This is a genomic window from Arthrobacter sp. UYCo732, from assembly GCF_040547265.1.
Lineage (GTDB): Bacteria > Actinomycetota > Actinomycetes > Actinomycetales > Micrococcaceae > Arthrobacter.
This window is the reverse complement of the sequence record NZ_JBEPPJ010000004.1, coordinates 227925-283181: the sequence shown is the minus strand read 5'-3', so window position 1 is coordinate 283181 and position 55257 is coordinate 227925. Positions and strand designations below refer to the sequence as shown.

At 62.8% G+C, this 55257-nt stretch carries 63 protein-coding genes and 1 tRNA gene (2 of these 64 running past the window's edge); 51 read left to right on the top strand and 13 right to left on the bottom strand.

What is annotated here, in order from left to right:
- Positions 1-893 carry the 3' portion of a DHA2 family efflux MFS transporter permease subunit gene (locus ABIB45_RS09350; RefSeq protein ID WP_354215573.1) on the top strand. Its footprint begins 616 nt before the window's first position, so only the last 893 of its 1509 coding nucleotides appear in the window; the start codon falls outside the window, past its left edge; it ends in the stop codon at positions 891-893.
- Positions 894-914: 21 nt separating this feature from the next.
- On the opposite strand, the gene ABIB45_RS09345 is transcribed toward ABIB45_RS09350, so the two are convergent.
- The 5 genes from ABIB45_RS09345 to ABIB45_RS09325 all read right to left on the bottom strand — a co-directional run bounded on the left by ABIB45_RS09345 (position 915) and on the right by ABIB45_RS09325 (position 4860).
- On the bottom strand, positions 915-1631 hold the full coding sequence (locus ABIB45_RS09345; protein WP_354215572.1) for a GNAT family N-acetyltransferase: 717 nt from the start codon (positions 1629-1631) through the stop codon (positions 915-917).
- Between the two features lie 27 nt (positions 1632-1658).
- Positions 1659-2684 carry an ATP-dependent 6-phosphofructokinase gene (locus tag ABIB45_RS09340; protein WP_354215571.1) on the bottom strand — a complete coding sequence of 342 codons (1026 nt, stop codon included), beginning with the start codon at positions 2682-2684 and terminating at the stop codon, positions 1659-1661.
- 168 nt (positions 2685-2852) lie between these two features.
- Positions 2853-3104 carry a PspC domain-containing protein gene (locus ABIB45_RS09335; protein WP_354215570.1) on the bottom strand — a complete coding sequence of 84 codons (252 nt, stop codon included), beginning with the start codon at positions 3102-3104 and terminating at the stop codon, positions 2853-2855.
- A 3-nt stretch (positions 3105-3107) separates the two neighbouring features.
- Positions 3108-3401 (bottom strand): hypothetical protein, encoded by a 294-nt coding sequence (locus tag ABIB45_RS09330; RefSeq protein WP_354215569.1) that lies wholly within the window; start codon positions 3399-3401, stop codon positions 3108-3110.
- Between the two features lies 1 nt (position 3402).
- Positions 3403-4860: a PspC domain-containing protein gene (locus ABIB45_RS09325; protein WP_354215568.1), complete on the bottom strand. Its 1458-nt coding sequence runs from the start codon at positions 4858-4860 to the stop codon at positions 3403-3405.
- A gap of 124 nt (positions 4861-4984) precedes the next feature.
- On the opposite strand from ABIB45_RS09325, the gene ABIB45_RS09320 reads away from it, so the two are divergent.
- Together ABIB45_RS09320 and ABIB45_RS09315 are read left to right on the top strand one after the other, a co-directional pair.
- A complete protein-coding gene (locus ABIB45_RS09320; protein ID WP_354215567.1) occupies positions 4985-6403 on the top strand; it encodes an ATP-binding protein in 1419 nt (472 codons plus the stop codon).
- On the top strand, positions 6400-7083 hold the full coding sequence (locus ABIB45_RS09315) for a LuxR C-terminal-related transcriptional regulator (RefSeq protein WP_354215566.1): 684 nt from the start codon (positions 6400-6402) through the stop codon (positions 7081-7083). The genes ABIB45_RS09320 and ABIB45_RS09315 overlap by 4 nt, the downstream gene beginning before the upstream one ends.
- Positions 7084-7228: 145 nt before the next feature.
- On the opposite strand, the gene ABIB45_RS09310 is transcribed toward ABIB45_RS09315, so the two are convergent.
- On the bottom strand, positions 7229-8446 hold the full coding sequence (locus ABIB45_RS09310) for a pyridoxal phosphate-dependent aminotransferase (RefSeq protein ID WP_354215565.1): 1218 nt from the start codon (positions 8444-8446) through the stop codon (positions 7229-7231).
- A gap of 271 nt (positions 8447-8717) precedes the next feature.
- On the opposite strand from ABIB45_RS09310, the gene ABIB45_RS09305 reads away from it, so the two are divergent.
- The 9 genes from ABIB45_RS09305 (at position 8718) to rplL (ending at position 15338) form a co-directional block, all read left to right on the top strand.
- Positions 8718-8790 (top strand) — tRNA-Trp (locus ABIB45_RS09305).
- Between the two features lie 81 nt (positions 8791-8871).
- Positions 8872-9156, top strand: a complete 285-nt coding sequence (gene secE / locus ABIB45_RS09300; protein WP_354215564.1) for a preprotein translocase subunit SecE — start codon at positions 8872-8874, stop codon at positions 9154-9156.
- Positions 9157-9274: 118 nt separating this feature from the next.
- Entirely contained in the window at positions 9275-10153 is an 879-nt protein-coding gene (gene nusG, locus ABIB45_RS09295; RefSeq protein WP_354215563.1) for a transcription termination/antitermination protein NusG, read from the top strand.
- 130 nt (positions 10154-10283) lie between these two features.
- Entirely contained in the window at positions 10284-10715 is a 432-nt protein-coding gene (rplK, locus tag ABIB45_RS09290; protein WP_024365990.1) for a 50S ribosomal protein L11, read from the top strand.
- A gap of 182 nt (positions 10716-10897) precedes the next feature.
- On the top strand, positions 10898-11605 hold the full coding sequence (rplA, locus tag ABIB45_RS09285; RefSeq protein WP_354215562.1) for a 50S ribosomal protein L1: 708 nt from the start codon (positions 10898-10900) through the stop codon (positions 11603-11605).
- A 114-nt stretch (positions 11606-11719) separates the two neighbouring features.
- Complete coding sequence (locus tag ABIB45_RS09280; protein WP_354215561.1) at positions 11720-12847, top strand: GNAT family N-acetyltransferase; 1128 nt, start codon at positions 11720-11722, stop codon at positions 12845-12847.
- Positions 12848-12855: 8 nt separating this feature from the next.
- Complete coding sequence (locus ABIB45_RS09275) at positions 12856-13974, top strand: GNAT family N-acetyltransferase (RefSeq protein ID WP_354215560.1); 1119 nt, start codon at positions 12856-12858, stop codon at positions 13972-13974.
- Between the two features lie 295 nt (positions 13975-14269).
- The gene (gene rplJ, locus ABIB45_RS09270) at positions 14270-14881 is read left to right on the top strand and encodes a 50S ribosomal protein L10 (RefSeq protein WP_354215559.1); all 612 of its coding nucleotides are present in this window, start codon (positions 14270-14272) and stop codon (positions 14879-14881) included.
- 79 nt (positions 14882-14960) lie between these two features.
- A complete protein-coding gene (gene rplL / locus ABIB45_RS09265; RefSeq protein ID WP_354215558.1) occupies positions 14961-15338 on the top strand; it encodes a 50S ribosomal protein L7/L12 in 378 nt (125 codons plus the stop codon).
- A 78-nt stretch (positions 15339-15416) separates the two neighbouring features.
- Here rplL and ABIB45_RS09260 read toward each other — a convergent pair whose 3' ends face one another.
- Together ABIB45_RS09260 and ABIB45_RS09255 are read right to left on the bottom strand one after the other, a co-directional pair.
- Positions 15417-15914 (bottom strand): aminoacyl-tRNA deacylase, encoded by a 498-nt coding sequence (locus ABIB45_RS09260; RefSeq protein WP_354215557.1) that lies wholly within the window; start codon positions 15912-15914, stop codon positions 15417-15419.
- The gene (locus tag ABIB45_RS09255; RefSeq protein ID WP_354215556.1) at positions 15914-17113 is read right to left on the bottom strand and encodes an acetyl-CoA C-acetyltransferase; all 1200 of its coding nucleotides are present in this window, start codon (positions 17111-17113) and stop codon (positions 15914-15916) included. The genes ABIB45_RS09260 and ABIB45_RS09255 overlap by 1 nt, the downstream gene beginning before the upstream one ends.
- Positions 17114-17376: 263 nt before the next feature.
- Here ABIB45_RS09255 and ABIB45_RS09250 point away from each other — a divergent pair, with 263 nt between their 5' ends.
- From ABIB45_RS09250 to ABIB45_RS09215, 8 genes are all read left to right on the top strand, one after another.
- Positions 17377-17841, top strand: a complete 465-nt coding sequence (locus ABIB45_RS09250; protein WP_354215555.1) for a hypothetical protein — start codon at positions 17377-17379, stop codon at positions 17839-17841.
- Between the two features lie 297 nt (positions 17842-18138).
- Entirely contained in the window at positions 18139-21657 is a 3519-nt protein-coding gene (rpoB, locus tag ABIB45_RS09245) for a DNA-directed RNA polymerase subunit beta (protein ID WP_354215554.1), read from the top strand.
- 119 nt (positions 21658-21776) lie between these two features.
- Positions 21777-25676, top strand: a complete 3900-nt coding sequence (locus ABIB45_RS09240) for a DNA-directed RNA polymerase subunit beta' (RefSeq protein WP_354215553.1) — start codon at positions 21777-21779, stop codon at positions 25674-25676.
- Between the two features lie 366 nt (positions 25677-26042).
- Positions 26043-26417: a 30S ribosomal protein S12 gene (gene rpsL, locus ABIB45_RS09235; RefSeq protein WP_011692814.1), complete on the top strand. Its 375-nt coding sequence runs from the start codon at positions 26043-26045 to the stop codon at positions 26415-26417.
- 1 nt (position 26418) lies between these two features.
- Positions 26419-26889, top strand: a complete 471-nt coding sequence (rpsG, locus tag ABIB45_RS09230) for a 30S ribosomal protein S7 (RefSeq protein WP_214960735.1) — start codon at positions 26419-26421, stop codon at positions 26887-26889.
- Between the two features lie 71 nt (positions 26890-26960).
- Positions 26961-29075: an elongation factor G gene (gene fusA / locus ABIB45_RS09225; protein WP_354215552.1), complete on the top strand. Its 2115-nt coding sequence runs from the start codon at positions 26961-26963 to the stop codon at positions 29073-29075.
- A gap of 239 nt (positions 29076-29314) precedes the next feature.
- Entirely contained in the window at positions 29315-30505 is a 1191-nt protein-coding gene (tuf, locus tag ABIB45_RS09220; protein WP_354215551.1) for an elongation factor Tu, read from the top strand.
- A 1034-nt stretch (positions 30506-31539) separates the two neighbouring features.
- Positions 31540-32466, top strand: coding sequence for a hypothetical protein (locus ABIB45_RS09215; protein ID WP_354215550.1), 927 nt, complete (start codon positions 31540-31542; stop codon positions 32464-32466).
- Between the two features lie 232 nt (positions 32467-32698).
- Here ABIB45_RS09215 and ABIB45_RS09210 read toward each other — a convergent pair whose 3' ends face one another.
- Positions 32699-34135 (bottom strand): GH1 family beta-glucosidase, encoded by a 1437-nt coding sequence (locus ABIB45_RS09210; RefSeq protein ID WP_354215549.1) that lies wholly within the window; start codon positions 34133-34135, stop codon positions 32699-32701.
- A 433-nt stretch (positions 34136-34568) separates the two neighbouring features.
- Between ABIB45_RS09210 and rpsJ the strand changes: the two genes are divergently transcribed.
- From rpsJ to ABIB45_RS09055, 31 genes are all read left to right on the top strand, one after another.
- On the top strand, positions 34569-34877 hold the full coding sequence (rpsJ, locus tag ABIB45_RS09205; protein WP_038464699.1) for a 30S ribosomal protein S10: 309 nt from the start codon (positions 34569-34571) through the stop codon (positions 34875-34877).
- Between the two features lie 17 nt (positions 34878-34894).
- Positions 34895-35545 (top strand): 50S ribosomal protein L3, encoded by a 651-nt coding sequence (gene rplC / locus ABIB45_RS09200; RefSeq protein WP_354215548.1) that lies wholly within the window; start codon positions 34895-34897, stop codon positions 35543-35545.
- A 4-nt stretch (positions 35546-35549) separates the two neighbouring features.
- On the top strand, positions 35550-36173 hold the full coding sequence (rplD, locus tag ABIB45_RS09195) for a 50S ribosomal protein L4 (protein ID WP_108599009.1): 624 nt from the start codon (positions 35550-35552) through the stop codon (positions 36171-36173).
- The gene (gene rplW, locus ABIB45_RS09190; RefSeq protein ID WP_018773664.1) at positions 36170-36475 is read left to right on the top strand and encodes a 50S ribosomal protein L23; all 306 of its coding nucleotides are present in this window, start codon (positions 36170-36172) and stop codon (positions 36473-36475) included. The genes rplD and rplW overlap by 4 nt, the downstream gene beginning before the upstream one ends.
- Before the next feature lie 29 nt (positions 36476-36504).
- Positions 36505-37344, top strand: coding sequence for a 50S ribosomal protein L2 (gene rplB / locus ABIB45_RS09185; RefSeq protein ID WP_354215547.1), 840 nt, complete (start codon positions 36505-36507; stop codon positions 37342-37344).
- Positions 37345-37356: 12 nt separating this feature from the next.
- Positions 37357-37638 carry a 30S ribosomal protein S19 gene (gene rpsS, locus ABIB45_RS09180; protein WP_354215546.1) on the top strand — a complete coding sequence of 94 codons (282 nt, stop codon included), beginning with the start codon at positions 37357-37359 and terminating at the stop codon, positions 37636-37638.
- 38 nt (positions 37639-37676) lie between these two features.
- Positions 37677-38042, top strand: coding sequence for a 50S ribosomal protein L22 (gene rplV, locus ABIB45_RS09175; protein WP_003803798.1), 366 nt, complete (start codon positions 37677-37679; stop codon positions 38040-38042).
- The gene (gene rpsC / locus ABIB45_RS09170; protein WP_354215545.1) at positions 38043-38885 is read left to right on the top strand and encodes a 30S ribosomal protein S3; all 843 of its coding nucleotides are present in this window, start codon (positions 38043-38045) and stop codon (positions 38883-38885) included.
- Positions 38886-39302 carry a 50S ribosomal protein L16 gene (gene rplP / locus ABIB45_RS09165; RefSeq protein ID WP_190987321.1) on the top strand — a complete coding sequence of 139 codons (417 nt, stop codon included), beginning with the start codon at positions 38886-38888 and terminating at the stop codon, positions 39300-39302.
- 2 nt (positions 39303-39304) lie between these two features.
- Positions 39305-39634 carry a 50S ribosomal protein L29 gene (rpmC, locus tag ABIB45_RS09160; RefSeq protein ID WP_354215544.1) on the top strand — a complete coding sequence of 110 codons (330 nt, stop codon included), beginning with the start codon at positions 39305-39307 and terminating at the stop codon, positions 39632-39634.
- The gene (gene rpsQ / locus ABIB45_RS09155; protein ID WP_190987320.1) at positions 39631-39939 is read left to right on the top strand and encodes a 30S ribosomal protein S17; all 309 of its coding nucleotides are present in this window, start codon (positions 39631-39633) and stop codon (positions 39937-39939) included. The genes rpmC and rpsQ overlap by 4 nt, the downstream gene beginning before the upstream one ends.
- Positions 39940-40451: 512 nt before the next feature.
- Positions 40452-40820, top strand: coding sequence for a 50S ribosomal protein L14 (gene rplN, locus ABIB45_RS09150; protein ID WP_024366126.1), 369 nt, complete (start codon positions 40452-40454; stop codon positions 40818-40820).
- 3 nt (positions 40821-40823) lie between these two features.
- The gene (gene rplX / locus ABIB45_RS09145; RefSeq protein ID WP_354215543.1) at positions 40824-41183 is read left to right on the top strand and encodes a 50S ribosomal protein L24; all 360 of its coding nucleotides are present in this window, start codon (positions 40824-40826) and stop codon (positions 41181-41183) included.
- A complete protein-coding gene (gene rplE / locus ABIB45_RS09140; protein ID WP_354215542.1) occupies positions 41183-41764 on the top strand; it encodes a 50S ribosomal protein L5 in 582 nt (193 codons plus the stop codon). The genes rplX and rplE overlap by 1 nt, the downstream gene beginning before the upstream one ends.
- Before the next feature lie 94 nt (positions 41765-41858).
- Positions 41859-42257, top strand: coding sequence for a 30S ribosomal protein S8 (gene rpsH, locus ABIB45_RS09135; RefSeq protein WP_056344363.1), 399 nt, complete (start codon positions 41859-41861; stop codon positions 42255-42257).
- 18 nt (positions 42258-42275) lie between these two features.
- Positions 42276-42812 (top strand): 50S ribosomal protein L6, encoded by a 537-nt coding sequence (rplF, locus tag ABIB45_RS09130; protein ID WP_104042533.1) that lies wholly within the window; start codon positions 42276-42278, stop codon positions 42810-42812.
- A gap of 2 nt (positions 42813-42814) precedes the next feature.
- Positions 42815-43198, top strand: a complete 384-nt coding sequence (gene rplR, locus ABIB45_RS09125) for a 50S ribosomal protein L18 (protein WP_354215541.1) — start codon at positions 42815-42817, stop codon at positions 43196-43198.
- Complete coding sequence (gene rpsE / locus ABIB45_RS09120; protein ID WP_354215540.1) at positions 43195-43932, top strand: 30S ribosomal protein S5; 738 nt, start codon at positions 43195-43197, stop codon at positions 43930-43932. The genes rplR and rpsE overlap by 4 nt, the downstream gene beginning before the upstream one ends.
- A gap of 3 nt (positions 43933-43935) precedes the next feature.
- Entirely contained in the window at positions 43936-44142 is a 207-nt protein-coding gene (gene rpmD / locus ABIB45_RS09115) for a 50S ribosomal protein L30 (protein WP_164205902.1), read from the top strand.
- Positions 44143-44625 (top strand): 50S ribosomal protein L15, encoded by a 483-nt coding sequence (gene rplO / locus ABIB45_RS09110; protein WP_354215539.1) that lies wholly within the window; start codon positions 44143-44145, stop codon positions 44623-44625. It begins immediately after the preceding gene.
- 219 nt (positions 44626-44844) lie between these two features.
- The gene (secY, locus tag ABIB45_RS09105; protein WP_354215538.1) at positions 44845-46155 is read left to right on the top strand and encodes a preprotein translocase subunit SecY; all 1311 of its coding nucleotides are present in this window, start codon (positions 44845-44847) and stop codon (positions 46153-46155) included.
- A 5-nt stretch (positions 46156-46160) separates the two neighbouring features.
- On the top strand, positions 46161-46730 hold the full coding sequence (locus tag ABIB45_RS09100; RefSeq protein ID WP_354215602.1) for an adenylate kinase: 570 nt from the start codon (positions 46161-46163) through the stop codon (positions 46728-46730).
- Positions 46731-46801: 71 nt separating this feature from the next.
- On the top strand, positions 46802-47629 hold the full coding sequence (gene map, locus ABIB45_RS09095; protein WP_354215601.1) for a type I methionyl aminopeptidase: 828 nt from the start codon (positions 46802-46804) through the stop codon (positions 47627-47629).
- 146 nt (positions 47630-47775) lie between these two features.
- Positions 47776-48705, top strand: a complete 930-nt coding sequence (locus ABIB45_RS09090; RefSeq protein ID WP_354215600.1) for a P1 family peptidase — start codon at positions 47776-47778, stop codon at positions 48703-48705.
- A gap of 176 nt (positions 48706-48881) precedes the next feature.
- A complete protein-coding gene (infA, locus tag ABIB45_RS09085; protein ID WP_009358723.1) occupies positions 48882-49103 on the top strand; it encodes a translation initiation factor IF-1 in 222 nt (73 codons plus the stop codon).
- Between the two features lie 69 nt (positions 49104-49172).
- On the top strand, positions 49173-49286 hold the full coding sequence (gene rpmJ / locus ABIB45_RS09080) for a 50S ribosomal protein L36 (protein WP_009358722.1): 114 nt from the start codon (positions 49173-49175) through the stop codon (positions 49284-49286).
- A 177-nt stretch (positions 49287-49463) separates the two neighbouring features.
- Positions 49464-49838, top strand: a complete 375-nt coding sequence (gene rpsM, locus ABIB45_RS09075) for a 30S ribosomal protein S13 (protein ID WP_028275004.1) — start codon at positions 49464-49466, stop codon at positions 49836-49838.
- Between the two features lie 48 nt (positions 49839-49886).
- Positions 49887-50288, top strand: coding sequence for a 30S ribosomal protein S11 (gene rpsK / locus ABIB45_RS09070; protein ID WP_018769149.1), 402 nt, complete (start codon positions 49887-49889; stop codon positions 50286-50288).
- A gap of 132 nt (positions 50289-50420) precedes the next feature.
- The gene (locus tag ABIB45_RS09065; protein WP_354215537.1) at positions 50421-51431 is read left to right on the top strand and encodes a DNA-directed RNA polymerase subunit alpha; all 1011 of its coding nucleotides are present in this window, start codon (positions 50421-50423) and stop codon (positions 51429-51431) included.
- 77 nt (positions 51432-51508) lie between these two features.
- On the top strand, positions 51509-52108 hold the full coding sequence (gene rplQ, locus ABIB45_RS09060) for a 50S ribosomal protein L17 (protein ID WP_354215536.1): 600 nt from the start codon (positions 51509-51511) through the stop codon (positions 52106-52108).
- A gap of 32 nt (positions 52109-52140) precedes the next feature.
- Positions 52141-53034: a tRNA pseudouridine synthase A gene (locus ABIB45_RS09055; protein ID WP_354215535.1), complete on the top strand. Its 894-nt coding sequence runs from the start codon at positions 52141-52143 to the stop codon at positions 53032-53034.
- Between the two features lie 235 nt (positions 53035-53269).
- Here ABIB45_RS09055 and ABIB45_RS09050 read toward each other — a convergent pair whose 3' ends face one another.
- From ABIB45_RS09050 to ABIB45_RS09035, 4 genes are all read right to left on the bottom strand, one after another.
- Positions 53270-54190: a Tad domain-containing protein gene (locus ABIB45_RS09050; protein ID WP_354215534.1), complete on the bottom strand. Its 921-nt coding sequence runs from the start codon at positions 54188-54190 to the stop codon at positions 53270-53272.
- 38 nt (positions 54191-54228) lie between these two features.
- The gene (locus ABIB45_RS09045) at positions 54229-54618 is read right to left on the bottom strand and encodes a TadE/TadG family type IV pilus assembly protein (RefSeq protein WP_354215533.1); all 390 of its coding nucleotides are present in this window, start codon (positions 54616-54618) and stop codon (positions 54229-54231) included.
- A gap of 119 nt (positions 54619-54737) precedes the next feature.
- Positions 54738-54968, bottom strand: a complete 231-nt coding sequence (locus ABIB45_RS09040; protein WP_354215532.1) for a Flp family type IVb pilin — start codon at positions 54966-54968, stop codon at positions 54738-54740.
- Positions 54969-55239: 271 nt separating this feature from the next.
- Positions 55240-55257, bottom strand: partial view of a type II secretion system F family protein gene (locus tag ABIB45_RS09035; protein ID WP_354215531.1) — the 3' end only. It continues 615 nt past the right edge of the window; 18 of the gene's 633 nt are visible here — the last part of the coding sequence; the start codon falls outside the window, past its right edge — the gene reads right to left on this strand; its stop codon occupies positions 55240-55242.

Genomic DNA, 55257 nt, shown 5'->3' with positions numbered 1-55257 from the left:
TCTTCCTCCTGGTGTTCGGCATCCAGGAAGGTGAGACGTACAACTGGGGGACCATCGCCGGCCCCATCAGCGTCTGGGGCCTGATCATCGCAGGACTCGTGGTGCTCGCCGGCTTCATCGTTTGGCAGCGGCTAAACAAGGGCGAGCCGCTGCTGCCGCTGGACCTGTTCCGGGACCGCAACTTTTCCCTGGCAAACATCGGGATCACCACCGTTGGCTTCGCCATCACGGCCTTCGCGCTGCCGCTCATCTTCTACTACCAGCTGGTCCGCGGCCTGACGCCCACCCAATCGGCGCTGATGATGGTTCCCATGGCGGTGATCTCCGGGGGACTGGCGCCCGTGGTGGGCAAAATCATCGACCGCGTCAACCCCAAATACATCACCGCCGGTGGTCTGGTACTGATGGCAGTAGCCCTGGCCTGGAATTCGGCCCTGATGCACCCTGATACCCCCATCCTGATGTTCCTGCTGCCCAGCGCCGTTCTGGGCTTCGCCAACGCAGGGATCTGGGCGCCTTTAAGCTCGACGGCGACGCGCAACCTGCCACCGCGGCAGGCCGGCGCCGGGTCGGGGGTCTACAACACGACCCGCCAGATCGGAGCCGTCCTGGGAAGCGCGGCCATCGCGGTGCTGATCCAGGCGCGCCTCGCCGCAGAGCTGCCGGCGGGGGGCAGCGGCGGGGGGGCCAAGGAATTCTCGGGTCGGCTGCCGGATGCCCTCCACGAGGGCTTCTCGACGGCGATGGGCCAGTCCATTCTGCTGCCAGCCGCCGTCATCCTGGTTGGTGCGGCCGTGGCACTGTTCTTCGCCAAGCCGAAAGAGGTGCCGGGATGGGGCGGCCAGCCCGCTTCTTCGGATACCTCTGCAGAAGGCGCGAGCCGGGCAAGCTGAGCCCGGCAGGGCAGGGCACCGTCAGCCCAGCTGCGCGCTGGTTTGGATGCCGCCGGTGGTCAGGCCCAGCTGCCGCGCCAGGGCAACCGCCCCGGTATTGCTGACCTCTGCCCGCCACTGGACGGTCAGCCCGGCAGCAAGTGCTTCATGGGCGGCGATCGACGCCGCCAGCGAGCCCAGCCCGCGCCGGCGCCACTCAGGATCCACCAAGACTCCGAGATGGCCCAGCAGACCTTCCCATTCCGTGTAGGCACCGCACGCCACCGGGACCCGCCGGCCGTCGACGTCGTGAACGATGGTGTAGCGGTATTCGAGCTCGGACAGCCCCACTTCGTTGACGTCGTCGGGTGGGCAAAGACCTTCCAGCTCGATCGCCTCAGGGTTGCCGTGGGAGACGGTGAGCTCCTCGGACGGCTGGCGGAGCGGCAGATCGTCGGCAAAGAACAGGGCGGCAGCACCCAGGCCGTGGCCGCCGTGCGACCGGGTCAGGGTCAGGAGGGTCACGTGCTGGGCCAGCTCGTCGTCGGGGATTCCCACGGCGGCGTCAATCACCCACTGCGGACCCACCAAGGCTGAGCTGCCGAAAAGCCTGACGAATTCCACTGTCTTAGCCGCTTCGTCGGCCCTGACCACCCGCTCGCCGGAGGTCAGGGCTGCAGCGAAAGCGCCGTCGTCGAGCCCCAAATGCCGGGCCCAAGCGAGCTGGATAATGGCAGCGGAACCTGGCTCAAGAGTCATATCCCCAGCCTAGGTGGCGTGCGCGGCTCAGCCGAACAGGACGGCCGCTTCGTCGTAGCGCTTCTGCGGCACCGTCTTCAGCTGGCCCAGGGCTTTCTCAAAGCCGACGTGCTCGATGTCGGTGCCCTTGAGCGCCACCATGGTGCCCCAATAGCCCTCCACCACTGAGTCGATGGCCGCCATGCCCAGGCGCGTCGCCAGGACGCGGTCGAACGCGGACGGAACGCCGCCGCGCTGGATGTGGCCCAGGATGGTGGCACGTGTCTCGATGCCGGTGCGGGCCTCAATCTCCGGGGCGAGTTGATCCGCGATGCCGCCCAGGCGGGGCCGGCCGAAGGTGTCCAGGCCGCGCTCGGAGTGGGGGGATTCCATGTGGTCCGGAACGAAGCCCTCGGCCACAACAACCAGCGGCGCGCGGCCACGGTCATGGGCTTCCTGGACCCATTCGGTGATCTGTTCGATGCTGACTTTCTGCTCCGGGATCAGGATGGCGTGGGCGCCGGCGGCCATGCCGGCGTGCAGGGCAATCCAGCCCACGTGGCGGCCCATGACTTCGGCGATCATGCAGCGGTGGTGGGACTCTCCCGTGGTCCGGAGGCGGTCGATGGCCTCGGTGGCGATCTGGACTGCGGTATCGAATCCGAAGGTGTAGTCGGTGGCGTCGAGGTCGTTGTCCACGGTCTTGGGGACGCCCACGATCTTGAGGCCGGCGTCCGTGAGGCGCTTCGCGGCAGCCAGGGTGCCTTCGCCGCCGATCGCGATGATGGCGTCGATGCCCAGGCGATGCATGTGGGCCTTGATGACCTCAGGTCCGCCGCCGTTTTCGAAGGGGTTGGTGCGGGAGGTGCCCAGGATGGTGCCGCCCTGCTTGGCGATGCCACGGACCATGGTGCGGGGGATATCGATGATGTCGCCTTCAACGACACCGCGCCAGCCGTCCAGGAAGCCGACGAATTCATGGCCGTGGATGGCGATACCTTTGAGGACGGCGCCGCGGATGACGGCGTTCAGTCCCGGGCAGTCGCCACCACTGGTAAGAATTCCGATTTTCATGTCTCTGCTCAATCCTGCTGCTAAGGGGGTACGGGCAGAGCGCCACGCTGAGCTCACCTAGATTGTAGTCGGCGGTGTGCGTTACGACACAAACCGGTTACAAAAGACCCCCGTCCCAGAGAGGGAATCTCTCCGGAACAGGGGCTCGAGGCCTTGTTTGCTGGGTGGTCAGCGGATGGAACGGCGGTCCAGGAAGTTCTGCAACGGGATGGAGTTCCCCTGGTCAGGAAGGACCAGCCAGGCCGCGAGGTAGAAGACGACTGCGGGACCGGGGAGAAGGCAGAAGACCAGGAAGGCGATCCGGACGAACGCCGCATCCACGTTGAGCTTGGCTGCGATGCCGCCGCAGACGCCGCCCAGCCAGCGTTCCGGCCCGCGTTTCAGGCCGAAGCCCCTGACGATGCTGAAGAACTTGTCCATGGCTCAAGACTTCCTTGTTGTGGGTTCGTTGTCACGTTTCCGGGCCGACAGCAGGCCGCCCACCACCAGCGCCGCACCGGCCCCGATCATGAGCCCGATCAGGACATAGGTGCCGTTCAGGGTCACCACACCCAACTGCGCGACGATGATGAGTGCGGCCAGCGCCAGGACGATGAGGGCCCAGACGATGGTGCCTACACGGGCGGATTGCTGCGGCGGTGCGTCGGCTCCGGACTGGCCTGCCGCCGTCGTGCTTTCTGACGTGTCTGGATCCGATGCCGGATTTGAGCTGCCCATGTCAGTTTCCTTCCTCGATAGTGATGTTGCTGAAGGTGCCGTCGATCTCCACGATCAGGCTGGCTCCGGGCTTGTCGGTGTTGTAGCGGCTTTCCCGGGTGGTGATGCCGCTGCGGTTGCCGGCGCCGTCGTGGATGTTGCCCATGGTCATGTCGGCCTTGATTGCCACGGGGACGTTGTGCGGGAGGACCACCGTGACGTTGCTGGCCGTGACGCCCAGGGGAACCACGACGTCGGATGGCAGCGGGGCGGTGACGTTCATCCCGGTGAGGTCAAAGGTGCCGCGGCCGGCAGTGACATTGATGCCGTCCCGGGCTTGTTCAATGCTCGCGGGCGTCCAGTCGACTTCGGTGAAGCTGACCCTGTCGCCGTTGCCCACCACGCTGTAGATTCCGCCGGTGATCAGGGCCGCCACAGCGAAAAGGCTGAGGATTCCGGCCGTCTTGCCGCGGAGGCCTGCGATCAGGATGCCCAGGCCCACAACCGCTGCGCCGGCGGCCCACACAATCGCGTTGGCGGAATCGCCGAGGTTGATCACGTTGGCGGCGTCGAGGGCTTTCAGTCCACCGCCCACCAGGAGCGCCGCGCCGGCGGTGATTGCCACGGCGGGGGCGCCGGGTCCGGAGGGGCGGACGTGCGGTGCCGGCGCCGGGCCTTGGGGCGGCTGGTAGCCGTCGCCGTAGCCGCCGCCGTAGGTGTCACCGCCGGGGAACGCGCCGCCGGGGGGCGGAGTGGTGCCGGAAGGCGGCGTTGGTGTGTACGGAGGATTCCCCGCCGAGCCCGTATCAGTTGCAGCGTAGGGCGACGTGTACGGGGCGGTGGTGTACGGGGCTGTGGGATATGAGGCCGCGAAAGCGGCGTTGCCGCCGGCTCCGGCCGGAGGTGTGGCGTTCATGGGAGCTCCGTTCCGGACCTTGTTGCGTTGCGTCAGGTAGTAGATGAGGTAGATGGCGCCGCCCACCCAGAAGACGGTCCAGAGGAATCCGCCGAAGCCGTTGTGGCTCCAGCCCCAGAATCCGCCGCCCAGTCCGGTGAGGCCCACCACGGTGGTGATCAGCGCGCCGGTCATGCCGCTGGTCCACCGGCCGGCACCCGCCTCCTGGACGTGGATGCGGCCGTCGGGCTCGGGCAGGAGGGCCCAGGCGATGCCGTACAGCAGAACGCCCACTCCGGCAAAGAGGGTCAGCACGATGAAGATGCCGCGGACAATCAGCGGGTCGATGCCCATCCGGTGCGCGATGCCGCTGGCGACACCGCCTATCCACCGGTCGCGTCCGCGCTGGATGCCGTGGCTCCGGATCCAGGGGAAGAAATCCTTCGCCTGGCCAGGTGCCTGGGGGCCTGCGTAGTGGCCCGCCGCCGGGGGCGGCAGGAGGGGGTCGGTGGGCTGGCCTGGTCCGCGGGGTGGGAGAGGTTCCGTGGGCTGGCCGTCGTCGGGGATAGGGGTCTGGGAGTTCATACTTCGATCCTGCCGTCCCGGGCCGTGCGGCTCTACTGGGGAACACCCTGACTCGTCCCTGAGTTACCCCCGGTTCAGGCCGGAATCGGGTCCGGGGAACCCTGATCCGTGCTTGGATTGACCCATGACCACCGCCTTTACCCGCCCCCCGCTGGTCCGCAGCACCGACCGCGTCATCGCGGGCGTCTGCTCCGGACTCGCGGCGCATCTGGGCTGGCCGGTGAAAAACGTCAGGATCGGGATGGCGCTCGCAACCCTCGCCGGCGGTGCCGGTCTGGCGTTCTACGCGTGGCTGTGGATCATGGTCCCCACCGCGGACGAAAGTGCCCGGCGCCTGGCCCGGCGTCCGGCGTCGCCCATTGCACCGGCTGTTAGCATCGTGCCCCCGCCGGCAACGGCGTCGCAGTTTTCGGGGCAGCCTGCTGCGGGTGCACCGTGGGCAATGCCCGACGCCGGTGCTTCCGCCCCGGCCGCTGCCTATGCTCCGGGCGTTTCCGGGGCTCGAGTTCCGACCTCGGCAGGGTACGGTGCTGACGCCAGTCCGCCCTGGTTCCGTTTCCGCAGCATGCGGTACGGCAAGGAGATCCTGCTGGGAGCCGGCCTCCTGCTGGTCGCGGGCATCATGATCGCCCAGCTACTGGGCATGGACGTGCCCTTGGGGACCCTCATTCCCGCTGCGGCCGTGCTCGGCGGTGCCGCCATCGCCTGGATGCAGCTCGACGAGACCCGCCGCGCCGGTCTGGTGGACAAGACCAAGGCAGACCAGGCGGGTGGCTGGGCGCGCCTTGCCGCCGGGCTCGCGCTGGTGGTGGCCGGCGTGCTGGTGATGGTGTCCGGTTCCGGATCCTGGGAGCAGACCTGGCTGGCGCTGCTGGCCTCGGTGGCAGTGCTGGGCGGCGTGCTGCTGGTGCTGCTGCCCTGGGCACTCAAATTCTGGCGCGACCTGGAAACGGAGCGTGCGGGCAGGATCCGCGAAACAGAGCGGGCGGAGATCGCGGCGCACCTCCACGATTCCGTACTGCAGACTTTGGCCCTGATCCAGCGGCGGGCCGCCAACGAACATGACGTGGTCCGCCTGGCCAGGGCCCAGGAACGGGAACTGCGGGGCTGGTTGTTCCAGGACCCTGGCAAGGAAGCCGGCCAGCTGTCGGACCGGATCAAGGCCACCGCCGCCGAGGTGGAGGACGTCCTGGGCAACGCCGTGGAAGTGGTGAGCGTGGGCGATACCCCCATTACCGAGGCCCACGAAGCACTGGTCCAGGCCAGCCGCGAGGCAATGCTGAACGCGTCCCGGCACGGCGGCGGAACCGTTTCCGTGTATTTGGAGGTCTCGGACGGGCGCGCCGAGGTCTTCGTCAAGGACCGGGGCCCCGGCTTCGACCTCAACGAGGTGCCGGAAGACCGGCTGGGGGTCCGGGAATCGATCCTTGGACGCATGAAGCGCCACGGCGGGACGGCCTCCATCACCAGCACCCCCGGCGGCACCGAGGTTCGGCTGGGCCTGCCGGCGCCACACCGGGACAACGCAGAAGGAAAATCATGAACAACTCACAGGGCACCGGGCCCATCCGCCGCGCACAGTCTGTCCGGGTGGTGATCGTGGACGACCACGCCATATTCCGGTCCGGCCTCAAGGCCGACCTCGACACCAGCATCCAAGTGGTGGGTGAGGCGGCCACCGTGGAGCAGGCCATCGCAGTGATCGCCCAGGAGCGGCCCGAAGTGGTGTTGCTGGACGTCCACCTGCCGGGTGGCCTGGGCGGCGGCGGACGCGAAGTCATCGCAGGCTCCGCAGCACTGTTGGCGACCACCAAGTTCCTGGCCCTGAGCGTCTCGGACGCCGCCGAGGACGTGGTGGCGGTTATCCGGGCCGGGGCCCGCGGCTATGTCACCAAGACCATCTCGGGTGCAGAAATCACTGACGCCGTGTTCCGCGTGGCGGGTGGCGACGCCGTGTTTTCGCCCCGGCTGGCAGGGTTCGTGCTTGATGCCTTCGGCACCGCACCGGCCGACATCGCCGACGATGAACTCGACAGGCTCTCCGCCCGCGAACTCGAAGTGATGCGCCTGATCGCCCGCGGCTACAGCTACAAGGAAGTGGCCAGGGAACTGTTCATCAGCATCAAAACGGTGGAAACCCATGTGTCCGCGGTGCTGCGCAAGCTGCAGCTGTCCAGCCGGCACGAGCTGACCAAGTGGGCTGCGGAGCGCCGCCTCCTCTAAACCCCACCCAACGCTCTCTCGTTTGATGCGCCTTTGCCCCCAACGCTCTCTCACTTCCTGCGGCCTAAACGCAAACGCTCCCTCACTCTCATAAGAAGAGTGACAGGGCGTTTGGATTTTTTCTTGCAGGAAGTGAGAGAGCGTCCTATTTGGCTTTGCCGAGGAGGTGCTGGAGCCGGGCCACTCCTGTGGCCAGGTCCTCGTCGCCCAGGGCGTAGGAGAGCCGCAGGAACCCGGAGGGGCCGAAGGCCTCGCCCGGTACCACAGCAACTTCGACCTCGTCCAGGATCAGGGCGGCCAGTTCAGCGGAGGTCGACGGCGTCGCGGTGCCTGCCGCCGTCGGGAATTCCTTCCCCAGCAGCCCGCGGACGTCCGCGTACACGTAGAAGGCGCCCTTCGGCGTCGGGCACTCCACCCCGTCAATGGCGTTGAGTCCGGCGACGATCGCCTTGCGGCGGCGGTCAAAGGCCACCTTCATCTCGTCGACGGCGGTCAGCGGTCCGGAGACGGCGGCGAGGGCGGCGATCTGCATGATGTTCGAGACATTCGAGGTCGAGTGGGACTGCAGGTTTGTGGCGGCCTTGATGACATCGGCCGGGCCGATCATCCAGCCGACGCGCCAGCCGGTCATTGCATAAGTCTTGGCCACGCCGTTGAGAATGACCACTTTGTCGCCCAGTTCCGGTGCCGCGGTGGCGATGGAGGTAAACGGGACGCCGTCGTAAGTCAGGTGCTCGTAAATCTCGTCGGTGACTACCCAGAGGCCCTTGGCGGCGGCCCACTTGCCGATCTCGGCAACCTGCTCGGGGGAGTAGACGGCGCCGGTGGGGTTGGACGGTGAGACGAAGAGCAGGATCTTGGACTTCTCTGTGACAGCGGCTTCGAGCTGCTCCACCGTGACCAGGTAGTCCTGCTCCGGGCCGGCGAAAACGTCAACCGGGACGCCGCCGGCGAGCCGGATTGCCTCCGGGTACGTGGTCCAGAACGGGCTGGGCACAATCACTTCGTCGCCCGGGTCCACCAGTGTGGCGAAGGTGTTGTACACAGCCTGCTTGCCGCCGTTGGTCACCAAAACCTGGGACGGGTCCACGGTGTAGCCGGAATCCCGCAGTGTCTTCTCCGCAATAGCCTTCTTCAGCTCCGGCAGGCCCCCGGCGGGTGAGTAACGGTGGTACTTGGGCTGGCCGGCGGCCTCAATGGACGCCTTCACGATGTAGTCCGGGGTGGCGAAGTCCGGCTCGCCCGCACCGAAGCCAATTACCGGCCGGCCTGCTGCCTTGAGCGCCTTGGCCTTGGCGTCAACGGCCAGGGTTGCGGATTCGGCAATGGCGGATATGCGCTGGGAAACGCGGGCGGAAGACATGGCGGGTCCGTTCTTCGCTTGCAGCTCAGTGGCTGGATGGTGGAATTCGACGAGATCTACTCTATGCTGTTCAGCGGATCGTTCGGATTGCCGGCGAGGATGCGACTGCAGGCCAGGGGCACCCTCGATGACATTCGACGGTCCGGAATGAGGGCTGGTTCGACGTAGACGAAGTTGTTGCGTAGACTGGTTCTCCGGTGTTGAAACACGGATGATGACGTGCGCCCCAGTGAAAGCTGGCAAACGTGTCAGGTCCCGTTTTTCGTCCCATAGGGTAGTGGCGCAATTGGTAGCGCAGCGGTCTCCAAAACCGCAGGTTGCAGGTTCGAGTCCTGTCTGCCCTGCGCAAGCTGTTCCGGCGAATAGCCGGAGCACGCGCAGTAACCATGGTTCTGATCAGGACCGGGTAATCCAACATTGCAAAGATGAGCGAGGACCAGGTGACCGAAACAGCTGCCAGCAGCTCCAAGGGCCGGCCAGCTAAGAAGGACGCCAAGGCAAACTTCTTCGCCCGTATTGCACTCTTCGTTCGCCAGGTCATCGGCGAGCTGAAGAAGGTTGTTGCACCAACCCGCAAGGAACTGATCAATTACACGCTCGTGGTGCTGGTGTTCGTGGCCATCATGATGGTGATCGTCAGCATCCTGGACCTCGGTTTTGGAACCGCGGTCAGCTGGGTCTTCGGCGGGATCGCTCCCACGGACCGCTAAGGCGCACCGTCCGCAGGCCGCGTGGCACAGACCGGGTAACCGGTACGGAGTCCATGCCGGTGTGCGGAATTGAGCCATTTAAATAGGCATGTTAGGCAATGAGGAAGCAGGAGACCAAGTGTCTGAGCAGGAGCTCGAGGTAACCGAGACTGAGCTGGAGGAGTCCACGGACAACACGGCGGCCCCCACGGTCGAAGCCGGTGAAGAGTCCGAGGTTGAGTCCGCTGCGCCCGATTCAGATTCCGACGACGATTCTGACGTTGCCGAGGATTCCGCTACGGCGGATGTAGCTGCGGAGGACGCTTCTGAAGAGGAGTCCGACTCAGATGGCGACGCTGCTGAGGGCGACGACGCTGACGCAGACGCCCTGGCAGCCGCGGCCGCCAAGGCCGAGGTTGACCCCGCCGATGAATTCAAAGCCAAGCTGCGCCGCCAGGAAGGTGACTGGTACGTCATCCACTCCTACGCTGGTTACGAAAATCGCGTCAAGGCCAACCTTGAGACCCGCATCCAGACCCTGGACATGGAAGATTACATCTTCGAAATCCAGGTGCCCATGGAAGAGGTCGTTGAGATCAAGAACGCTCAGCGCAAGGTCATCAACCGCGTCCGCATCCCCGGCTACGTCCTGGTCCGCATGGATCTGACGGATGCTTCCTGGGGCGCCGTCCGCCACACTCCCGGTGTCACCGGCTTTGTGGGCAACGCCCACAACCCCGTGCCGCTGCGCCTCGACGAGGTCTTCTCCATGCTCGCCCCCGTCTTCGAAGAAGAGCAGGCCGAAAAGGGCAAGCCGGTCAACAAGCAGCAGCAGACCCCCGTTGACGTCGACTTCGAGGTTGGCGAGTCCGTCATCGTCAAGGAAGGTCCGTTCGAGACCCTCCCCGCCACGATCTCCGAGATCAAGATCGAATCCCAGACCCTCGTGGTCCTGGTGTCGATCTTCGAACGCGAAACACCGGTCACCCTGGCGTTCAACCAGGTCAGCAAGATCTAGCAACCCGCACAGAATTCGTTCCGGACTGCCCGCTTAGCAGCCCCGGAACGGCCGGCCGCCTCGCCATGGCGGCCAAAAACCTGAGGCACGCTCCTGTGTCCCAGGAAGAAATTGAGAGAAGGACCTTACATTGGCTCCCAAGAAGAAGGTCACCGGCCTCATCAAGCTGCAGATCCAGGCAGGCGCCGCTAACCCGGCACCGCCGATCGGTCCTGCGCTTGGCCAGCACGGTGTCAACATCATGGAATTCTGCAAGGCGTATAACGCTGCGACAGAAGCCCAGCGCGGAAACGTTATCCCCGTGGAAATCACGGTCTACGAAGACCGTTCATTCACGTTCATCACCAAGACCCCGCCGGCTGCAGAGCTCATCAAGAAGGCCGCAGGTGTTGCCAAGGGTTCACCCACCCCGCACACCGTCAAGGTTGCCAAGCTGACTCAGGCCCAGGTCAACGAGATCGCCACCACCAAGATGGAAGACCTCAACGCCACGAGCCTCGAAGGCGCAGCGAAGATCATCGCCGGCACCGCCCGCTCCATGGGTATCACCGTCGAGGGTTAATTCCCTCGCTGCCACATGTTGCGTTCGGGTAACCGATCACGACGACGGGCGGCACTGCCGGGAAACCGGCACCACCGAAATTGAAATGTTGGGAATCGGGCACGGACAACGAGCCCGCACCCCGACTGTGGCAGGGCCCAGCGCGGTCCGCAGACCACAACTGCACAAGGAGAATAAGCAGCATGGCAAAGCGCAGCAAAGCATATGAGGCAGCAGCCGCCAAGATCGACGCGGAGAAGTTCTACGCGCCGTTCGAGGCAGTGACGCTCGCCAAGGACACCAACCCGTCCAAGTTCGACGCCACCGTTGAGGTTGCCTTCCGCCTGGGCGTTGACCCTCGCAAGGCTGACCAGATGATTCGCGGCACCGTCAACCTGCCCCACGGCACCGGCAAGGTCTCCCGCGTCCTCGTCTTCGCAACGGGCGAGAAGGCTGAAGCAGCAATCGCTGCCGGCGCCGACTTCGTTGGTTCCGATGACCTGATCGAAAAGATCCAGGGTGGCTGGACCGACTTCGACGCCGCCGTCGCGACCCCTGACCTCATGGGCAAGGTTGGCCGCCTCGGTAAGGTCCTGGGTCCGCGTAACCTGATGCCGAACCCGAAGACGGGCACCGTGACCGCTGACGTCGCGAAGGCCGTCAACGACATCAAGGGTGGCAAGATCGACTTCCGCGTCGACAAGCACTCGAACCTGCACTTCATCATTGGCAAGGTTTCCTTCGACGCCCTTAAGCTGGCCGAGAACTACGCAGCAGCACTGGAAGAGGTCCTTCGTTTGAAGCCGTCCGCTGCCAAGGGCCGCTACATCCAGAAGGCCACCGTAGCCACCACGTTCGGCCCCGGCATCTCCGTCGACCCCAACGTCACCAAGGTGCTCACCGAGGCGTAGGTCCTCGAAAAGCGTTGCCCTGCCGGATCCGTCCGGTACACGTGAAAACCGCCCGGCGCCTGCGCCGGGCGGTTTTTGCTTAACTCGCCGTTCGGTTCTGCCTAAGCTGGGGCAATGGCCGAACCACACGCCGTCTCCGCCCCTGAGCCTGCACCCGCTGCCCTGGTGATTAGCGCCGTCGCTGTTCCTCCGTTGGCGGACGGCACGGAGGGCTTCCGGGACTTCCGTGACTGCCAAGCCATGCGGCGGGGGCACGAACTTGAGACGTGGGGCGACCTTGACCGCGGCTACACCTACGCCGAGGAACTGGAACATTGGCGCGGCACCGAATACGAGGCGCGGCGCCTCTTTGTGGCCCGGCTCGGCCAGGAAACGGTGGGCATGTGTTCTGTCACGTTCCCGCTGCGCGAGAACACTGCGACCGCCGGGATCAATGTCCTGGTGGAACCGGCCTTCCGGCGGCGCGGCCTGGGACGACAACTCCTGCACTACGCCGAGGCAGTGGCGCAGGAAAATGGCCGCACCTCGCTGGACGGTTACTTTGAGCTGCCGGCAGGGCTGGTGGAAGGCTGCGGACCGCTGCTGCCGGCCAAGTCGGGGGCAGGTGGTCTGCCGGCGGGTGACCCCGCCACCGTTTTCGCCGCGGCCGCCGGCTATGAGCTCGAACAGGTGGAGACCTCCAGCCGCCTCACCCTCCCTGTGCCGCAGGACCGGCTGGCTGAACTGGAAGCCGCAGCGTCCGCTCATGCGCCGGATTACGGCCTGGTGGGATGGGCCGATGCCTGCCCGGAGGAACTTGTGGAGAGCTACGCCGTGCTCAACGCGCGGATGAGCGCCGACGTCCCGACAGCCGGGCTGAACTGGGAAGGCGAAATCTGGGACACAGCCAGGGTCCGGCGGAATGAGGAAACGCTCGCATGCAGCGGCGTCCAGGCATTGGTATCGGCCGCCAGGCACCAATCCACCGGTGAACTGGTGGCGTATACCGTCATGAACTGGCGGCCGGGGGTGCCGGCTGCCGTGCTTCAACAGGACACTCTGGTGTCCGGCGGCCACCGCGGCCACCGCCTGGGCATGCTGATCAAGCTGAATAACCTCCGCGCGGCCCAGCAGAGATGGCCCACGGCGCGCTCGGTCCTGACATGGAACGCGGCGGAAAACCGGCATATGCTGGCGATAAATACATTGCTTGGATTCAGGCCTGCTGGTTATGAGGGTGAATGGCAGAAACGGCTGGGATGATGCCCCTTATGGCTAAAGACGTACAAATAGAGCAGCTATGGGTCCCGGACTCCCTCGACGCGCCGGACGCAGCGGATTTCCTGGCCGCCATTGAGGTGGGCCGGAAGGTCAGAATGCAGACGTGGGGGAGTGATGACCTCGCGTACACACCGCTGGAAAAACTCCTCGAACTGGCCGACCCCTACGAGCGCCAGGTCATTCTGGTGGCAAAGGTCGACGGCCAGATCGTGGGCACGGTGGACATCGCCCTGTCACTGACGGACAACCTGGACCTGGCCGAGTTCACCCTGGACATCTTGCCTGAAATCCAGCGGCAGGGGGTGGGCCGCAAGCTTCTGGTGGCCGCTGAACACCTCGCCCGCAGCGAGGGCCGCACGCAGATCCTGGTGGATACCAACCATCCAGGTGCGTCGCTGCACGAGTTCGAGAAGGCGCAGCTGGTCCCGGGTTCGGGGCAGGGTTTTGTGCCGCTGGAAAGCCGGGAAGTGGAATTTGCGCGCCGGACCGGCTACACGCTTCAGCACATAGAGCAGTTCAGTTCCTGTGCGTTGCCCCTGGACACCAAGCTGGTGGCCGATCTGCAGGCGGAAGCAGAGGAAGCCAACCACGGCCGCTACCAACTCCATCACTGGACGGACCGCTGCCCGGACGAGTGGCTGGAAGCTGTGGCCGCGCTGGAAAACCAGGCGGGCGCCGTCGTCGACCCTTCCCTGGAGACTCCCATTGAGCACGAAATGGTGTTCGATGCCGGGATCCTCCGTGAAGCAGAAGGGGTCACCGTCGCGCAGGGGCGGCGGACGGTGGTCACCGCCGTCGAGTATCTGGCCACCGGGACTTTTGTGGGGCTGACCACCATTAGCGTCCTGGCGCACCGGCCGGATGTGGTGTTCCAGGACGACACCCTGGTCCTGCAGGAACACCGCGGTAACAAATTGGGCCTGCTGATCAAGGTGGCCAACATGGAGCGGCTCACCGAGCAGTTCCCCGATGCCAGGGTGATCTACACCTGGAACGCGCCGGAGAACAGGTATCTCCTGACGGTCAACCAGCAGCTGGGGTTCACCACGGCCGGTGTGACAGGCATATGGCAGAAGGAACTGCCGAACCTGAAGTCAGCCGTCAGCTGAGGCCGATTTGGCGGACCGGCGGACTGTCCCGTAGGCTTGAATCACCAAAGACCGTCGGTTGTTGGAAATTCATTCTCCTGGACGCAGCTCAACTCTGCAGTTGTGCGCGGGAGGCCAAATGGGTTTCTGGACGAAGGACCCTGACATAGGGCGGCCGGCGCAGGTGAACGAAGCAAACGCTCCACGGCAACAGCCATGTTGAGCCAAGCCCCGTGCATCTGCGCGGGGCGTTTTTAGTTTTAGCTCACTTGAGCGGGGACCGTCGCATACCGGCACTATCCCCGGAAGGAGGGTTATGGCAACGCCTACCAAGGTTTCAGCAGTAGCTGAGATCACAAACGATTTCAAGGAATCGAACGCCGCTGTCCTGACCGAATACCGTGGGCTCACCGTTGCACAGCTCAAGCAGCTGCGTGTTTCTCTCGGCCAGGAAACCAAGTTCTCGGTCGTCAAGAACACCCTGACCGCCATTGCAGCCAAGGAAGCCGGTGTCGAAGCATTCGACGGCCAGCTCTCCGGCCCCACTGCAATCGCGTTCATCAAGGGTGACGCAGTTGCAGCTGCCAAGAGCCTGACGGATTTTGCCAAGATCAACAAGCAGCTGGTCATCAAGACCGGTTACTTCGAGGGCAAGGCACTGAACGCCAGCGAAGTTTCTGCACTGGCAGCTCTCGAGTCCCGCGAGCTGCAGCTCGCCAAGGTTGCAGGCATCCTCAAGGCTCCTGCTGCCGCCGCTGCACGCATCATCGACGCACTGCGCCTCAAGCTTGAAGAAGAGAACGGTGCACCGGCAGCTGCCGAGGCTGCCGCCGCTGAAGAAGCTCCTGCAGCCGACGAAGCCCCCGAAGCAGTTGCTGAAGCTGGTGCCGAGGCACCCGCCGAGGCACCCGCTGCCGAAGAGAACTAGTTTCTCTTTACCCACCAGACTCCGGTGTAAGGCAATGGCCCAGGCCGCCAAGCACCACCTATAGGAAGGACGCCACACCATGGCGAAGCTCACCAACGAAGAGCTCATTGAAGCTTTCAAGGAACTGACCATCATCGAGCTCTCCGAGTTCGTCAAGCTCTTCGAAGAGACCTTCGAAGTTACCGCAGCTGCTGTTGCTGTTGCCGGCCCCGCCGGTGGCGGAGCCGCGGAAGAGGCTGAAGAGCAGACCGAATTCGACGTTATCCTCGAATCTGCTGGCGAGAAGAAGATCGCAGTGATCAAGGAAGTACGCGCCATCACTTCCCTGGGCCTGAAGGAAGCAAAGGACGTTGTTGACAGCGCTCCGAAGGCTGTTCTCGAAGGTGCAACCAAGGAAGCTGCCGAAAAGGCAAAGGAGCAGCTCGAGGCTGCCGGCGCAACCGTTACCCTCAAGTAACTCACGCCGCTTCACGGAAAACCCCGTCCACTCGGTGGGCGGGGTTTTCTGCTTTAATCTGTGTTGCTGTAGGAGGGTTTAGGCGGGGTCCGAGATGTCAGCGACGACCGCGCCGAGGGCCGACATAAGCGCGTCGGCCTCGACGAAGGCGCTGTAGCCGAGCTCGCCGGCACCCATGGAGATCCGTCGGCCCGTGATGGTGGCGTCCGCGTAGACCGGCCACGCAGTCGAGCTGCCGAGCGGTGTGATGGTGCCGCGCTCGTAGCCGGTTGCGTCCAGGGCAACGTCAGCGGGCGGCAGCGACAGCTTGTTCACCCCCACCAACGTGCGCAGTTTGGGCCAGGAGATCTGCCGGTCGCCCGGAATCAGCGCAAACAGGAACGTCCCGTCCTTGTGCTTGACCACCAGCGACTTCACAATGTCAGCCGGGGTGATGCCCAGGATCCCGGCAGCCTCCGCCAGGCTGCGTACCGCCGTCCGCTCCATGATCTGCACATCGAGGCCGCGTGCGGCGGCATCGGCCAGGAAGCGCTGACGTCCGACGGCGGCACTTCCGTTCTCAAGCTGCCCCACCATTAGCCCCGGTACAGCAGGAGGGCTTCGCCCTGACCGCCGCCGCCGCACAGGGAGACCGCGGCTTTGCCGCTGCCCCGCCGTTTGAGTTCATGTGCTGCATGCAGGGCCAGCCTCGCGCCCGAGGCCCCGATCGGGTGGCCCAACGCGATCGCACCGCCGTGGATGTTGCACTGCTCCAGCGGGTAGTCCAAGTCCTTCAGCGACTGCACCGCCACGGAACCGAAGGCCTCGTTGATTTCGATGAAGTCCAGGTCCTTCGTGCTCCAGCCGGCCCGCTCCAGGGCGCTCATGATGGCATTTGACGGCTGCGAATGCAGGGAGTTGTCCGGGCCCGCAACCTGGCCGGGTTTGCCCACCACAGCCAGGTATTCCAGGCCGTTGTCCTCGGCGAACTGTCGCGTTGCCAGCACCAGTGCGGAGGCGCCATCGGACAAGGGAGAGGAGTTGCCCGCGGTGATGGTTCCGTCGGTGACGAACGCGGCCCGGAGTCCGGCCAGGGTGTCGATGGAGGTGTTGGGCCGCACGCCTTCGTCCGTGGCGAGAACGATCGGATCACCCTTGCGCTGCTTCACGCTGATGGGTGCAATTTCGTCGTCGAAGACTCCGTTCTTCGCCGCCAGCGCTGCACGCTGGTGCGACTGGGCGGCCACATTGTCCTGTGAGGGCCGGTCGATGCCCAGGGCCAGATTTTTGGTCTCAGAGGACAGGCCCATGGACTGGCCGTCGAAAGCATCTGTCAGGCCATCGTGGGCAGCCACATCCAAAGCCTGAATGGACCCGTAGGTCCAGCCCTGGCGGGATCCTGGCAACAGGTGGGGTGCCCGGGTCATGGATTCCTGGCCGCCGGCCACCACCACGGTGGCGTCGCCGCTGCGGATCAGCCGGGCCGCGTCGATCACGGCTGTCAGCCCGGAGAGGCACACCTTGTTGATGGTGACCGTGGGGACGTTCCAGCCGATGCCGGCGCCGATGGCGCTCTGCCGTGCCGGGTTTTGCCCGGCGCCCGCCTGCAGCACCTGGCCCATGATGACCGCGTCCACCTTTCCGGCGTCCACGCCGCTCGCGGCGAGTGCGGCCTTGATTGCGTGCGCGCCGAGTTCGACGGCTGTGAAGCTCGCCAGTTGCCCGTTGAGGCGGCCCTGCGGGGTCCGCGCTGCTGCCAGGATGACAACGTCAGTGTTGTCCGTGGAGTTGCCCATAGTGATCTCTTCCGCTCAGTTATCGATGTAGGCCAAGGCTATCGTGAGCCTCATCACCTACTAACCCAAACGCATAAACGGCGCCGGTGATTCCGGCCGGACCCGCGGGGGGAGCACCGGGCAGCCCAGGGGCCGTGGACCAGCAGCGGCGGACCGTAGGGGAGAACTACCCAAGCGGTTGACGTGCACCGTGCCGCCATGATGCGTAGGGTGGACGGCGAAGATCAGAGCAGCACCGCCAGGAAAAAACAGGGAGCAGAATCTTGAAGAAAATCCTCACCGCGGCGGCCGTTGCCAGCCTCGCCGGACTCACAGCCTGCAGCGTTGCCACCCCTGCTCCCGTGACCACCATGTCGACGACCGCCCCTGCGACGTCCAGCCCCGCACTTTCCCAGGCGACGCCGTCGGGCTCTGCCGACGCTTCGGATCCCCAGGCAGGGGTCAAAGCCGCCTGCGAGCAGTTCAACACGCTCTACGCCGACTACAAGGCTATCCACGCCAACGCCAACGCCTACGAGGATATCTACTTCGCCGCCCAGGACGCCAAGGACGCTGCCACCGGCAACCAGAAGGGGCTGTTTGCCTCCCTCAGCGTCCTCTCCCTGGACCACTCCTCGGCGGTTGAAAGCGGCGGCGAAGTGGACCAGGAGTCAAAGGACCTGGTCCGTGACGCGGTCTTCGCCAACGCCCCGGAGTGCACAGCCAAGGGCGTCACGCTCCGGCTCTGAGGCCCCGGAAAGCACCAAAAAATCGGTGCTTGCAATAACGCTGGATGTGGGGTAGACACGTAATGGGTTTTGCCGTATCGTAGATATTTGCGTCTTCCCTGTTTACCTTCAGCCTTCATATAGCGGTGGGCTTTGCCTGGCAGCTGACCATCAACGTGCCGTCAACAACGTCATTGCATGGTCGGCCCCGGCCCCGGGTCATATAGCGGAACCGGATGGTAGCACTGCGGAGTCATTCCGCAGGGTGCACAGCGGGGGAGATCTGAAAACGCCTGAAGGTCTGTGGAAGGATCCCTCTTGGTCGCCTCGAGCACCTCTAATGTAAATAACACTGCCACCGCTATCGATTCAAACAGCACTGATGGTGCCACTCGCCGGCTCTCATTCGCAAAGATTCACGAACCGCTTGACGTTCCGAATCTCCTTGCCCTGCAGACGGACAGCTTTGACTGGCTGGTCGGAAACGAACGCTGGCAGGCACGCGTAGCGAAGGCCGTTGAAGAAAACGATCTCAGCGTCGCCACCTCGTCCGGACTGTCGGACATCTTCGAAGAGATCTCCCCGATCGAGGACTTCCAGGGCACCATGTCCCTGAGCTTCTCCGATCCGGAGTTCGCTGACCCGAAGTACACCATGGCCGAGTGCAAGGACCGGGATGCAACATACTCGGCTCCGCTGTACGTCAAGGCCGAGTTCATGAACAACAACACGGGCGAAATCAAGCAGCAGACCGTGTTCATGGGCGACTTCCCGCTGATGACCGAGAAGGGCACCTTCGTCGTCAACGGCACCGAGCGTGTGGTCGTCTCCCAGCTGGTCCGTTCACCGGGCGCCTACTTTGAGCGCACCGCCGATAAGACCAGTGACAAGGACATCTTCACTGCCAAGATCATCCCGTCCCGCGGTGCATGGTTCGAACTCGAAATCGATAAGCGCGACCAGGTCGGCGTCCGCCTCGACCGTAAGCGCAAGCAGTCGGTCACGGTTCTGTTGAAGGCCCTCGGCTGGACCGAAGGCCAGATCCTCGAAGAGTTCGGCCAGTACGACTCCATGCGTGCAACGCTGGAGAAGGACGCCACCGAAACCCGCGAAGATGCGTTGCTGGACATCTACCGGAAGCTGCGACCGGGCGAGCCGCCCACAGTAGAGGCTGCCCAGTCCCTGCTGGACAACCTGTACTTCAACTCCAAGCGCTACGATCTGGCCAAGGTTGGCCGCTACAAGATCAACCGCAAGCTTGGCATCGACCGCTCCCTTGGAGACAAGGAAGCTTCGGTCCTGCACGTTGAAGACATCGTTGCCATGATCAAGTTCCTGGTAGCCCTGCACGCCGGCGAGAAAACCCTCAAGGGCAAGCGCGACGGCCAGGACCACGACCTTCGTGTTGAGATCGATGACATCGACCACTTCGGCAACCGCCGCATCCGCGCCGTCGGCGAGCTCATCGAGAACCAGGTCCGCACCGGCCTGTCCCGTATGGAGCGTGTTGTCCGCGAGCGGATGACCACCCAGGACGTCGAGGCCATCACGCCGCAGACCCTGATCAACATCCGCCCGGTTGTCGCTGCCATCAAGGAGTTCTTCGGAACGTCCCAGCTGTCGCAGTTCATGGACCAGAACAACCCGCTCTCGGGTTTGACCCACAAGCGCCGTCTTTCCGCGCTTGGCCCGGGTGGTCTGTCCCGTGACCGCGCAGGCATGGAAGTCCGTGACGTTCACCCGTCCCACTACGGACGCATGTGCCCCATTGAAACCCCTGAAGGCCCGAACATTGGTCTGATCGGTTCGCTGGCATCGTACGGCCGCATCAACCCGTTCGGCTTCATCGAGACTCCCTACCGCCTCGTCTCCGAAGGCGTTGTCGCCGATGAGGTCCAGTACCTGACCGCCGACGACGAGGCTGAGGTCCTGATCGCACAGGCCAACGCTCCGCTGGATGAAAACAAGCGGTTTGCCGAAGAGACCGTCCTGGTCCGCGCCCGTGGTGGTGGAGGCGAGCCCGTGCTGGTCCCCGCCGCCGAAGTCGAGTTCATGGACGTTTCGCCGCGCCAGATGGTGTCCGTGGCTACGGCCCTGATCCCGTTCCTGGAACATGACGATGCAAACCGCGCACTCATGGGTGCCAACATGCAGCGCCAGGCTGTGCCGCTGGTCCGGTCCGAGGCCCCGTTTGTGGGTACCGGCATGGAGCGTGCAGCCGCAGTCGACGCCGGTGATGTCACCATCGCGAAGAAGGCCGGTGTGGTTACCGAGGTCTCCGCTGAGCTGGTCATCATGCTCAACGATGACGGTACGGAAACCAACTACCGCATCAACAAGTTCGCACGTTCCAACCAGGGCAACTGCTACAACAACCGCGTCCTGGTCAACGAAGGCCAGCGCCTCGAAGTCGGCGGCATCATCGCTGACGGCCCGGCAACGGACCAGGGCGAGCTCGCCCTCGGTAAGAACCTGCTCGTGGCATTCATGTCATGGGAAGGCCACAACTTCGAGGACGCCATCATCCTCTCGCAGCGCATTGTTGCCGAGGACGTCCTTTCCTCCATCCACATCGAGGAGCACGAGATCGATGCCCGCGACACCAAGCTTGGTGCCGAGGAAATCACCCGTGACATCCCCAACGTGTCCGAGGAAGTCCTGGCAGGCCTGGACGAGCGCGGCATCATCCACGTCGGTGCCGAGGTTGAAGCCGGCGACATCCTGGTCGGAAAGGTCACCCCGAAGGGTGAAACCGAACTGACCCCGGAAGAGCGCCTGCTGCGCGCCATCTTCGGTGAGAAGTCCCGCGAAGTGCGCGACACCTCCCTGAAGGTTCCGCACGGCGAGTCCGGCACCGTCATCGGTGTCCGCGTCTTCGACCGCGACAACGACGACGAACTGCCCCCGGGCGTGAACCAGCTGGTCCGCGTTTACGTGGCAGCCAAGCGTAAGATCACCGACGGCGACAAGCTCGCTGGCCGCCACGGCAACAAGGGTGTTATCTCCAAGATCCTCCCGATCGAGGACATGCCCTTCCTTGCCGACGGTACCCCCGTTGATATCATCCTGAACCCGCTGGGTGTTCCGGGCCGTATGAACGTCGGCCAGGTGCTGGAAACGCACCTCGGCTGGGTTGCCAAGACCGGTTGGAAGATCGAAGGCGAGCCCGAGTGGCTCAAGCAGCTGCCGAACCTGCCGCGCGAGAGTGGCTCCACCACTGTTGCAACGCCGGTGTTCGATGGCGCCCGTGAAGAAGAAATCACAGGCCTGCTGGACTCCACCAACGTGACCCGCGACGGCGACCGCCTGATCAACTCCTCCGGCAAGACCCGTCTGTTCGACGGCCGTTCCGGCGAGCCGTTCCCGGATCCGATCGCCGTTGGCTACATGTACATCCTGAAACTCCACCACCTGGTGGACGACAAGATCCACGCCCGGTCCACCGGTCCGTACTCCATGATCACGCAGCAGCCGCTGGGTGGTAAGGCACAGTTCGGTGGCCAGCGCTTCGGTGAAATGGAAGTGTGGGCGCTCGAAGCTTACGGCGCCGCGTACACGCTCCAGGAGCTCCTCACGATCAAGTCGGATGATATCCACGGTCGCGTGAAGGTCTACGAAGCCATCGTCAAGGGCGAGAACATCCCCGAACCGGGCGTTCCTGAGTCCTTCAAGGTCTTGATCAAGGAAATGCAGTCACTGTGCCTGAACGTGGAAGTGCTTTCCACGGACGGAACCACAATTGAAATGCGTGACTCTGATGACGCAGTCTTCACGGCTGCGGAAGAACTGGGCATTGATCTGTCTCGTGCAGAGCCCAGTTCCGTAGAAGAGGTTTAGCAGGTAGACGTACCGGGAAAGGCAAGCGGCCCCGCCGCGCTGCTTTTCCCTGTACGTCACCTCCCTCTTCCCGTAACCAAGACTTCAGAATTTAGAGAACAAGAGAGAACAGGGACCATATGTCCAGCGAATCCTCCTTCGGCCTCATGCAGATCGGCCTCGCCACCGCGGATGACATCCGTGGCTGGTCTTACGGCGAGGTTAAGAAGCCGGAAACCATCAACTACCGCACGCTCAAGCCCGAGAAGGACGGCCTCTTCTGCGAGAAGATCTTCGGCCCGTCCCGCGACTGGGAATGCTACTGCGGCAAGTACAAGCGCGTGCGCTTCAAGGGCATCATCTGCGAGCGTTGTGGCGTGGAAGTCACCCGTGCAAAGGTCCGCCGTGAGCGCATGGGCCACATCGAGCTGGCCGCCCCGGTCACGCACATCTGGTACTTCAAGGGTGTTCCGTCCCGTCTGGGCTACCTCCTTGACCTGGCACCGAAGGACCTCGAAAAGGTCATCTACTTCGCCGCCTACATGATCACGAGCGTCGACGCCGACAGCCGCCACGAGGAACTGCCCAACCTTCAGGTTGAGCACGACATCGAGAAGAAGCAGCTGATCGACAACCGCGACTCCGACATCGCCACGATCGCCCGCGACCTCGAAAACGAGATCGCCCGCCTCGAGGGTGAAGGCGCCAAGGCTGCCGACAAGAAGAAGGCCCGCGACTCTGCCGACCGCCAGATGGCGAACGTGCGTAAGCGTGCCGACGCCGAAATCGAGCGCCTCGAGCAGGTCTGGGACCGCTTCAAGAACCTGAAGGTCGCTGACCTCGAAGGTGACGAAGGCCTGTACCGCGAACTGCGCGACCGCTACGGCATGTACTTCGAAGGCTCCATGGGCGCCGAAGCCATCAAGAAGCGTCTTGAGAACTTCGACATGCAGGCCGAGTCGGACCTGCTGCGTGACATCATCGCCAACGGCAAGGGCCAGCGCAAGACCCGTGCCCTCAAGCGCCTGAAGGTGGTCAACGCGTTCCTGACCACCAACAACAGCCCTCTCGGCATGGTTCTTGACGCCGTCCCGGTGATCCCGCCGGAACTGCGCCCGATGGTCCAGCTGGACGGTGGCCGCTTTGCGACCTCCGACCTCAACGACCTCTACCGCCGTGTGATCAACCGCAACAACCGCCTCAAGCGCCTGCTTGACCTGGGAGCGCCGGAGATCATCGTCAACAACGAGAAGCGCATGCTTCAGGAAGCTGTTGACAGCCTCTTCGACAACGGCCGCCGCGGCCGTCCGGTCACCGGACCGGGCAACCGTCCGCTGAAGTCCCTGAGCGACATGCTCAAGGGCAAGCAGGGCCGTTTCCGCCAGAACCTCCTCGGCAAGCGCGTCGACTACTCCGGCCGTTCGGTCATCGTCGTCGGCCCGCAGCTGAAGCTGCACCAGTGTGGCCTGCCCAAGCAGATGGCACTGGAGCTCTTCAAGCCGTTCGTGATGAAGCGCCTGGTTGACCTCAACCACGCCCAGAACATCAAGTCGGCCAAGCGCATGGTTGAGCGTTACCGTCCGCAGGTCTGGGACGTGCTGGAAGAGATCATCACCGAACACCCGGTGCTGCTCAACCGTGCACCTACCCTGCACCGCCTCGGCATCCAGGCGTTCGAACCGCAGCTTGTTGAAGGTAAGGCAATCCAGCTCCACCCGCTGGTTTGTGGCGCCTTCAACGCTGACTTCGACGGCGACCAGATGGCAGTCCACCTGCCGCTGAGCCCGGAGGCCCAGGCCGAGGCACGCATCCTGATGCTGTCCTCGAACAACATCCTGAAGCCGTCCGACGGCCGTCCGGTCACCCTGCCTTCGCAGGATATGATCATCGGTCTCTACCACCTGACCACCAAGCGTGTCGGTTCAGCTGGCGAAGGCCGCGTCTTCTCCTCGGTTGCCGAAGCCATCATGGCCTTCGACCTCCGCGAACTGCACCTGAACTCGCAGGTCAAGATCCGTCTTGAGGGCTTTGTTCCCTACGCAGGCTGGGAAGCTCCGGAAGGCTGGGAGCCCGGCCAGCCGGTGCTCGTCCAGACCTCCCTGGGCCAGGTCGTCTTCAACCAGACGCTGCCCGAGGATTACCCCTGGGTTGAGAACGTTGCAGACAAGGGCGAACTGTCCACAATTGTCAACGACCTCGCCGAGCGTTACCCGAAGGTAGTCACAGCGGCAACGCTGGACAACCTGAAGGACGCCGGTTTCTACTGGGCCACGCGGTCCGGCGTTACCGTGGCCATCTCGGACATCGAGGTACCCAAGGACAAGCCGCAGATCCTTGCCGGCTACGAGACCATGGCTGCCAAGATCCAGGGCCAGTACGACAAGGGCCTGATCGACGACGACGAGCGTCGCCAGGAACTGATCGAGATCTGGAACAAGGCAACGAACGAGATCGCCCAGGCGATGCGTGACAACCTGTCCCCGATGAACACCATCAACCGCATGGTGTCCTCCGGTGCACGTGGTAACTGGATGCAGGTCCGGCAGATCGCGGGTATCCGTGGCCTGGTGGCCAACCCTAAGGGTGAAATCATCCCGCGTCCCATCAAGTCCTCCTACCGTGAGGGCCTGTCGGTGCTGGAATACTTCATCGCCACGCACGGTGCCCGTAAGGGCCTGGCCGATACCGCGCTGCGTACCGCCAACTCGGGTTACCTGACCCGTCGTCTGGTGGACGTTTCGCAGGACGTCATCGTCCGCGAAGAGGATTGCGGTACCGAACGTGGACTGGTCACGCCCATCGCGGTGCCGGACGCCAACGGTGAGCTCGTCCTGGACGAGAACGTGGAGAACAGCGCCTACGCCCGTACGCTGGCTGTTGATGTTGTGGACTCCAAGGGCAACGTCCTTGCAGCCGGCGGCACCGACTGCGGCGACGTCGTCATTGCTGAGCTGTTTGCAGCCGGCATCACCGAGGTCAAGGTCCGCTCTGTACTCACCTGTGAGTCCAGCGTCGGCACCTGCGCCCTGTGCTACGGCCGCTCGCTGGCCACCGGCAAGACTGTGGACATCGGCGAGGCCGTTGGCATCATCGCCGCGCAGTCCATCGGTGAGCCCGGTACGCAGCTGACCATGCGTACGTTCCACACCGGTGGTGCTGTCTCCGCAAGCGGTGGCGACGACATCACCCAGGGTCTGCCCCGTATCCAGGAGCTCTTCGAAGCCCGTACTCCGAAGGGTGTCGCACCGATTGCTGAAGCAGCCGGCCGCATCACCATCGAAGAGTCCGAGCGCCAGATGCGCCTGGTCATCACCCCGGATGACGGATCTGAAGAGATCGCGTACCCGGTACTGCGCCGTTCACGTCTCCTCATCGAGGATGGCGAGCACGTCACGGTAGGCCAGAAGCTCATCAACGGTCCGGTGGATCCCAAGCAGGTTCTGCGCATCATGGGTCCCCGTGCCGCGCAGAAGTTCCTGGTGGACGAGGTCCAGGGCGTGTACCGCAGCCAGGGCATCGGTATCCACGACAAGCACGTCGAGGTTATCGTCCGCCAGATGCTGCGCCGCGTCACGGTCATCGAATCCGGCGAATCGGATCTGCTGCCCGGCGAGCTCGCCGAGCGCAGCCGCTTCGAGGAAGCCAACCGCCGCGTTGTGTCCGAGGGCAAGACTCCGGCTTCCGGACGTCCTGAGCTCATGGGCATCACCAAGGCGTCCCTGGCTACCGAGTCCTGGCTGTCCGCAGCTTCCTTCCAGGAGACCACCCGCGTCCTGACGCAGGCGGCCATGGAAGGCAAGAGCGATCCGCTGCTCGGCCTCAAGGAGAACGTCATCATCGGTAAGCTGATCCCGGCCGGCACGGGTCTCCCGCGCTACACCGAGGTCACCGTGGAGCCCACTGAGGAAGCAAAGGCCAACCTGTTCACCGGCCCCAGCGCATTCAGTGACTTCTCGTACGACTCCCTGGGCGGCGACGGAGCTCCTGAGTTCCACGCCATCCCGCTGGACGACTACGATCTCGGCAACGATTTCCGCTAAGCGTCCCTAAAAGCAACGCGGGGTCACTTCCGGCCCGATCCGCACCTCGGATTGGGCAGGAAGTGACCCCGCGTTGCTGTCTATACACCGGATTCAGGCGCGGGATCAAGCCGTGCTAGAATTTTTAGTAATTGTTCTGTGTGGCAGTGGATGAAGGCCGCCGCAGCATCATTTTGGTTTTGTTCTCATGATGCTGGGTGTGAGCTTGTTTCCGGGTTGCGGGCTAGGTGCGCAACGAATGCCACCCTTTTGCACGCCTAGGCAAGATTCGAGACACCAAGGCTGCAGGGACAACGCCAAAACCGACGCAGTGAGGGCTGACGCCCAAATGTGCCGGTAGAGATCAAACCAACGGAGAACACGAGAGTGCCTACGATTAACCAGCTGGTCCGCAAGGGCCGCACGCCTAAGGTCAAAAAGACCAAGGCCCCCGCGCTTAACGGCAGCCCGATGCGCCGCGGTGTTTGCACCCGCGTCTACACCACCACCCCCAAGAAGCCGAACTCGGCTCTCCGCAAGGTGGCACGTGTGCGCCTCAACGGTGGCGTCGAAGTCACCGCTTACATCCCCGGTGTGGGTCACAACCTGCAGGAGCACTCCATTGTGCTCGTTCGCGGTGGTCGTGTTAAGGACCTCCCCGGTGTCCGCTACAAGATCGTCCGTGGCGCCCTCGATACCCAGGGTGTGAAGAACCGTAAGCAGGCACGCAGCCGTTACGGCGCAAAGATGGAGAAGAAGTAATATGCCTCGCAAGGGTCCGGCCCCGAAGCGGCCGCTAGTCATTGATCCCGTTTACGGATCCCCGCTGGTCACCCAGCTGATCAACAAGGTCCTCGTCGACGGCAAGAAGTCCACCGCAGAGCGCATCGTTTACGGTGCCCTCGCCGGTGCACAGGAAAAGTCCGGTGGAGACCCGGTTGCTGCCCTGAAGAAGGCCATGGAAAACATCAAGCCGAGCCTCGAGGTGAAGTCCCGCCGCGTTGGTGGCGCAACCTACCAGGTTCCGGTTGAGGTCAAGCCCGGCCGCGCAACCGCCCTGGCGCTGCGCTGGCTGGTGGGCTACTCCAAGGCCCGCCGTGAGAAGACCATGACCGAGCGCCTCCGGAATGAAATCCTGGATGCGTCCAACGGTCTCGGTGCCGCTGTGAAGCGTCGCGAAGACACCCACAAGATGGCCGAGTCCAACAAGGCCTTCGCACACTACCGCTGGTAATACTTCCCGGACGCCGCCGGCTCAGCTGAGCCGGCGGCGAACGTGTAGTCCATCCGAAAGGGAGACACACCGTGGCACAGGACGTGCTTACCGACCTTAGTAAGGTCCGCAACATCGGCATCATGGCCCACATTGATGCCGGCAAGACCACCACCACCGAGCGCATCCTGTTTTACACGGGTGTGAACCACAAGATCGGCGAAACGCACGACGGCGCTTCGACCACCGACTGGATGGAACAGGAAAAGGAACGCGGCATCACCATCACGTCTGCCGCCGTGACCTGCTTCTGGGAAAACAACCAGATCAACATCATCGACACCCCCGGCCACGTTGACTTCACCGTTGAGGTTGAGCGCTCACTGCGCGTCCTCGACGGCGCTGTCGCCGTCTTCGATGGCAAGGAAGGCGTGGAGCCGCAGTCGGAGACCGTCTGGCGCCAGGCTGACAAGTACAACGTCCCGCGCATCTGCTTCGTCAACAAGATGGACAAGCTCGGCGCTGACTTCTATTTCACCGTCGACACCATCATCAGCCGCCTCGGTGCCAAGCCGCTCGTTATGCAGCTGCCGATCGGTGCTGAGAACGATTTCATCGGCGTCGTCGACGTCCTGGAAATGCGCGCGCTGGTCTGGCCGGGCGACTCCAAGGGTGACGTCACCATGGGTGCCAAGTACGAGGTCCAGGAGATCCCCGCGGATCTGCTGGAGAAGGCCAAGGAATACCGGGCTGCCCTCGTTGAGACGGTGGCTGACGCCACCGAAGAGCTCATGGAGAAGTACCTCGAGGGTGAAGAACTCTCCGTCGAGGAGCTCAAGGCCGGCATCCGCAAGATGACGATCAACTCTGAGCTGTACCCGGTCTTCTGTGGTTCCGCGTTCAAGAACCGCGGCGTTCAGCCGATGCTTGACGCCGTGGTTGACTACCTGCCGAACCCGCTCGACGTCCCGCCGATGATCGGCCACGATCCTCGCGACGAAGAGAAGGAACTGACTCGCGCGCCTTCCTCCGAGGAGCCGTTCTCGGCGCTGGCCTTCAAGATTGCTGCGCACCCGTTCTTCGGCCAGCTCACCTTCATCCGCGTGTACTCCGGTCACGTGGAAGCAGGCTCACAGGTGGTCAACTCCACCAAGGGCAAGAAGGAGCGCATCGGCAAGCTGTTCCAGATGCACGCCAACAAGGAAATGCCCGTTGACGGCGCTACCGCTGGCCACATCTACGCAGCGATCGGCCTGAAGGACACCACCACGGGTGACACCCTGTGTGATTCCAGCAACCAGATCGTCCTCGAATCCATGAGCTTCCCGGAGCCCGTGATTTCCGTTGCGATCGAGCCGAACACCAAGGGCGACCAGGAGAAGCTGTCCACAGCTATCCAGAAGCTCTCCGCTGAGGACCCGACCTTCCAGGTCTCCCTCAACGAGGACACCGGCCAGACCATCATCGCCGGCATGGGCGAGCTCCACCTGGATATCCTGGTGGACCGCATGCGCCGCGAATTCAAGGTTGAGGCTAATGTCGGCAAGCCGCAGGTTGCGTACCGCGAAACCATCAAGCGGGCTGTGGAGCGTCATGACTACACGCACAAGAAGCAGACCGGTGGTTCCGGCCAGTTCGCAAAGATCCAGATCGCGATCGAGCCGCTGGACACGTCCGAGGGCGAGATGTACGAGTTCTCGAACAAGGTCACCGGTGGACGCATTCCGCGCGAATACATCCCGTCGGTTGACGCCGGTATCCAGGATGCGCTGAACGACGGCGTCCTCGCCGGCTACCCGGTTGTCGGCATCAAGGCCACGCTGATTGACGGCGCGTACCACGATGTTGACTCCTCGGAAATGGCGTTCAAGATCGCCGGCCGTATGGCTTTCAAGGAAGCCGCACGCAAGGCGAACCCCATCCTGCTTGAACCGCTGATGGATGTCGAGGTCCGCACCCCTGAGGAATACATGGGTGAAGTTATCGGTGACCTCAACTCCCGTCGTGGCCAGATGCAGTCCATGGAAGATGCCCAGGGCGTCAAGGTAATCCGCGCGCACGTCCCGCTGTCCGGCATGTTCGGCTACATCGGTGACCTGCGCTCGAAGACCCAGGGCCGCGCTGTGTACTCCATGACGTTCCACAGCTACGCCGAGGTCCCGAAGGCATATGCCGACGAGATCATCCAGAAGAACCGCGGCGAGTAGTCTCCACGGCTCGCAGTAACAAACTCGGGTGCGTTTCCGGTTCCGGAAATTCGCCTGGTGCAGATGGCCGGTTCCGGCCCGGCCGGCGGCCATCTGTACCGGCAGGCTCGTGGGACTAGTATTAGTTCCTGAATCTGCAATTTCATCAATCCAAAGCCCCCCAAGTAGACTTACTGAAGTTTCGTCGCGACAAGCGCGGTCGAAGGGTAAGTCATTTGAAAACGTTCTAGGAGGAACCTGTGGCAAAGGCAAAGTTCGAGCGGACTAAGCCGCACGTTAACATCGGCACCATTGGTCACGTTGACCACGGTAAGACGACGTTGACGGCCGCGATTTCCAAGGTGCTGTACGACAAGTACCCGACACTCAACGAGCAGCGCGACTTCGCGTCTATTGACTCTGCTCCCGAAGAGCGTCAGCGCGGCATTACCATCAACATTTCCCACGTTGAGTACCAGACCGAGAAGCGCCACTACGCACACGTAGACGCTCCGGGTCACGCTGACTACATCAAGAACATGATCACCGGCGCCGCACAGATGGATGGTGCAATCCTCGTGGTTGCCGCCACTGACGGCCCGATGGCTCAGACTCGCGAGCACGTTCTGCTCGCCCGCCAGGTTGGTGTTCCCTACCTGCTGGTCGCGCTGAACAAGTCCGACATGGTTGACGATGAGGAACTGCTGGACCTCGTTGAAATGGAAGTTCGTGAGCTGCTTTCGGCTCAGGGCTTCGATGGCGACGACGCTCCCGTTGTTCGCGTTTCCGGCCTGAAGGCCCTCGAAGGCGACCCTGTTTGGGTCAAGTCTGTCGAGGACCTCATGGCGGCCGTTGACGAGTCCGTTCCGGACCCCGTACGTGACCGTGACAAGCCGTTCCTGATGCCGATCGAAGATGTCTTCACCATCACCGGCCGTGGCACCGTTGTTACGGGCCGCGCCGAGCGTGGAACCCTCGCCATCAACTCCGAGGTCGAGATCGTCGGCATCCGCCCGGTCCAGAAGACCACGGTTACCGGTATCGAGATGTTCCACAAGCAGCTCGACGAAGCATGGGCCGGCGAGAACTGTGGCCTCCTGCTCCGCGGTCTGAAGCGTGATGACGTAGAGCGTGGCCAGGTTGTCGTCAAGCCGGGTTCCATTACCCCGCACACCGACTTCGAGGCTAACGTCTACATCCTCTCCAAGGACGAAGGCGGACGTCACAACCCGTTCTACTCGAACTACCGCCCGCAGTTCTACTTCCGCACCACGGACGTAACCGGCGTTATCACCCTGCCGGAAGGCACGGAAATGGTTATGCCCGGCGACAACACTGAGATGACCGTTGCGCTCATCCAGCCCATCGCCATGGAAGAAGGCCTCGGCTTCGCTATCCGCGAAGGCGGCCGCACCGTTGGTTCAGGTCGCGTTACCAAGATCGTCAAGTAACTTCTTGCTGATCTAGGATCAGAGTCCGCTTGGCGGCCCTCTGATACTCATCAACAGCCCCGCTGCATATCTTCGCAGCGGGGCTGTTGTTTGTTACGGTTAATCCATTCATTGGATTCATTGTGCAGGCCGCCCTGGCCTCTGGAGCGGGATCACCGTGAGGGACGAATCCTATGAAGCGGGCTACCGCGTAGGCCATCTCCAAGGGTGGCTTGATGCCATGGACAAACTGCAGGCACAGGGGCGGCCGGATTCCGCGCCCAGTGGGTCGCTGGGTTCTGCGTCCGCAGTCCCGGAGCCATGGGAAAGTCCGATGGCGGCACTCGGTGGCGTGCCCGACCCCCCTCGAGTGCGGGCCACCGAAGTCCCAGTCCCTTTGACGACTGCATCACCTGTTGCTGAAGTGTCACCCTTGCCTGCGGCAGAGCCGCAAGCGCTGCCAGCACGCGTGGCCATCCAATCTCCGCCAGTTTCGCCTCCACGCCCCGCGGCCACGGTCCCGGCGTCGCCGGTGTTGCCGCCGCAGTCTCCGGCGGCCGCCTTCCACACATATCCGGAATCGCCGGCTGAGCGCCAGGCGCGTCGTGAAAAGCGGGACCGCCAGAACATCCACATCACCCTGTATGTAGCCAGCCTTCTCTTGGTTGCTGCCGCTGCTCTATTCATTGGCACAAGCCTGCCGCCCATGATGCGTTTTACGGGCGTATGCACGGTTACGGCGTCGTTCTACGGGGCAGGCATTGTGCTCCATGCCAGGGTGCCGCGGCTCCGCCCCGCAGCGGTGGCGTTCACCGGCACTGGCCTCGCCATGGTTCCGGTCGCATCCACGGCATTCTCCGGCGTATCCATCCTCGGCGGAGCACTGGTCTGGTATTTCGCCGCCCTGATCGGTGTGGCCGTGCTTCTGACGTGCCGTGCCCTGGGGCGGCCGGGCTGGTTGCCGCCGGTCTATGTCAGGCCGCTAATGGTCCTGCATCCGTATGCGGTTCCCGCCGTGGCTGCTGTGGCTGCCACCATTGGCGGCAGGCTGGGTGATGGGTGCCGCGGTTCTGGTTCTTTCAGTGGTGTTCTTTGCGGCTTCGGATACCGAAGGCCAGCCCTTCCTGTATCCACCGGCAGTAGTGGCAGCACTCCGCGGCGCCATGGCGCTGGCGGCGGAGACGTTTCCGGACCCTGCCGGTGCGTGGGGCGGCTTCCTGCCCTGGTTGGCCGGCGCGGGCTCGGCGTCAGCCGTACTCTACGGCGCCCGGCTTGTTCGCACCGCCCCTTTGCAGGCCGAACCGGTGCGGCGCTGGTCGCTTGCCGGGGCCGCCTTCCTGGGCGTGATGCTCGTGGCCTTGGCCGGAATCCGGCATGATACGACCTCCTGGACCGCAGCAGCCATCCTCGCCGCCGCCGTCGGAATTGCCTACCATGAGGCCACGCCAAAGGCGCGCCGGATTAAGGTGGAGGTTGGCGCACTGGTGCTGACTGCTGCGGTCCAGCGGGCGGCGATCTTCGCCCTGGACGGGCCGGACCGGCTCAGTGGCCGTGTGTTTGCCGGTCTGCCGGATCCGTTCTGGGTGGCTCAGTGGTATGTGGTCCTGGCCGCGGTCCTCGGTGGCTGGCGGTACTTCTCCGGCCATCAGAAGGCCGGGCGGTTCCTGGTGGGAGTTGCTGCCGGGTTGCTGTCGTTTGGAGGCCTGGGTGTGGTGTTCAGTGGGACCGGTGCGCAGCAGTTGTGGGTGCTGGTGCTTCTCGCGGTGGTGCTGGTGGCTGGCCTTGGCGTGGGTGACCGGCTGTTCGTCTGGTGGGGTGCGGCGGGCGTGGCAGCCTGCATGCTGTGGGCAATGAGGCATTACACGTTCCTGCTCCTGGCGATGGTTGCCGTGTGGCATCGTCTTGCCGTGTGGCGCCTGAACCGGGGCACGTCCGGTGCGGCGGCGGACGCGGCCGGAGACGGGGCCGCCCGCCGGAGCTGATCCCGCAGCCAGCCCCCGGTCCGGCGACCACAGGGAACCCACAGGCCGGCGCTGATATTGTTGCCAGCGGAGAGGGGAATACATTATGGAGTGGTTAATTTTTCTGATCATCGTGGTCGCCGGAGTGTTCTGGGCCAAGAAGCATTTCCGCAACGAGATTGACCGCGCCAAGCGCATCAACCGGGCCAACAAGAACCAGTAGCCGGGACTCAGGCTGCCAGCGGTTTGGGCTTCAGTCTGCCAGCCGTTTCCGGGCCTGGCTGAGCGCCTTGTACCAATAGAATGATTCCTTCGGCGTGCGCTCCAGGGTTTCGAAGTCCACGTGGATCAGCCCAAACCGCTGGGAGTAGCCGGCGGCCCATTCAAAGTTGTCCATCAGCGTCCAGACGTAGTAGCCACGGAGTTCCACGTCTTCGGCGATGCCGCCGGGTGCGGTTGCCTCCACTGCGTGGCGCAGATGTCCCGCGATGTAGTCGATCCGCTGCTGGTCCTGGATGGGGCCGGTGACGTGCTCAGGCTCGGGGAAGCTGGCGCCGCTTTCGGTAATGTACAGCGGGGGTAAAGCATCACCATAACGGTCTTTGAGTTCGCGGAGCAGGATGCCCAGATGATCCGGCGCCACGGGCCAGCCGAACCCCGTTGTCCCGTACTCGGGGAACGGCACCTGGTGGGCCGGAATCCGGACCATCGCTTCTGCCGGCACGGCCAGGTTTTCGTGGGGACCCCGGCCGGCAGCCACTCTGACTGGCTGGTAATAGTTCACGCCGTAGAAGTCCAGAGGCTGGTGGATGGTCTGCAGGTCGGCGTCCGAAATTCTGCCAAAGGAACGCATCCATGGCTTGGCGAAGACCAGGGAAGCCGGGTACCGGCCCCGCAGGATCGGATCAGCATAGATCCGGTTGAGCATGATGTCGAAGACCGCTGCCGCTGCCTTGTCACGGATCTTGCGTGTTGCCGGCCGGACGGGGGAGTGCAGGTTGCTGACGCCGATGCCACCGCGCACGCCTTCCGACCGCAGCGCCTGGACGGCCAGCCCGTGGGCCAGCAGTTGGTTGTGGACCGCAGGAAAGGCGTCGAAAAGCAGGCCATGGCCAGGAGCATGGACGCCCAGGGCATACCCGTTCAGCACTACCGAGGCTGGCTCGTTGAGCGTGACCCACTGGTCCACCCGGTCGCCGAAGCGACGGCCAGCCGCCGCGCTGTACTCAGCAAAGCGTTCGGCAGTGGCCCTGTTCAACCAGCCGCCGCCATGCTCCAGTGGCAGCGGCGTATCCCAGTGGTAGAGAGTGGCCATGGGGGAGATGCCAGCCTCAAGAAGTTGATCGATCAGGCGGTCGTAGAAGTCCAGTCCCTGTTCGTTGAATGCACCGCGGCCATCCGGCTGGATCCGCGGCCAGGAGATGGAGAACCGATAGGAATCCACGCCGAGTTCGCGCATGAGCGCCACATCTTCGGCTGAGCGGTTGTAATGGTCGCAGGCCATTGCCGGCGAGTGTCCGTCCCAGATGGCTCCGGGCTTCTCCACAAAGGCATCCCAGCCGGAAGGACCCCTGCCGTCAGTGGACAGCGCGCCTTCGATTTGGAAGGCGGCAGCTGCCACTCCTAAGGTGAAGGAAGGCGGCACTCGGTCGGCAAGATCCTGGATGGAAACGTCCTGTTCGACGGTCATTAACCCATCATCCATTCGGATGTTGGGGAAGGCAATGACGGCCGGTGGTTGCCCGCCGGCAAACCGGCCACGCCGGGCAGGGAAGCCGTGGCCTGCAGATTCGCTTCTTGGCACAATTTCCGGCATACTAGATGAGTTGTTCAAGCGCTTCTTCGTGTCCCGATCCGGATAATGCCGGGTGTCAGGGTCCAAGTGGAAGCCCAAACATAACCCACTCCCATGGAACTGCGGATTTGTATGCGTGCTAAGCGCGACACGCCCGACCGCGGGGGTCGGGTTACGTCGGCAGGTTGAGGAACCCGGATATATCCGGATTCAGCTTGTGCGGCGGGTGGTAGTTCAGACTTCAAATGCTTCGGCAGCCACATGCAACACCAAAGTGAACAGAGCAGCCCTACTCAGAGCAGCACTAACTGAAAGAGAGTCAGGCGACATGGCGGGACAAAAAATCCGCATCCGGCTGAAGTCATACGACCACGAGGTCATTGACGTTTCAGCCCGGAAGATCGTTGAGACGGTCACGCGTGCAGGCGCAACGGTAGTTGGCCCTGTGCCGCTGCCTACGGAGAAGAACATCTACTGCGTAATCCGCTCTCCGCACAAGTACAAGGACAGCCGCGAGCACTTTGAAATGCGCACGCACAAGCGTCTTATCGACATCATCGATCCCACGCCGAAGGCTGTTGACTCGCTTATGCGCCTCGACCTGCCGGCCGACGTGAACATCGAAATCAAGCTGTAGGGAGGTGCTGAGAGACTATGACCGCAACCCGTAACGTAAAGGGCCTGCTGGGCACGAAGCTCGGCATGACCCAGGTCTGGGACGAGAACAACAAGCTCATCCCCGTCACTGTGGTCCAGGCAGATTCGAACGTCATCACCCAGCTGCGCAACGCAGACACTGATGGCTACGTCGCTGTACAGATCGGCTACGGCCAGATCGATCCCCGCAAGGTCACCAAGCCGCTGGCTGGTCACTTTGAAAAGGCAGGCGTCACGCCTCGCCGCCACGTCGTCGAACTCCGTACCGCAGATGCTGCAGAGTACGAGCTTGGCCAGGAGCTCTCAGTAGAGGTCTTCGAAGCCGGCCAGAAGATCGACGTCATCGGCACCACCAAGGGTAAGGGCTTCGCCGGTGTTATGAAGCGTCACGGCTTCCACGGCGTTGGAGCTTCCCACGGTGCCCACAAGAACCACCGTAAGCCCGGTTCAATCGGTGGCGCATCCACCCCGAGCCGCGTCTTCAAGGGCATGAAAATGGCCGGCCGCATGGGCGCCGTTCGTCACACCACGCTGAACCTCACGGTTCACGCAGTTGACGTCGAGAAGTCGCTGCTCCTGATCAAGGGTGCCGTCCCCGGCGCCCGCGGCCAGGTCGTACTCGTACGCACCGCCGTGAAGGGAGCCTAGTTAAATGACTAGCACTGTCAAGGTTGACCTGCCCGCAGAGATCTTCGACGTTCAGACCAACGTGCCGCTGCTGCACCAGGTCGTCGTTGCCCAGCTCGCTGCTGCTCGCCAGGGTACCCACAAGACCAAGACCCGCGCCGAGGTTTCCGGTGCAGGTCGCAAGCCGTTCAAGCAGAAGGGCACCGGCCGCGCCCGTCAGGGTTCAATCCGTGCTCCTCACATGACCGGTGGTGGCGTTGTCCACGGTCCCACACCGCGTGACTACAGCCAGCGCACCCCCAAGAAGATGATTGCTGCTGCACTGCGCGGCGCACTGTCTGATCGGGCCCGCAACGGACGCATCCACGTTGTTGCCGAACTGGTGGAGGGCACCAAGCCGTCCGTCAAGAACGCACTTGCAACGCTGCGCGGAGTTTCCGAGCGCAAGAACCTGCTGGTTGTCATCGAGCGCGCCAACGATGTTGCAGCACTTTCCGTGCGCAACCTCGCCGGTGTTCACGTTCTGTACGCAGACCAGCTGAACACCTATGACGTACTCGTCTCTGACGACGTTGTCTTCACCAAGGCTGCCTACGAAGCATTCGTTGCTGACAAGGCAGTAGCAAAGAACGAGGAGGATGCCAAGTGAGTGCAGCCACCATCAAAGACCCGCGCGACGTCGTGCTTGCACCCGTCGTATCGGAAAAAAGCTACGGCCTGATCGATGAGGGCAAGTACACCTTCCTGGTGGACCCCCGCTCGAACAAGACCGAGATCAAGCTGGCCGTGGAGAAAATTTTCTCCGTCAAGGTCGAATCGATCAACACCATCAACCGTGCCGGTAAGCGCAAGCGCACCAAATTCGGATGGGGTACCCGCAAGAACACCAAGCGTGCAATTGTGAGCCTCAAAGAAGGCACCATCGACATCTTCGGCGGTCCGCTCTCGTAGCGGAGACCACTTTAACGAGGAAATAAACTATGGGAATCCGTAAGTACAAGCCGACTACACCGGGCCGTCGTGGCTCGAGCGTAGCGGACTTCACCGAAATCACGCGGTCGACGCCGGAAAAATCGTTGGTACGTCCGCTGCCCAAAAAGGGCGGCCGTAACAACACCGGTAAGATCACCACCCGTCACAAGGGTGGTGGCCACAAGCGCCAGTACCGTCTGATCGACTTCCGTCGCCACGACAAAGACGGCGTCAACGCCCGCGTTGCCGAAATCGAGTACGATCCGAACCGCACGGCTCGCATCGCCCTCCTGCACTACGTTGATGGCACCAAGCGTTACATCATCGCCCCGAACAAGCTGTCCCAGGGTGACATCGTTGAGGCAGGTGCCGGTGCTGACATCAAGCCCGGTAACAACCTGCCCCTGCTCAATATCCCGGTCGGTACCGTAATCCACGCAGTTGAACTGCGTCCGGGTGGCGGCGCCAAGATGGGCCGCTCCGCCGGCGCATCGATCCAGCTTGTTGCCAAGGAAGGCCGCTTCGCCCAGCTTCGTCTGCCTTCCGGCGAAATCCGCAACGTTGATGTGCGCTGCCGCGCAACCATCGGCGAGGTCGGTAACGCCGAGCAGTCGAACATCAACTGGGGCAAGGCCGGCCGTATGCGGTGGAAGGGCGTTCGCCCGACCGTCCGTGGTGTCGCCATGAACCCGGTTGACCACCCGCACGGTGGTGGCGAGGGTAAGACGTCCGGTGGACGTCACCCCGTCAACCCGAACGGTAAGCGTGAGGGCCGCACCCGCCGCCCGAACAAAGAGAGCGACAAGCTTATTGTGCGTCGTCGTCGTACTGGCAAGAACAAGCGATAGGAGCCTGGACACATGCCACGCAGCCTGAAAAAAGGTCCTTTCGTTGACCAGCACCTCTTTGTGAAGGTGGACAGGGAAAACGAAAAGGGCACCAAGAACGTCATCAAGACCTGGTCTCGCCGTTCGATGATCATCCCCGGCATGCTCGGGCACACGATCGCCGTACACGACGGACGCAAGCACATCCCGGTGTTTGTCACTGAGTCGATGGTCGGGCACAAGCTCGGCGAATTCGCTCCCACGCGGACATTCCGCGGCCATGTCAAGGACGACCGTAAGGGCAAGCGCCGCTAGGCGCCTGCACTTACGTCAAAGACGAGAGAAGGAAAGCAATGGAAGCCAAGGCAATTGCGCGTCACATCCGCGTAACGCCTATGAAGGCCCGGCGCGTCGTCAACCTTGTTCGTGGTAAGCAAGCGAATGAGGCTCTGGCAATTCTGAAGTTTGCCCCCCAGGCAGCTTCAGAGCCGGTATTCAAGGTAGTTCAGTCGGCAATCTCCAACGCCCGGGTCCTCGCGGACCGCGACGGTGTTGCGTTTGACGAAGGTGACCTCATCATCAGCGAAGCGTTTGTTGATGAAGGCCCGACCATGAAGCGGTTCCAGCCGCGCGCCCAGGGTCGTGCATTTCAGATCAAGAAGCGCACGAGCCACATCACCGTGGTAGTCGCTACCCCGGAGAAAGAGGAGGCTCGCTAAGTGGGACAGAAAGTTAACCCGCACGGGTTCCGACTCGGCATCACCACCGATCACGTATCGCACTGGTTTGCTGACAGCACCAAGGCCGGCCAGCGGTACAAGGACTTCGTTCGCGAAGACATCCGTATCCGCCAGCTCATGTCCACGGGCATGGAGCGCGCCGGTATCGCCAAGGTCGAGATCGAGCGCACCCGCGATCGTGTCCGCGTGGATATCCACACGGCACGTCCCGGCATCGTCATCGGCCGCCGCGGCGCTGAAGCAGACCGCATCCGCGGCGAGCTTGAGAAGCTCACGGGCAAGCAGGTTCAGCTGAACATCCTCGAGGTCAAGAACCCCGAGATGGAAGCTCAGCTTGTTGCCCAGGGCGTTGCTGAGCAGCTGACTTCCCGCGTGGCGTTCCGCCGCGCGATGAAGAAGGCCATGCAGTCCGCACAGCGTGCAGGTGCCAAGGGCATCCGTATCGCTTGCTCGGGTCGACTGGGCGGCGCTGAAATGTCCCGCTCGGAGTTCTACCGCGAAGGCCGTGTGCCCCTGCACACTCTCCGCGCGAACATCGACTACGGCTTCTACGAGGCCAAGACCACCTTCGGCCGCATCGGCGTGAAGGTCTGGATCTACAAGGGTGACGTCACCGCCAAGGAACTGGCTCAGCAGGCAGCTGCTGCTCCGTCCCGTGGCCGCGGCCCCAGCGACCGTCCGGGCCGCCCGGGTGGCGCCGGTGGCGCTGACCGTGGTGACCGCCGCCGTCGTACCGACCGTCCGGCAGCAGAGGCAGCTCCGGCTGCCGAGGCTCCGGCAGTTGAGGCTGCACCTGCTGCAGTAGAAGGAGGACAGGCTTAAATGCTTATCCCACGTCGAGTAAAGCACCGTAAGCAGCACCACCCGGGTCGTTCCGGCGCTGCTACCGGCGGTACCAAGGTCTCCTTCGGTGAGTACGGGATCCAGGCCCTGAGCCCGGCATACGTCACCAACCGTCAGATCGAGTCTGCCCGTATCGCGATGACCCGCCACATTAAGCGTGGCGGCAAGGTCTGGATCAACATTTACCCGGACCGTCCGATCACGAAGAAGCCTGCCGAAACCCGCATGGGTTCCGGTAAGGGTTCACCCGAGTGGTGGGTCGCTAACGTCAAGCCGGGCCGGGTTCTCTTTGAGATCTCCGGCGTCGAAGAATCGGTAGCTCGCGAGGCCCTGCGCCTGGCAATCCACAAGCTCCCGTTGAAGGCACGCATTTTGCGTCGCGAAGGTGGTGAATAGAAATGGCAGTAGGATCCAAGGAACTTGCATCCGCACAGCTGGACACGTTCGACAACGAGCGCCTCGTTGAAGAACTCCGTAAGGCTAAGGAAGAGCTGTTCAACCTGCGTTTCCAGTCCGCCACCGGTCAGCTGGAGAACCACGGTCGTCTGCGCGCGGTAAAGAAGGACATCGCACGCATCTACACCGTTCTCCGTGAGCGCGAGCTGGGCATTCGTGCCGAGGTTGCCGCTCCGGTTGTGGAAGCCAAGGAAGAGAAGAAGTCCAAGAAGGCTGCAACCAAGAAGGCCGAAAAGGCTGAAACGGTTGACGCCGAGGAGGATGCCAAGTGACTGAAAAGGACGAGAACGTGACGGAAACTGTTTCCGCGGCAGCTACCGCTGCCGAGCGCGGTGACCGTAAGACGAAGCGCGGCTACGTGGTCTCGGACAAGATGGAAAAGACCATCGTTGTCCAGGTTGAAGACCGCGTGAAGCACGCCCTCTACGGCAAGGTCATCCGCCGCAACACCAAGATCAAGGCTCACGACGAAGAGAACAGCGCCGGCATCGGCGACCTCGTACTCCTCGCCGAGACCCGCCCGCTGTCCGCTACTAAGCGGTGGCGCCTGGTCGAGATCCTCGAAAAGGCCAAGTAACACCCGCAGCCTGCTTGCAGGAACTGCACCGGAAACCCTCGTTCCCTTTGGGAGCGGGGGTTTTCCGCGTTCCGGGATGGGGCTGCGACGGTGCCCGCGTCACACCAGGCAGGCTTTTGGGCCGCGTCCGACGGCGGTGGGCCGGGTATTAGGTGAAGCGGCACCCGTGGTGGGCCAAAAGCGTGCCGTGCGTGCCGCCGTCGTCCGTCTTGCGGGGGAGCGCCGGCCGGTGATATGGGCATCGGCAGGAAACATGCTAAGATATTGAGTTTGTATGGCGCCTTTCGTGCGCCGACATCAACCTCGTAAACAATCGTGCCACGGCATAGTGCCCCCTAGCGCTTCGGACCTGTCTGAAACCGCTTGGGAAGCAAATGTTTTTGGCACGGGAGTTTAGGCCTGGTCTGGCAAAATCCAGGCAGGTCAAGAGACACCCCGATCAACCGTTCCGCAAGGCTCATTCCGTAGGAAGATTTTCGGTCTGAGAACCGGCGCGACGCAAGGAGTAAATAGTGATTCAGCAGGAGTCGCGACTCAAGGTCGCCGACAACACGGGTGCTAAGGAAATCCTTACCATTCGCGTTCTCGGTGGATCTGGCCGTCGCTACGCAGGCATTGGCGACGTTATCGTCGCTACCGTCAAGGACGCAATTCCGGGCGGCAACGTAAAGAAGGGCGATGTTGTTAAGGCAGTCATCGTCCGTACCAAGAAGGAACGCCGCCGTGCGGATGGTTCCTACATCAAGTTTGACGAGAACGCAGCTGTGATCCTGAAGGCGGACGGTGACCCCCGCGGTACCCGTATCTTCGGACCGGTTGGTCGTGAACTTCGCGACAAGAAGTTCATGAAGATCGTTTCTCTGGCTCCGGAGGTGCTCTAGTCCATGGCTAAGATCAAAAAGGGTGACCTCGTTCAGGTCATCACTGGCGCCAAGGCTGAGCGCGGCGGCGACCGTGGCAAGCAGGGCAAGGTTCTGCGCGTATTCCCGGAGACCAACCGCGTGTTGGTTGAAGGCATTAACCGCGTAACCAAGCACACCAAGGTCGGTCAGTCGCAGCGCGGCACCAAGACCGGTGGCATCGAGGTCGTAGAAGCTTCGGTCCACATCTCCAACGTGGCTCTGGTTGACCCGTCCACCAAGAAGCCCACCCGCGTCGGTTTCCGCACCGAGACCGTTGAGCGCGATGGCGTGAAGCGCGAAGTGCGTATCCGCGTGGCCAAGAGCTCCGGGAAGGACATCTAATGACTGAGACTCTCGAGACTCCGGCAACGAAGATCGTTCCTCGTCTGAAGACCAAGTACGCCGATTCCATCAAGAGCACGCTCATTGAGGAATTCAGCTACAGCAACGTCAACCAGGTTCCCCGTCTGGTGAAGGTCGTTGTGAACATGGGTGTTGGAGATGCCGCCAAGGACTCCAAGCTGATCGACGGCGCTGTCCGCGATCTGACCCTGATCACCGGCCAGAAGCCGCAGGTAACCAAGGCCCGCAAGTCGATCGCACAGTTCAAGCTGCGCGAAGGCATGCCCATCGGCGCACACGCAACTCTGCGTGGGGACCGCATGTGGGAATTCCTGGATCGTCTGGTCACGCTGGCTCTGCCCCGTATCCGCGACTTCCGCGGCCTCAGTGGCAAGCAGTTCGACGGCAACGGCAACTACACCTTCGGTCTGACCGAGCAGGTTATGTTCCACGAAATCGACCAGGATTCCATCGACCGCACCCGCGGCATGGACATCACGGTTGTTACCACTGCCAAGACCGATGACGAAGGCCGTGCGCTGCTGAAGGCGCTTGGTTTCCCGTTCAAGGCCGAAGACTAATCTAGCTACGTAACAGGTCCTTCGGTGCAGCCCGTGCAGATTTCTGCAGGGACCGGACCGAGGAAACCGTTATGAGGAAGGGCAAGAGCCCACCATGACAATGACAGATCCTGTCGCAGACATGCTTACGCGTCTGCGCAATGCAAACTCGGCATACCACGATTCCGTGTCCATGCCGTACAGCAAGCTCAAGGCACGCGTCGCCGACATCCTGAAGGCCGAAGGTTACATCGCCTCCTGGAAAGAAGAAGACGCTGAGGTTGGTAAGAAGCTGACCCTCGACCTCAAGTTCGGACCGAACCGCGAGCGTTCAATCGCTGGCGTTCGTCGTATTTCCAAGCCGGGCCTGCGTGTTTACGCAAAGTCCACCAACCTCCCGCACGTGCTCGGTGGCCTGGGTGTCGCAATCCTGTCCACCTCTTCCGGCCTCTTGACTGATAAGCAAGCCGGCAAGAAGGGCGTGGGCGGCGAAGTCCTCGCCTACGTCTGGTAACGGGAAAGGAAGAGAATAATGTCACGTATTGGACGTCTCCCCATCACCGTTCCCGCCGGCGTTGAGGTCAAGGTTGACGGCTCTGTCGTCAGCGTCAAGGGTTCCAAAGGCGAGCTGAACCACACTGTGGCCAGCCCGATCGAGGTTTCCCTGGAAGCAGACACCCTGACCGTCGCCCGCCCGAACGACGAGCGCGCCTCCCGTTCACTCCACGGCCTGACCCGCACCCTGATCTCCAACATGATCGAGGGCGTTACCAAGGGCTACGAGAAGAAGCTTGAAATCGTTGGTACTGGTTACCGCGTTCAGGCCAAGGGATCTGACCTTGAGTTCGCTCTCGGCTACAGCCACCCGGTAAATGTCTCCGCACCGGACGGCATCACCTTTGCAGTTGAGACCCCGACCAAGCTCTCTGTTTCAGGTATCAACAAGCAGCAGGTCGGCGAGGTTGCTGCCAACATTCGCAAGCTTCGGAAGCCGGACCCCTATAAGGGCAAGGGCATTCGCTACGCAGGCGAAGTCATCCGCCGCAAGGTCGGAAAGGCTGGTAAGTAACCATGGCCATCTCAATTAACAAGAAGCGTACGAACAAGAGCAAGTCTGCTTCGCGCAGCCGCCGCCAGCTTCGTATCCGCAAGCGCATCTCCGGTACGGCTGAACGTCCTCGTCTGGTCGTCAACCGTTCCGCACGCCACGTATTCGTCCAGGTTGTCGATGACACCAAGGGCCTTACCGTAGCGAGCGCCTCCACACTGGAAGCCGATCTTCGTGCATTCGAAGGCGACAAGACCGCCAAAGCCAAGCGCGTTGGCGAGCTCGTTGCCGAGCGTGCGAAGGCTGCCGGTATCGAAGCAGTTGTCTTCGACCGCGGTGGTAACAAGTACCACGGCCGGATTGCTGCTGTCGCTGACGGCGCACGTGAAGGTGGGCTGTCACTGTGACGGAAGCAAACAAGGAAAAGGACACTGTGTCTGCAGATCAGAAGGCGACTGAAGCCGTAGCTGCTCCGGCCACTGAGACCACTGCGCCCGCAACTGCCGCCGATGACCGCCGTGGTGGCGCTCGTCGTGGCGAGCGTGGCGACCGTGGCCAGGGCGGCCGCGACGGCGGCCGTGGTGGCCGTGGCGGCCGCGATGGCGGCCGTGAAGCCGAGAAGAGCCAGTTCGTAGAACGCGTTGTCACCATCAACCGCGTTTCCAAGGTGGTCAAGGGTGGTCGTCGCTTCAGCTTCACCGCCCTGGTCGTCGTTGGTGACGGTAACGGCATGGTCGGCGTTGGCTACGGCAAGGCTAAGGAAGTTCCCGCCGCAATCGCGAAGGGCGTTGAAGAGGCCAAGAAGTCCTTCTTCCGCGTTCCCCGCATTGGCAGCACCATCCCGCACCGCGTTCAGGGTGAGGCTGCTGCCGGCGTCGTAATGCTGCGTCCGGCTTCCGCCGGTACCGGTGTTATCGCCGGTGGCCCGGTCCGTGCAGTACTGGAGTGCGTGGGCATCCACGACATCCTCTCCAAGTCGCTCGGTTCCTCGAACGCCATCAACATCGTTCACGCGACCGTTGATGCCCTGAAGCGCCTCGAAGAGCCGGCAGCAGTGGCAGCACGCCGCGGCCTGCCCCTCGACGAGGTTGCTCCGCCGGCAATGGTGAAGGCAATCCTGAACCAGAAGGCGGGTGTCTAAGTCATGGCTAAGAACCTGATTCCCTCCGACGCTCAGTTGGAGATCACTCAGATCAAGTCCGTCATTGGCGGCAAGCAGAACCAGCGCGACACCCTGCGGTCCCTCGGCCTGAAGCGGATCGGACACACCGTTGTCCGCACCGCCGACGCCGTGACTGTGGGAATGCTCAACACGGTTCCGCACCTGGTACAGGTAGAGGAGGCGAAGTAAATGGCAGAGAAGAAGACCGCCGTAGAGGCTGCTGAGAAGCAGAACACTCTGAAGGTCCACCACCTGCGTCCCGCCCCGGGTGCCAAGACCGCCAAGACCCGTGTTGGTCGTGGTGAAGGTTCCAAGGGTAAGACCGCTGGTCGCGGTACCAAGGGTACGAAGGCCCGCTACCAGATCAAGGCTGGCTTTGCCGGCGGCCAGCTGCCGCTGCACATGCGCCTGCCGAAGCTGCGCGGCTTCAAGAACCCGTTCCGGGTTGAGTTCCAGGTTGTAAACCTGGACAAGCTCAACGAGCTGTTCCCGGAAGGTGGCGCAGTCACCGTGGAGAACCTGGTCGAAAAGGGTGCCGTTCGCAAGAACCAGCCCGTCAAGGTGCTTGGCACCGGCGACATCACCGTCAAGGTTGACGTCACCGCCCACGCATTCTCGGCCAGCGCCGCAGAAAAGATTGCTGCAGCAGGCGGAAGCACCACCGCTCTCTAGCAGACGGTGGGCATATGCCCGTTGTTAACTCCCGGCGTGCAGGACCCCAGGGCCCTGCACGCCGGGAGTTTCTTTCATCTCCGGCCGCCAAATAATTCCCGCCGCCCGTCTCGCGTTGGCCATGTGGATTGTTCGCATCGCCAATCCACCCGTTAGACTCGGTTGTTGGGATTATTGACCCCCCATCACACCACGCTCATTAACAACACAGGAGGACGCTTGCTTAGCGCATTTGGCCGGGCCTTTCGCACGCCTGATCTGCGACGCAAGTTGTTGTTCACGCTGGCAATCATCACAATCTTCCGCTTGGGTGCCTTCATTCCCTCGCCTGGTGTGAACTACCAGAATGTCCAGCAATGCTTGCATAACGGTCAGACGGCAGGCGGGCTCTACCAGCTCGTCAACCTGTTCAGCGGCGGTGCCTTGCTTCAGGTGTCCATCTTTGCCCTGGGCATCATGCCGTACATCACGGCCAGTATCATTGTGCAGCTGCTCCGGGTGGTCATTCCCCGGTTCCAGGAGCTGTACGAGGAGGGCGCCTCCGGGCAGTCCAAGCTCACCCAGTACACGCGGTACCTCACCATCGCGCTGGGCCTGCTGAACGCCACGACGCTGGTGTCGCTGGCGCGCTCAGGCCAACTGCTGCCGGGCTGTGCACTGCCGATCATCCCTGACAGCAGCATCATCACCACCATCCTGCTGATCATCACCCTTACCGCAGGCACCGGACTCATCATGTGGATGGGCGAGCTTGTCACGGAAAAGGGCGTAGGCAACGGTATGTCCCTGCTCATCTTCACCTCCATCGCGGCGCAGTTCCCCACCTCGCTCGGTGCCATCTGGACCTCGCAGGGTCCGGGCACCTTCTTCCTGGTCCTGGCCATCGGGTTGCTGACCGTTGCCTTGGTGGTGTTCGTGGAGCAGTCCCAGCGCCGCGTTCCGGTGCAGTATGCCAAGCGCATGATCGGACGCCGCACCGTGGGCGGTACCAGCACCTACATCCCCATCAAGGTGAACATGGCAGGCGTGATCCCCGTGATCTTCGCTTCCTCCATGCTGTACCTGCCGGGTCTGATTTCACAGTTCAACCAGCCCAAGAACGGCGAGCCGCTTCAGCCGTGGGTTGAGTGGATCAACAACAACCTGACCCGAGGAGATCACCCGATCTACATGGCGCTGTACTTCGCCATGATCGTGTTCTTCACATACTTCTACGTCGCGATCACCTTCAACCCTGAAGAGGTCTCCGACAACATGAAAAAGTACGGCGGTTTCATCCCGGGTATCCGTGCCGGTAAACCCACCGCGGACTACCTGCAGTACGTGCTCTCCAGGATCACGCTGCCCGGCGCCATCTACCTTGGCTTCGTGGCGCTGATTCCGCTGATTGCACTGGTACTGATCAACGCGAACCAGAACTTCCCGTTCGGTGGCACCTCGATCCTGATCATGGTGGGCGTTGGCCTTGAAACCGTCAAGCAAATAGATGCGCAACTACAGCAACGTCACTACGAAGGGCTATTGCGATGACAAAAATGTTGATTATTGGACCGCCCGGTTCCGGTAAAGGAACCCAAGCAGAACGTATTTCCGAACGCCTCGGTGTTGTGGCGATTTCCACCGGTGATATCTTCCGCGCCAACGTGAAGGGCGAAACGCCCCTTGGCATCGAAGCCAAGAAGTACATGGATGCCGGCGATTTCGTTCCGGACAGCGTGACCAACAAAATGGTCCGCGACCGCCTCAGCGAGTCCGACGTCGAAAACGGCTTCCTCCTGGACGGCTACCCGCGCACCACCGCGCAGGTGGACTACCTCGACGGGATCCTCGCCACCAGCGAGGAAAAGCTCGACGTCGTCCTGCAGCTCACGGCCGATGACGAGGAACTCGTCGCCCGCCTGTTGGGCCGTGCCAAGGAAACCGGCCGGAGCGACGACAACGAAGCCGTAATCCGCCACCGCCTTGACCTTTACCACGAGCAGACCGAAGCCGTTGTGGCCAAGTATGCCGACCGCGGCATCCTGACCCGGGTGGACGGCATCGGCGGCATCGACGAGGTCACCGACCGCGTTATGGAAGCCATCAAGGCGGGCCAGGCCGCCTGAGCCAGGCAACCAAGTGATTCGAGGCTCCTCCCGGTACCCGGGAGGAGCCTCAGCCATTGAGAGGACACACCATGGCCTTCGGCCAGCCCCGTATCGAATACAAAACCAACGCCCAGATGCGCACCATGCACGAGGCCGGCCTGGTCCTGAGCCGTGCATTGGACGCCGCTGTTGCAGCGGCTGTGCCAGGCGTCACCACCAAGCACCTGGACGACGTCTTCGCCGCAGTGCTGAACGAGGCCGGTGCCAAGTCCAACTTCCTGGGCTACCACGGCTTCCCGGCCACCGTTTGCACATCCGTGAACGAGGAAGTGGTGCACGGCATCCCCGGCGGCAAGGTCCTGAACGACGGCGACATCATCTCGATCGACGGCGGTGCCATCGTTGACGACTGGCATTCGGACTCCGCGCGGACCGTCATTGTGGGTAACGCGGACGCCGAGGACCAACGGCTCTCCGACGTCACCCGCGCCGCCATGTGGCACGGCATCGCGGCGCTCGCCACCGGCAGCCACGTGGGCGATATCGGCGCTGCCATCGACGACTACGTGTCCTCCGTGCCGGGCAAGCCGCTGGGCATCCTGGAGGACTACGTGGGCCACGGCATCGGCTCCGAGATGCACATGGCCCCGGACGTCCTAAACTACCGGACCAGCCACCGCGGTCCCAAGATCAAGCCCGGGCTGTGCCTTGCCATCGAGCCCATGCTGGTCCGCGGCAGCATCGACACCGCCGTCCTGGCCGACGACTGGACCGTAGTGACCACTGACGGCAAGCGCTCCTGCCAGTGGGAGCACTCCGTGGCCGTCCACGAAAAGGGCATCTGGGTGCTTTCCGCGCCCGACGGCGGTGCGGAGCACCTGGTGCCGCTCGGCGTCACGCCGGTGCCGATCCCGTAGGTTTCGACGCGCTTTTACCCCTGCGACACAGAAAGTCCCTGGGGACACCCAAATACTGGTGTCCCCAGGGATTTTGCGTGTCGCTTATTATTTCGCGCGTCGTCAAGCGGCTGTCCGGTGACCAGGCGAAGGGCACAATGGAGCCTATGGGAGCCATTACCGACGTACCGGGAATCCGGGTGGGGCACGCGCAGAAGTACGACGACGGCTGGCTGACCGGCGTGACGGTGGTGCTGCCGCCGCCGGGGACGGTCGGGTCGGTGGATGTCCGCGGCGGAGGGCCCGGCACGCACGAGACCGATGCCCTGGACCCGACCACCCTGGTGTCCACGGTGGACGCCGTGGTCCTCACCGGCGGCAGCGCTTATGGCCTGGTCTCTGCCCACGGTGTCCAGCGGTGGTGCGAAGAGAACGGCCGGGGGTTCGCGGTGACCGGGGGAGTGGTGCCGATCGTCCCGGCCGCCGCCATTTTCGACCTGGGCCGCGGCGGCGACTTCTCAGCCCGTCCGACGGCGGACATGGGCTATGCGGCAGCCGTCGCCGCTGCTGCCGAGGAGGACGGGCACGACGTCGGGCGCGGCAGCGTGGGCGCCGGCACGGGAGCGCTTATCGGGCGGGGCCAGTTCAAAGGCGGCGTGGGCACGGCGTCGGTCATGCTCGAGAACGGCGTAATTGTGGGGGCCTTGGCCGTGGTTAACGCGCTTGGCTTTCCCGTCGAGGACGGGCGGCAGGAGCCGCAACCCTCCGCGCGCTCGGTCGTTCCGCCCCACGAGTCCCCTGCGCTCAATACGACTCTCGTTGTTGTTGCTACTAATGCTGTCCTGGACCCAGCTGAGTGCTATCGGACAGCTTCGGCGGCGCATGCCGGCCTGGCCCGGGCGTTGAATCCTTCCCATACGTTGGCGGATGGGGATACCGTCTTCTGCCTGGCGACTGGCGAGGTGGCGCTGGACCGGAGTACTGAGACTGCGCGGCAGATCGGTCTCATCACGCTCCAGAGTGCGGCAGCCGACGTCGTGCGCTTGGCGATCCTGGATGGGGTTTCGGCAAGCTCAACCACCGGGAGCGTCCGGTAGTTGTGTAAGTCTGTGGTTTTTGGTAATTGAGTGCAGATGTAGTAGAGTCGTTTGTTGGTTGTCTGCCCAGCTGTGCCCTGTTTGGGGCCGGAGGTGATAACCGATCCAACAAAAACGTTCGTGGTCATGTCCGGTGCAATCCGGCAGGGCTGCGGCAACAACAGTTAGCGGAGGGTATGGCCAAGAAGGACGGGGTCATTGAGATCGAAGGCGTTGTGACTGAGGCGCTGCCTAACGCGATGTTTCGCGTTGAGCTGACCAATAAGCACATCGTACTCGCGCACATCTCAGGCAAGATGCGCCAGCACTACATCAGGATTCTCCCTGAGGACCGGGTAGTGGTGGAACTGAGCCCTTATGACCTCACTCGGGGTCGTATCGTCTACCGCTACAAGTAAATTCTGGGCGGCCTCAGCATGAGCTGAACGCTGCTCCAGTTGACCAACTGCCACACGCAAAGGAATGCCATGAAGGTCAAGCCGAGCGTCAAGCAGATCTGCGAAAAGTGCAAAGTGATCCGCCGTAATGGCCGGGTCATGGTGATCTGCGAGAACCCGCGCCACAAGCAGCGCCAGGGCTAATTTCCTTCTTTGAAGGAAAACCTGGGTTGCTAACCCACGCAAGTAAATAAAAGGCAGCACAAGCTGAATTGGGACGCAAGAGCCCGGACAGCTAACCCCCGGTCGGAGGCTGGGGCCGCACGGACCGTGCGGGTGTACTGCCTACGACCTCCGGTTTATACAAGGAGCACTGCCACTATGGCTCGTCTCGCTGGCGTAGACATTCCCCGCGAAAAGCGGTTGGAAATTGCGCTTACTTACATCTACGGCGTGGGCAAGACCCGTGCACACGAAACCCTGGCTGCCACTGGCATCAGCGCTGACGTCCGTGTTAAGGACCTCACCGATGCCCAGCTGGTTGAGCTGCGTGACTACATCGAAGGCAACTACAAGGTTGAGGGTGACCTTCGCCGCGAAGTAGCAGCTGATATCCGCCGCAAGGTTGAAATCGGCAGCTACGAAGGTATTCGCCACCGTAAGGGCCTGCCCGTTCGAGGGCAGCGTACGAAGACCAACGCCCGTACCCGCAAGGGCCCGAAGCGCACCGTCGCAGGCAAGAAGAAGGCCCGTTAAATCCTTCGGGATTAACCGGCTCCCAATAAACTTTCTGTAGGAGAAAAAATGCCCCCGAAGACTCGTGGCGCGGTTCGCAAGCCGCGTAAGAAGGACAAAAAGAATATCGCGCTGGGCCAGGCGCACATCAAGAGCACTTTTAACAACACCATCGTTTCCATCACGGATCCGAACGGCGCTGTTATCTCTTGGGCTTCCTCAGGTGAGGTTGGCTTCAAGGGCTCACGCAAGTCCACCCCGTTCGCGGCCCAGATGGCTGCCGAAGCTGCTGCCAAGCGAGCGCAGGAGCACGGCATGCGCAAGGTTGACGTTTTCGTCAAGGGACCGGGTTCAGGACGCGAGACTGCAATCCGCTCGCTGCAGGCCGCTGGCCTGGAGGTTGGCTCCATCCAGGACGTCACCCCCGCAGCGCACAACGGCTGCCGTCCGCCGAAGCGCCGCCGCGTCTAAGGCTTTTCCAGCAGCTCGAGCTTGCCCGGACCGTTGATGGTCCGGGCAAGCCCGGCCGCGTTAAGTCCTCAGACCGAATTTCCACCACCTGTGTTGCGTCATATAGCGGATGCTCGCCGAAAGGAAACCTAAGTGCTCATTGCACAGCGCCCCACCCTCTCCGAAGAGGTCGTCTCCGAAAACCGCTCGCGGTTCATCATCGAACCGCTGGAACCGGGCTTCGGCTACACCCTCGGTAACTCCCTCCGCCGTACCCTGCTCTCCTCCATCCCCGGTGCCGCTGTAACCAGCATCCGGATCGATGGCGTGCTGCACGAGTTCACCACGGTTCCGGGTGTCAAGGAAGATGTCACTGAGATCATCCTGAACATCAAGAGCTTGTCGGTCTCCTCCGAGCACGACGAGCCGGTTGTTGCTTACCTGCGCAAGCAGGGCCCCGGAGTCGTCACCGCCGCGGACATCGCTCCGCCGGCCGGCGTCGAATTCCACAACCCGGATCTGCACATTGCCACGCTGAACTCGAAGGGCAAGTTCGAACTCGAACTGACCATCGAGCGCGGCCGCGGCTACGTTTCGGCAGCTCAGAACAAGTCCGGCGACCAGGAGATCGGCCGTATCCCGGTCGACTCGATCTACTCGCCGGTACTGAAGGTTACTTTCCGCGTGGAAGCAACCCGTGTTGAGCAGCGCACCGACTTCGACAAGCTCATTGTCGACGTCGAGACCAAGCAGGCCATCGCCCCGCGCGATGCCGTTGCTTCCGCAGGTACCACCCTGGTGGAACTCTTCGGTCTGGCCCGCGAACTGAACACCGCAGCTGAAGGTATCGAGATTGGCCCGTCGCCGACGGACGCTGCCCTGGCAGCAGACATGGCACTGCCGATCGAGGATCTGGACCTCACCGTCCGTTCCTACAACTGCCTCAAGCGTGAGGGCATCCACACTGTGGGTGAACTCGTTGCACGCTCCGAGGCTGACCTGATGGACATCCGTAACTTCGGTGCGAAGTCCATTGACGAGGTCAAGGCAAAGCTGGTTGAACTGGGCCTGTCCCTCAAGGACTCGCCTCCCGGTTTTGACCTCGCAGCACGCGCCGCCGCAATTGAAGAGGACGACGCCGCGTTCAGCGACGACGAACTCTAACAAACAGATCTTGGCCGGCTGGCTGGATGCACCACGGTGTGCGCAGCCCACTGGCTTCCATATGAGGAGAAACTATTATGCCTACCCCCGCTAAGGGTCCGCGCCTCGGAGGCGGAGCGGCTCACGAGCGTCTTATGCTCGCGAACCTGTCCGCCGCACTGTTCGAGCACAAGCGGATCACCACCACGGTGACCAAGGCCAAGCGACTGAAGCCCTACGCCGAGCGCCTGGTGACTTTCGCCAAGCGTGGCGACCTGGCTTCCCGCCGTCGCGTGCTCGGCCTGATCAGCAACAAGGGCATCGTCCACGAGCTGTTCACCGACATTGCGCAGGCAGTGGAGAACCGCGAAGGTGGCTACACCCGCATCACCAAGATCGGCAACCGCAAGGGCGACAACGCTCCCATGGCTGTTATCGAACTGGTTCTTGAGCCGGTTTCCGCCAAGCAGGCCGTGGTAGCCGAGGCTACCTCCGCTGCCAAGCGCGATGCCGACAAGAAGGAAGCCGCTGCCGCTGCACCGGCCGCCGAAGAAGCTCCCGAGGCTGAGGTTGTTGAGACCGAAGCTGCTGAGACTGAAGCTGCTGAGGCTCCGGCCGCTGAGGAAGCTGCTACCGAAGAGGCTCCGGCCGCTGAGGAAGCTGAAGCTCCCGCTGCAGAGCAGAAGGACGCGAAGTAATTCGCTGATTTTCTTCGCATAGACTTAGGCCTATGAACCACCAAAAACCCGCGGCCCCCGTTTTGGGGGGCGGCGGGTTTTTGCGTGTCCGGCTTGATTTATCGTACGACGGCGGCCCCTTCAGCGGGTGGGCGCTGCAGCCCGGCCTGCGCACCATCCAGGGTGTCCTGGAGGAGGCGCTGGCCCTCCTGATCCGGCGCCCCGTCCGGGTGACAGTGGCGGGGCGGACCGATGCCGGTGTGCATGCCCGTGGGCAAGTGGTGCATCTGGACCTGACCGAAGCCGAGTGGCTGGCGCTGCCGCGCGGCCACGAACTGGATCCCGCCGTCGCGCTTTTGCGCCGGATCCGCGGCGCGCTCAGCCACGGCCTGGGCGATCTGGCCGGTGCCGTTGAGGTCCACCTGGTGTCCTTGGCGCCGGTGGGGTTCGACGCCCGCTTCTCAGCCCTGTGGCGCCGTTACAGCTACCGGATCGCGGACGGCCCTGCCCTGTGGGACCCGCTCGAACGGTACTTCACGCTGTGGCACAAGAACCCGCTGGACGTGGATCTCCTGAACGAGGGCGCGTCCAAGCTGCTGGGCCTGCAGAATTTCCTGTCCTATTGCAAACCGCGTGAGGGTGCCACCACCATCCGTGAGCTGCAGCGCTTCGAATTCCACCGCAGCGAGGACGGCGTCGTTGTGGCCACCGTCCAGGCTGATGCCTTCTGTCACAACATGGTCCGGTCCCTGGTTGGCTCAGCCCTTTTCGTGGGCGAGGGCGAGGAGGAACCGGGCTGGTTGCATGACCGGCTCATGGCCAAAAAACGTGACGCGAAGTCTGTCCTGGCCGCCCCGCACCCGCTGGTCCTGGAGGAAGTGGCCTACCCCTCCGACGACGAGATGCTGGCCCGCGCCGAGCTGACCAGGGCACGGCGCGAACACTAAGGACCGGCCGGTGGTTGAGCGTGTCGAAACCGAGCCCGGTGGTTGAGCGCGTCGAAACCCGAAGTGGCCGAATCAACCACCCGCAGCCTCGACTGGCAGGGTCATGGTGAACGTGCTGCCGGGGCCCAGGGCGCTGTGGCACGCGATGGCGCCGCCGTGTCGTTCGAGGCAGCACTGCCACCACTCCTGCCAACAAACGTGACTTCACTGACTGCTCCTGTTGTTTCGGTTCCTGCTAGGGGGTGAGGCGGACAATAGCCGCGCCGTAGTCGGGGGTGTTGCCGAGTTCGAAGGCTTGAGAGAGGCTTACGAACTTCACGAAGTAGCCTCGGATCGACTTGTTGTCCACCTTGGCGCCGGTGGTCCAGCCGATGCTCGGAAACTGATAGCCGGTGATGTGGAAGCCGGCGAAACCCTTGATGTAGTACTTGCCGCTGGAGCCCGTTCCCGTGGCCCAGTCGCAGAGCGGCAAGAGCACCGTCTGATCGTTCATTTGGCTGAAGTCGGCCGCGGTGCAGAGCGTTGGTGTGCTGGCCCCGGTATTGCTGGTGAACCACACACCTGTGTCAGTTGACGCTCCGGCCTTGAGGGTCAGGCCGCATTTGGTTGCGCCTGGAGTATCGATCCAGCCGAATCCGCCCGGTATCCCGCCGCAGTCATTGACGTCCTGCTTGAGGACTTGGACCGAGCCGGCTGTGGAACCCGTAGCAAGGTCCAGCCGGCAGGAGGGGATTGCAAGAGGCAGGATTACCGGTCCCTTGGACGGAGCCCCCCACTTTGCCGTGGAACTGGCCGTCACTTCGGCCGTGTTGATGCCGAGAACCCGCGCGAAAAAGAGCGAAACCTGGTTGGGCGTGTGACCGGCCTCTTGGGCGCCAACAGTTACCGTGACGGTGTTCGGCGTAGTCCGGTCTATGGACTTGACGTTGCTGAGCTTGTCATTGGCATTGCCGTTGGCCATGCCCGCGGCCAGGGCAGAAGGGCTGGTACAGCCAACATTGTTGGGATATTTCGCACAAGTCTGCGCGATAGCCAAGGAGGCCGCGTCGGCGCCATTCCGCAGTTGAGTGCGCTCGGCAAACATCATCGAAACGTCCACTGCCATGGCACCAAATCCCAACAGAACCACCAGCGAAAGAGCGACGATGACACTCACGGCACCGCGCTCGCCGTCGTTCTTTCTGTTGCCGAATGTCAACCGCCGCAAAGCATCGCTCCGGTTCCGCTCATTTTGAAAGGGCCTGCGATGCCCGTCAGTGTGGACAGGGTGTAAGTGACTGTAACGGTTGTCTGGGGGCTTGTTCCAGGGGGGATTGTCGGTGGGCATGGTGTACCGAAATGCATGTCTGTCCCCTGCAAACCAGGTTTCAATGATGCAGCCGCGCTTTTAGCCGCGTTGGTGGCATCTGCCGTTTTGCCGGTGATTGCCATCACCCGGACGCCTTCGCGGGCTGCGGCCGAAATCGATGCCTGGGCGTTATAGACGCGGCTAAATTCCATGATGCCCAGCAGCAGCATGACCAGAAGGGACGCCACGATTGCGAACTCGACCGCAACGGCTCCGCGTTCGGATGCCCTGGACATGTGGTGCCTTTCGGGTCTGACGAATACGGGAGGGGAATGGCAAGTGGCGGCGGCCTGAATGCCGCCGCCACTCTCACGCCCACTGGTGCGCCGAGCGCCTTTTAAGAGCCGACAGTCGACTACTTGGGGGTGCAGGTTGCGAGGCCGGCCTTAGTGCCAGCCGCATAGGTGCCACTGCTGACGGAGCAAGACGTCTGGGTAAACATGTCAGATATAGTGCCGCCTAGGAGGGTGACCGCGACGATGATGACGACGGCGATGAGCGCGACCATGATGCCGTATTCAACGGCGGTAGCGCCCTTTTCATCGCCGCGAAGGCGGATCATGAGGTTTGTGTAGAAAGAAAGCATGGGGACTCCTGAGAGAGTTTGCGTGGCTGGTCCTGCACCAGCACAACCATGAAACTAGTAACCGGTTACTCCACTCCCATGCGAACTTGCAGCGTCCTGCGTAAAGCCTCTCTGAATACGGCGTATCTTCGGGCTTCGCTCAGGGAAGGCTGCGGAAAACCTTGGAATTGCCTGTATACGGGCACACAAGCGGACCCCCTCGGTTCTGGGTGCCGAGGGGATCCGGTTCTTGGGGCGCCTGATAGGGCGATATAAGTGGCGCTGATTGCTCCTACATGTGGGAGAAAGC

Excerpts from the sequence above, each read along its gene's own strand:
- ABIB45_RS09345 (WP_354215572.1), bottom strand. The coding sequence starts at position 1,631 with ATGACTCTTGAGCCAGGTTCCGCTGCCATTATCCAGCTCGCTTGGGCC.
- ABIB45_RS09340 (WP_354215571.1), bottom strand. The coding sequence starts at position 2,684 with ATGAAAATCGGAATTCTTACCAGTGGTGGCGACTGCCCGGGACTGAAC.
- ABIB45_RS09335 (WP_354215570.1), bottom strand. The coding sequence starts at position 3,104 with ATGGACAAGTTCTTCAGCATCGTCAGGGGCTTCGGCCTGAAACGCGGG.
- ABIB45_RS09330 (WP_354215569.1), bottom strand. The coding sequence starts at position 3,401 with ATGGGCAGCTCAAATCCGGCATCGGATCCAGACACGTCAGAAAGCACG.
- ABIB45_RS09325 (WP_354215568.1), bottom strand. The coding sequence starts at position 4,860 with ATGAACTCCCAGACCCCTATCCCCGACGACGGCCAGCCCACGGAACCT.
- ABIB45_RS09320 (WP_354215567.1), top strand. The coding sequence starts at position 4,985 with ATGACCACCGCCTTTACCCGCCCCCCGCTGGTCCGCAGCACCGACCGC.
- ABIB45_RS09315 (WP_354215566.1), top strand. The coding sequence starts at position 6,400 with ATGAACAACTCACAGGGCACCGGGCCCATCCGCCGCGCACAGTCTGTC.
- ABIB45_RS09310 (WP_354215565.1), bottom strand. The coding sequence starts at position 8,446 with ATGTCTTCCGCCCGCGTTTCCCAGCGCATATCCGCCATTGCCGAATCC.
- secE (WP_354215564.1), top strand. The coding sequence starts at position 8,872 with ATGAGCGAGGACCAGGTGACCGAAACAGCTGCCAGCAGCTCCAAGGGC.
- rplA (WP_354215562.1), top strand. The coding sequence starts at position 10,898 with ATGGCAAAGCGCAGCAAAGCATATGAGGCAGCAGCCGCCAAGATCGAC.
- ABIB45_RS09280 (WP_354215561.1), top strand. The coding sequence starts at position 11,720 with ATGGCCGAACCACACGCCGTCTCCGCCCCTGAGCCTGCACCCGCTGCC.
- ABIB45_RS09275 (WP_354215560.1), top strand. The coding sequence starts at position 12,856 with ATGGCTAAAGACGTACAAATAGAGCAGCTATGGGTCCCGGACTCCCTC.
- rplJ (WP_354215559.1), top strand. The coding sequence starts at position 14,270 with ATGGCAACGCCTACCAAGGTTTCAGCAGTAGCTGAGATCACAAACGAT.
- rplL (WP_354215558.1), top strand. The coding sequence starts at position 14,961 with ATGGCGAAGCTCACCAACGAAGAGCTCATTGAAGCTTTCAAGGAACTG.
- ABIB45_RS09260 (WP_354215557.1), bottom strand. The coding sequence starts at position 15,914 with ATGGTGGGGCAGCTTGAGAACGGAAGTGCCGCCGTCGGACGTCAGCGC.
- ABIB45_RS09255 (WP_354215556.1), bottom strand. The coding sequence starts at position 17,113 with ATGGGCAACTCCACGGACAACACTGACGTTGTCATCCTGGCAGCAGCG.
- ABIB45_RS09240 (WP_354215553.1), top strand. The coding sequence starts at position 21,777 with ATGTCCAGCGAATCCTCCTTCGGCCTCATGCAGATCGGCCTCGCCACC.
- rpsG (WP_214960735.1), top strand. The coding sequence starts at position 26,419 with ATGCCTCGCAAGGGTCCGGCCCCGAAGCGGCCGCTAGTCATTGATCCC.
- ABIB45_RS09215 (WP_354215550.1), top strand. The coding sequence starts at position 31,540 with ATGGGTGCCGCGGTTCTGGTTCTTTCAGTGGTGTTCTTTGCGGCTTCG.
- ABIB45_RS09210 (WP_354215549.1), bottom strand. The coding sequence starts at position 34,135 with ATGACCGTCGAACAGGACGTTTCCATCCAGGATCTTGCCGACCGAGTG.
- rpsJ (WP_038464699.1), top strand. The coding sequence starts at position 34,569 with ATGGCGGGACAAAAAATCCGCATCCGGCTGAAGTCATACGACCACGAG.
- rplC (WP_354215548.1), top strand. The coding sequence starts at position 34,895 with ATGACCGCAACCCGTAACGTAAAGGGCCTGCTGGGCACGAAGCTCGGC.
- rplD (WP_108599009.1), top strand. The coding sequence starts at position 35,550 with ATGACTAGCACTGTCAAGGTTGACCTGCCCGCAGAGATCTTCGACGTT.
- rplB (WP_354215547.1), top strand. The coding sequence starts at position 36,505 with ATGGGAATCCGTAAGTACAAGCCGACTACACCGGGCCGTCGTGGCTCG.
- rpsS (WP_354215546.1), top strand. The coding sequence starts at position 37,357 with ATGCCACGCAGCCTGAAAAAAGGTCCTTTCGTTGACCAGCACCTCTTT.
- rplV (WP_003803798.1), top strand. The coding sequence starts at position 37,677 with ATGGAAGCCAAGGCAATTGCGCGTCACATCCGCGTAACGCCTATGAAG.
- rplP (WP_190987321.1), top strand. The coding sequence starts at position 38,886 with ATGCTTATCCCACGTCGAGTAAAGCACCGTAAGCAGCACCACCCGGGT.
- rpmC (WP_354215544.1), top strand. The coding sequence starts at position 39,305 with ATGGCAGTAGGATCCAAGGAACTTGCATCCGCACAGCTGGACACGTTC.
- rplX (WP_354215543.1), top strand. The coding sequence starts at position 40,824 with ATGGCTAAGATCAAAAAGGGTGACCTCGTTCAGGTCATCACTGGCGCC.
- rplE (WP_354215542.1), top strand. The coding sequence starts at position 41,183 with ATGACTGAGACTCTCGAGACTCCGGCAACGAAGATCGTTCCTCGTCTG.
- rpsH (WP_056344363.1), top strand. The coding sequence starts at position 41,859 with ATGACAATGACAGATCCTGTCGCAGACATGCTTACGCGTCTGCGCAAT.
- rplF (WP_104042533.1), top strand. The coding sequence starts at position 42,276 with ATGTCACGTATTGGACGTCTCCCCATCACCGTTCCCGCCGGCGTTGAG.
- rplR (WP_354215541.1), top strand. The coding sequence starts at position 42,815 with ATGGCCATCTCAATTAACAAGAAGCGTACGAACAAGAGCAAGTCTGCT.
- rpmD (WP_164205902.1), top strand. The coding sequence starts at position 43,936 with ATGGCTAAGAACCTGATTCCCTCCGACGCTCAGTTGGAGATCACTCAG.
- rplO (WP_354215539.1), top strand. The coding sequence starts at position 44,143 with ATGGCAGAGAAGAAGACCGCCGTAGAGGCTGCTGAGAAGCAGAACACT.
- ABIB45_RS09100 (WP_354215602.1), top strand. The coding sequence starts at position 46,161 with ATGTTGATTATTGGACCGCCCGGTTCCGGTAAAGGAACCCAAGCAGAA.
- map (WP_354215601.1), top strand. The coding sequence starts at position 46,802 with ATGGCCTTCGGCCAGCCCCGTATCGAATACAAAACCAACGCCCAGATG.
- ABIB45_RS09090 (WP_354215600.1), top strand. The coding sequence starts at position 47,776 with ATGGGAGCCATTACCGACGTACCGGGAATCCGGGTGGGGCACGCGCAG.
- infA (WP_009358723.1), top strand. The coding sequence starts at position 48,882 with ATGGCCAAGAAGGACGGGGTCATTGAGATCGAAGGCGTTGTGACTGAG.
- rpmJ (WP_009358722.1), top strand. The coding sequence starts at position 49,173 with ATGAAGGTCAAGCCGAGCGTCAAGCAGATCTGCGAAAAGTGCAAAGTG.
- rpsM (WP_028275004.1), top strand. The coding sequence starts at position 49,464 with ATGGCTCGTCTCGCTGGCGTAGACATTCCCCGCGAAAAGCGGTTGGAA.
- rpsK (WP_018769149.1), top strand. The coding sequence starts at position 49,887 with ATGCCCCCGAAGACTCGTGGCGCGGTTCGCAAGCCGCGTAAGAAGGAC.
- rplQ (WP_354215536.1), top strand. The coding sequence starts at position 51,509 with ATGCCTACCCCCGCTAAGGGTCCGCGCCTCGGAGGCGGAGCGGCTCAC.
- ABIB45_RS09055 (WP_354215535.1), top strand. The coding sequence starts at position 52,141 with ATGAACCACCAAAAACCCGCGGCCCCCGTTTTGGGGGGCGGCGGGTTT.
- ABIB45_RS09045 (WP_354215533.1), bottom strand. The coding sequence starts at position 54,618 with ATGTCCAGGGCATCCGAACGCGGAGCCGTTGCGGTCGAGTTCGCAATC.
- ABIB45_RS09040 (WP_354215532.1), bottom strand. The coding sequence starts at position 54,968 with ATGCTTTCTTTCTACACAAACCTCATGATCCGCCTTCGCGGCGATGAA.